This window comes from Maribacter corallii, from assembly GCF_047345415.1.
Lineage (GTDB): Bacteria > Bacteroidota > Bacteroidia > Flavobacteriales > Flavobacteriaceae > Maribacter_C.
Window position 1 is genome coordinate 424,686 of the sequence record NZ_JBLFEP010000001.1, and the last position, 57,671, is coordinate 482,356.

The following is a 57,671-nucleotide window of genomic DNA, read 5'->3' on the forward strand; positions in this document are numbered from 1 at the left end:
TAACGAAATTACGGCTGAACGAATTTAAACGTTTGTCATCCGAACATAGCTCCATCTATGACATTGATGGTCTCCTATCGCTTTCAGGCTTTAAATCACGATCCACGTTTTACCGGGCCTTCAAGAAGCATTTCGGAATGACGCCGAAACAGTATTTATCAAAATAAACGAACTGCAAAATGGAAGGTTTAAAAAGTTTCACAAAACCCATTGCGATAAGGCGGTTGTCCACCGCCAAACTAATAAAGCAATTACTTCTTGTTCTGGGTATCGTCTACTTGATTTTCGCTTTATTGGAACCCTTCGAATTTCATGTGGGGGAATATAACAAGTTTGGTATTCTCTTGCTCTTTTCGGCGGCTTATTTCATCACGTTATTTATCGCTTTGAAATGGCTCTACCCCCTTTTTCTTGCGATTACAAAGCTCAAGAGGTTTTATCTCCATCATTTAATTTTACAATATTTGGGCTTAATCGTGTTGGTCACGACAACACACTATGGGGTACAGCACTACCTCAACGACAATTTTGTTTTAGATCTGCCCCTGTACCTTCAATTTTTAAAACACGGCCTAGCCTTAGGCCTTATTCCTACGGTCATTCTTGTGCTTATAGAATACAACAAAGCACTTCAAGGAAGTAAAGGAATCCAGAAAACCACCTTACCGTCCTTCTTGAATCCAATCGCCCAAAAAGACAGTGTTACCATATCGGCCCTCCATACCAAGGAATGTTTCAGATTTCGACCCAATGCGATTATTTACATCAAATCGGATGACAATTATGTACATGTCCACTACTTCGGGGACGATAACAAGGAACTGCACCGAAAACTCATTCGAACCAATCTCAAGACGCTTGAAGACACGCTTGCTTTACCCTTTGTGCGAACGCACCGCTCCTACATGGTCAACCTGAATCATGTCAAAAAGGTAACGGGCAACGTGAAAGGAATGAAGCTTTTCATTACCGCTTTGGATACCGTGATTCCTGTATCAAGGGGATACGTAGCTACCTTTAAGAATTCATTCCATTCTTAGTTTCCGTTAACAACTCGTTTTTGTTTTCCACTTACGCCAATAGGGCCATTGACCACAAAAGAGGGACGACCACCACAAAAAGTTTGTAATTGGCCCATGCCATGGTAGGTTTGACGTGATGCTCGAGATTTAGCTGTGACCGCTTGTTTGCCGGAACAGGGTTGGTGTCAAACTTCGGCCGATGCCGATTTCATGCCATACACCGCCGTCATGTGGATACGTCCCAAAGAAAGACGGCGCACAGGTCCGTCTAAAAGTAGCCCATGAAACCCCTCTTGAGAGCAACGGGAATTTCAATAGAAATCAATATCGGATCAAAGCGGTCCACTCGTAACATATGAAACCTTCGAAACAACAGCCCTCTAAAATCAATGTCCCATTTAGAAAAGAATAACGAATGAAAAAATGGTTCAGACGCATCCTATTCACGCTCCTAGGCATCGTATTGTTGCTGGGCATATTGTTTTATGCTTTTTACAAACGTTTTGTAATCGAGGCCCCTTCGATAGCATACACGCAGGTCAGTACACTAAAAGAGGAACAATTACAAGATCTAGACTATTTGTCTCGCTACATTACCGTTGACAAAAGTTTCGATACCGATCGCAAGCGGCACGCTTTTTTAGAAGGTATTGATCACCTCAAAAAACAAGTGCCCTTTACAACCGCCGCTTTTGAAATGCAGGTGGCCGCACTCATGTCCATTTCGAACAATACCCATACCAACGTTCACCCCAGTAGACGGGCCAGACGCCTAAATGCGATTCCCTTACGCTTCTATTGGTTTGAAGAAGGACTCTATGTGGTGATGGCCCAAAAAGAACACAAACACTTACTCGGTAAAAGAATCAAGAAAATAAATGGGTTTGAAGTGGTTGAACTCGTGCTGCAACTCGAAAAATGGTTTGGAGGTTCAGCACACCGATTGAAGTTTTTCAGTCCGCTTTTCTTAATGTCACCGGAATTGATGGACGCGGTACATCTTGGCACCGATTCCACTAGGCTGAACCTAGAGTTCTACGACGCTAATACCATACTCATAGCGGCTTCGGAAACCGCCAAAGATAAACCCGGTTATTGGCCCCAACTCTGGTTGAATCCGTCAGCAGCAACTAGCGAAGCAGGGTGGTTTTCTCTAGCGGCCCATAAAGCCACTGCCTTGCCATTTCAGCACTTACACCAAAATGTATGGCACCACTTTACGGATAGGGGTGTTTATGTTCAGGTCAATGAAAATGCGGATACCGAGACCGTAAAAGTCTCCGACTACCTCAATGCGGTTGCGGAAGAAGCAAAGGAAAAGAAGCTAGCCTACGCCGTCTTGGATTTGCGATTCAATTCAGGGGGCGATTATCATATGGTCAGGCCCTTTATAGCCCAAATGGAATCGCATTTAGAAGGCAAGGGCAACTTCTATGTGATTCTGGGTAACGGTACCTTTTCCGCAGGGATCATTACTGCGGCGCTGGCAAAACATACCTTTGGGTCAAAAACCAAGTTCGTCGGTGAAGCCGTTGGGGATGCGTTACAGTTTTGGGCCGATGGGGGCAGCCCTTTCATTTTGCCGAATTCAAAAATACAACTGCGTATCTGGACCGCATACCATGATTGGAAAAATGGATGTACGGACTGGCGCAAGTGCTTTTGGATAACCCTCTTCGATGGAGTTGCCGTAAACCATCTGGATTTAGATCAAAAAATACCGTTGCGCTTTCAAGATTTCATTTCCGGGAAGGATACGGCTTTGGACCATATCATCGCATCGGAATAGCAAGGTTCCGAAATCCGGATTCATGGGTGGTATCCCATCCAAAACAACTAAAAAAGTAGCTCCTTATCCGTGATACAATAGCACAAACAAGGAGCACCTTCAAACAGCTAACGCAACTCTTCAGCAAAACAGTAGGTCATAAAAGCTTATCCGCTTTCTCGTTCTTATCTCTCTTTTTACGCTTTGCACTTTTGTTTTTTCCACTACCAAAACGATAGGCCAAGCCCAAATACACCGCGCGTGAATCCGTTTTAAACTGACCTTCCTGAATGATGGTTCTAAACGTTTCAAAAGCAAAACGCTGTGTTCTGAAGATATCATTGAAGTTTACACTTATTGTTCCTTTGCCTTTTGCAAAATTGTAACGTGTACCTACGTTCATAAAGAAGTTGTCCTTTAGGTCATATTGTAAAACACTTTGCTTACCGCTATAAAATGTAAAAAGTTGAAATGTGAGATCCTTTGTAGCTTTAAAGCTGTTGTTCAATTTGACGTTCATCAAGGTATTGTTTACCTCTACACGTTCTCCTTCGATAAACCCTTTTTGGGTTCTGGAATACACATCGAAGCTTCCATTGAGGCTCCACCAATTGGTGGGCCGATAACTAGTGGACAACTCAAGGCCATAGGCATCATTACTGTCAAAATTATCGTAATCAACGATCAAGACCGTAGGATTATCATCATCAAAAAAGCCCCTCCTATTGATTTCGTCATTGATTCTTCGATAAAAGCCGCCTATCGTAACATTCCCTTTCCCTAAGCTTTTACTATAATTCAACTCCACCGAATTGGTAAATTGAGGCACTAGACTTGGATTACCGCTAAGAATAAGCTGCGGAGTGCTCAATTGGCGTATCGGGTTGATCTGATTCAAGGAAGGTCGATCAATTCTTCGACTAAAACTTAATTGGTAGGAGTTCTTACGCTCTTCACCCGGACTGTATTTTAAAAACCCTGATGGATAGATATTAAAAAGCTTGTCGGTGAAATTAAATGGGGCTTCAGAGACTTCATTAAACTGGGTGTCCACATTGTAATCTTCCAATCGTATACCAAGATTGTATTGCCATTTACCCAAACTCTGGCTGAAAGTCGTATAAAACGAATGGATATCACGGTCGTATCTAAAATCTGAATTCCTGAAATCCGTACGGTCCGTAACATAGGTATTTTGGGTACGTCGCAAACGGGTTTCCAAACCAATCTCTAAAGTTGTGTTTTCAGAAAGTGGATTTACATAATCAAGATTTATGGTCGTATTGGTACGGGTATCATCAATAAACTCATCATAGTTCATCAAAGGGGTGTTTCCTCCAAAATCAAAATCGTTATTGGTGTCACTCTTTAAAGTGTTATAATCGGCCTCGAGTTCAATGAAATGCCCCTCTCCGGAAAAGAGATGTTTAAAATCCACATTATAGGAGGCATTGGTGTTATCTCTATTGGTCAGGTCAAACTGATCGAAATCAGCACTTGGCGTATCCAAAAACGTAATGTTTCGTTCGGCATCCAAAACCGCGTCAAAAAAATTCTGGTTGGTGTAGATAGAAAACGTATTCCGCTCATCAATATAATAGTCTACACCAAATTTGAACAGATGTGATGTGCGGTCACCGATACTTAAAATATCTTGGCCTGTGCGTTCGACGGTCCTGTTTATGAAACCGTTCGTTACGCCCTCACCCAATCGGTTGCCATAACTACCATAAAAATTAGCTTTTCCATTTCGATAGTTCAAACTCAGGGAGCTATTATACCGTGCACGCTCGCCATAGGTAAAACCCGCATTTATCGAACCGTTGAACCCTAAATTCGTATTCTTTTTTAAAGTGATATTAATGATCCCGCTCATCCCTTCCGGATTGTACTTTGCCGAAGGATTGGTGATCAACTCAATCGTCTTTATCGACGTCGACGGAATTTGCTGTAAGAGCTCACGAGAACTAATATTGGTGGGTTTACCGTCTACAAGAACACGTACATTTTCATTGCCGCGCAATGACAGATCACCATCTTGGGTAATACTGACCGAGGGTATATTGCCCATGATATCGCTAGCCGAAGCACCTGCCGTGGTGAGGTCTTTGCCGACATTGATGACCTTTCTATCGATTTTTTGTTCAATAGTGGAACGTTCTGAAACAACTTCCACCGCGTCAAGCGCGACGGCATCTTCCTCGATAAAAATAGTCCCGATATTTAGTTTTCGGTCATCCTCCCCTAAGGTAATCGATTTCATCTCCGTTTTGTAACCGATGTAGAGCGCCTCAAAAGTATAGGTACCGAAAGCTACTTTGGTCACGTTGAACGCACCCGCTTCATTCGTAATTCCCCCCGTGACGATTTCATCACCCGATTTTAAGACCACATTGGCGTAGGGTATCGGTTCGTTCGTATTCTTGTCTTTTATCGCTCCGGTAATGCTTCCTTGTCCGTAAAATGAACTAGAGACAAACAAGCCTAAGAGCAGTGTCAATACCTGTCTCATTCTTATTTATCTTGAATCAAATGAATTTCGGCAATCAGCCCCACTTCACTACCAAGGGCCATCTTCGCCGGTGCATAGTTGGCGCCCACCTTAAAATCATCACGATTGATTTGGCCTGTAACCGTTATAAATTTATTGGTGGTCTTAAATCTTGGATGGATGAAACTACCCTTGTCCACTCCTTTTAAAACAATGGACTTTGTAATCCCAGTCATGGTGAAATCGCCTGTTATCGTATAGGTTCCGTCTCCTGTATTTTCAATTCCGGTACTTTTAAAATGTATCTCCGGATGCACCTCAGCACTAAAGAAATCGTCACTTCTTAAATGCTTGTCCCGGTCTTTTTGATTGGTATTTACCGATGCTGTTTCTATGGTAATATTGAGTGCAGTTATCCGCTCATTTTCTTCCGTAAAAGAACCTGTATAGCGATCAAAAACACCTTTAATGGTGCCCACTTTGAAGTAAGGGATATCAAAATTGATGGCAGAGTGACTGGGGTCGATCGTCCATGTGGATTCTTGTGCGGTAGTCGTGAATGACAACACTACCATTGCTAGAAATGTCCATAGTAGATGGGGTTTTGAAGTAATCATTGTTTTTGACTGTTTCATGGTTTTATTTATTTTGTTCAGGGGCTAAACTAGAAGTAGGAACCACGCCTTTTAGAGAATGTGGTCGTAGAACCCCTTATCGGTGCCAAATGACCTGTAAACAAGGTTGAACCTTTTTGTCTACGGATAGTGGTTTTTTGACATCGTTTACCTGTAGTTGATGGTGTATTTTGAAAAGGGCCCACTAAGAATTGTACCTTTATATCAATTGTAGAAGCTATGTTACAACGCATTCAAAACTTTCTGGAAACTTCGAAACTCAAATACCTTGTATTCGGGCTTTTGATTTTTGCGTTCTCCGCTTCCACTTCAAGTTGGTATTACACCACTACCTATGAATTGGCCGTAACGTTCGTAATCCGGGTAGTACTTCAAATCGCATTGGCCTTTAGTATTGTGGAGTTTTTGATTCCAAAACTTTTGACTAGGGGTAAAATAGGGCTGTTCTCGGTGGGCATTACCTTGGTACTACTTTCCTTTTACGCCATTTGCACCTTGATATTCATTCACTTTTTTGAACCCTCGTTTCCGACTACGTATGCGAACTACGTCCGGCGTTTTGACGACCCTTCGTTTTTCGGTCGGTTTTTAAATTTTGGCGAATTTGTGTCCAAATCCTTATACCTGCTCTATCCCACCTTTTTGATCTTGGTATTCAAATTGTACACGGAAAAACAACAACTACTCAAATTGAATGAACAAAAGAAGACCGCCGAACTGGCGGCCTTGAAAAATCAGTTAAATCCACACTTTTTGTTCAATACCCTGAATAATCTATATGCATTGGCACTGAAAAAATCCAATGATACCCCCAAAGTGATTCGGAAACTGTCGGAAATTTTGGATTATATCCTCTATGGGTGTAATGAGTCTTATGTCTCCTTGGAAAAAGAGATCGAGTTGATCGAGAACTATTTGTCCTTAGAAAAAATACGCTACGCCGACAGGGTTAAAATAGCGTTCAGTAAGAATGTAACAGGTCAAGAAAGAGTAGCTCCCCTACTCTTGTTAACTTTTGTTGAGAATGCCTTTAAACATGGGGTTGCTAATGAAATCAATCAGGCCCATATCAATATTACCATTTCAAAGGAGGGAGAAGAACTTCTTTTTACAGTCGAAAACAGTAAACCGGCCGTCTCCGATACCTTGGAGAAAAAAGAATCCATAGGGCTTCAAAATATTAAAAAGCAATTGGAATTGTTGTATCCCAAGGCATACGACCTCATCATAGAAAATGGGAAAAGTACATTTTCGGCCAATCTTAAATTAGCAATGGCATGAGTTACCAATGTATCATTATAGATGATGAACCCTTGGCACGTGAGCTGCTTGAGGGGTATCTCCAAAAAATACCTGATTTTGAGCTCGTGGCTTCTTGCCCCAGTGCAATTTCCGCAAGCACTATCCTAAGCAAAAACAAAGTTGACCTGATGTTTTTGGATATTGAGATGCCCCTGCTAAAAGGCACGGATTTCTTTAAGAACCTGGTTCATAAACCCGATGTTATTTTTACGACCGCCTATCGTGACTACGCCGTTGACGGATTTGAACTCAACGCTTTGGATTATCTGTTGAAGCCTATTTTTTTCGAGCGTTTTTTTTCGGCAGTGCAGAAGTTTCTCAAACAACAGCATGTCAAGGAAAACAATAGTGGAGCGACTACCCAAACCGATAAAGGCAAGTATCTTTTTGTAAACAAGGCCAAGAAACAGATCAAAGTCGTTTATGAGCACATCGTATATGTAGAAAGCTTTAAGGATTACATTAAAATTCATCTGGAAGATGAAGACCCCTTACTCGTCAAAGAACGTATTTCGGCCTTTGAACAACGACTGGATGATCGGTTTATTCGCTTGCATCGGTCTTATATCGTAAACAGCGAAAGAATTACGGCCTATACCAAAAACGATGTTGAAATTGGACGAATGGAAATTCCTATTGGAAACAACTACAAAGACAATCTCCTCCCCTTTTTAAAATCGATTTAGCCTGAAATTTTATGGGTTATTTTGTTTGACCAATCGATATCGGATAAGGTCCAGCGGTGCCCGTTTCGTTCTTAAAATCGCTGTTAGCCCCCTAAAACAGGAACGTATACCGTATGCGTACGCATCCTATTGTGTTTTCTTTTGTGCGTTTTTGCATCCATTTTACATTAGCGACATGAATGTAAAACTTAAAACAAATCGTATGAAAAAAACAAAACTAGCGCTAGTATGTACCGCCCTATTTTTTGGCGGATTAGTAGTGAACGCACAATCAAAAACCTTATCCTTTAAAAAAGGGGAAGTCTTGGATATTCTTCTGTTTACGGGGAAACCGGATTTCTCTAAATTATTCCCCAGATATAAGGAGACGGCATTCGCATTTGCCCTTAAAACCGGATACCAACCACAACCCGTTCTTTCTATTACCGAGACTACCCAAGGAGGCCTGCAACCCGGTTCTTTTGTTTTTGGCAAATGGACCAACTTGGCCAGTAGGAAGAAGTTCTTGAATGAAATTACGACTGAGGTTCCTGATTTTCATGTACAAAGAAGGGCGATGTGGTCATCATTTTATCTGGCCTACTACGAGATGAAGGAGGATATCTCTTTTGATATAAATCCGGAAAAGGTTATCGTTGCAACAGCCTATTGGAAAGATGAGAGTGGTTCTTTTCCGGAGTTTAAGCAAGAATGGCTTAAAAAAGTCAAAAACAAAGGAGGAAAAGTGATGTTACAGTTACAGGATGCCATGTCATCGGTAGGTTATATGTACAAGCCGGATTATATGGTCTTGACCGAATGGAATGATAGGGCCTCTTATGATGCCTTCATCAAAGCGAATCTGAAAATGGGAGAAAAAGGAATCCAGAACGTGAACCAATTTATAATTCAATAACATACAAGGCTGGTAAACATCTCGTGCTTGCCAGCTTGTTTTTAACTATGCAGACATTCGTAAATCAGTTGGTCTATTTTTGTTTTTTCCAAAGCCTTTTTTTGTTAGGGGTCTATTTATTCTCCGCAAAAAACAGAAAGAACATCAACGGCTATATCGCCTTTTTGATATTCGTCCTATTTATAGGCTTAAGTGGGCGTGTGCTCTATGTATCCCAAATTTTAGGGGACAATTTTAGACTGATCACCATTTCAGAGTTCGCCATTTTACTTTTTGGTGCAACGGTATTTCTGTTCACAAAATCATCCCTTACCGATCAGCACTTCACAAGAAAAGATTTACGCCACTATATTCCCGCTGCGGTCTATATTTTGTTTGTGGTATTCTATTTCATAATCCCATCGGATGAGATGATCATTGCCCGCATAAAAAGAGGGGAGTTGTATACGGTGGTCACTATTTTAGTCGGTATCGGACTATCCGTTAACCTGTCTTATTGGTTACTGAGTTTGATACAGTTCCTGCAATTTAAGAACAACCTTAAAAACGAATTAAGTTATACGCTAAAAACACAGTTCTTCCTAAATTTTTTGATTGCAATAGGCGTTTGTCTCCTTGTTTGGGTCGGCGTGTATTTTACCAGTCTTTTTGGGCCCGAGACCATAGAGCGGGAAGCGCGCCAGTTCATTTGGTTGGGAATTGCGTTCATCATTCTTTTTATTGCCTACTACGGAATGGTGGCCCCTGATCTATTTCGGATACAAGCGTTGAGCCTTACCCAAAAATACAGTCAATCGAAATTAAGTAGCGCAGATATGGATGCCTTAAAGCAGCAGCTGGAAACGATTATGACCGCCAAGAAACCCTATTTGAACAGCACCTTAATGAAGGCCGAATTGGCCATGATGTTGGGCATTAGTAATCCGGAGCTGGCACGCCTTTTAAACGAGCGAATAGGCATGAATTTCTTTGATTTTGTCAATTACTACAGAATAAAGGAATTTATCGCATTGGCAGAAACGGACAAGGCGAAAGAGTTTACTTTTTTCGGTTTGGCGCAAGAAGCGGGGTTCAATTCAAAGACCACGTTCAATAAATCGTTTCGAAGTTTGATCGGCGTATCTCCATCAGAATACTTTTTAAAAGCCCGTAATTAATGACTTCTTTAAGGTTTAACCCGACGCTTTTAAAGTGGTGTTAGGGCTACCACGGAGAGTTCATCGATAGTACTATTACTGGCCGGGGAAACTAAAAGTCCTAACCTATACATACGCTTATATATAAAATTCAGTGGACGCTCAGTGGTCTGGACGGGACTCGAACCCGCGACCCCCTGCGTGACAGGCAGATTTTAATTAAATTCATATGAATTAAAAACTCAATAAATACGGGGGTTTTCAGCGATTAGTTGTATATTTAGGTACATTTAAGACCATAAAAAACCACATTCTGCGTGCAAACTGCGTGCACATGTGCACGCAGTTTTTAACATTTATCATGGCTACCTATATAAAACTCTCATTGGATACACGAAGGAAAGATAACAAAACCTTCCCTTTAATCTTTCGTTTGACCCATAACCGGAAATCTACGAGTATTGGAACAGGGTATAAATTAGCGACTTCCGAATGGGACATAAAAAGACAAAAAATTAGGCCATCTTTCAAAGGCACGGAATCCCCTTCCCGTTTGAACAATTTGCTACAAAAGAAAATGGCGCGTATGGTGGATATCCTAACGAAATTGGAAGATGGGGACAAATTGAAATATATGAGCGTGTCCGAAGTAAGGAGCCATATTACCCGCACTACCAAAAAGGTTACTTTTTATCAGTTCGCCGAAAAGCAGATAGCCGACCTGATCAAAGCGAACCGTATCGGAAACGCAAGGGCTTACAAACATGCTTTGAAAGCAGTTAAGAATTTCAGAAACGACAAGGATTTTACATTCGATGAACTGAACCTAGATTTCCTTAACCGATTTGAAAAGCATCATTTGGCCAAGGGCAACAAATTGGGCGGCTTAAGTGTTTATTTGAGAACTGTAAGGGCAATCAATCGAAAAGCCATCAAAGCAGGGGTTGCCGACAAAGAAGGTTATGCCTTTGATGACTATGTGATTCGAAATGGAAAGCCCGAAAAACGAGCTCTTCCTATTGATGCTATTCGTAAAATAGCTGAACTTGATTTGGAAAAGGATACCGCTATGTTCAGGGACAGAAACATTTTTATGATGAGCTTCCTGCTTAACGGCATATCATATGTGGACATGGCCCATCTCAAGCTGTCCAATATCGTTGATGGTCGCATCCGATATTCTAGAAAGAAGACAGATGAACCCTATAACATTAAAATCCATGACCAACTCAAACCTTTGTTGACCTATTTTACCAAAGGCAAGAAAAGAAGCGACTACTTATTGGGTCTTGTCAAGAGTAAAAATCCTATTGAAAGCTATAATCAAATCGTTTGGGCAAGAAAGCGGTATAACGATAATTTGAAAAAACTGGCCGAGCTAGCGGGAATTCAAGAAAATATTACGAGCTACGCTGCACGCCACTCATTTGCTTCCGGTGCAAATGAAATGGGAATTCCTCTTACAGCTATTTCTCAAATGTTAGGGCATAAGCGAATAAGCACAACGCAAGCGTATCTAGCAAATTTGAGGAAAAGTAAAATGGATGAGTACCAAAATGAAATTTTTGGACGACTTTCAGAAAAATGAATTCAATGATTTCCTTTCAAATAGCATCCAAATCCATCCTCTATTCCCTTGAACATTTTTCTGTTCTTCCCAAATCTAACCATAACTAACCTGCGCGTGAATCCTGCGGAGTTTCTTTAGCGTTCCGGTAGACAAGCGTAAAGAAGAAACTCAGTAGGGCGCGACAGAACCTTTGCTCGGCACACTATCCCTCTTCTCTCCCTATCTACAAAAGTGCCCGTCAGGGCGCAAAATTCTATTAAAAAAATATAGGTGTTTATTTGTTGGAATTTTAGTTTCAAAAAAATGTGGATCAAGAAAACTACTACTAAGAAAATAAGAAGGAAATACATTTTAAAAGACACAATATCTGTAAAATAATGATTCCATGAATTAGCTGATTTGTAAAAATTTCTTTTGCGTACATTCAAATATCATTACCTAAAAAGAACATTATTATTTTTGTTTATTACTGATTAGAAAAAAATATACACTCAAAACCCTATATCCTTCAATGACTAAAAGAGTGAGCAGTACATCAATTTATCATCCGGATGTTATCCTCTTCCTGATTCTTATTCCGTTTATAAGCGCCATTAACTACTATCTTACCTACAGTAACATAAAGTTGAACGGGTTCCTTGTTCTTACTTTCGCTATTGATACACTACAAGGGTATGCAGCGTGGTCCGTCGTAAGAAAGCTTATATTCTGGTTCGACAAAAGACTACCCTATAGCAGCGGGATTTTAAAGAGACTAGCCATTCAATTGATTGCCACAACGATAATTGGTTTAGCAGTAATCAGTTTACTGACCGAGTTCGTAAGCTTTATCGCCAAAGGAAAATCTGCCCCATTACATTTTTATACGACCGACCTTTTTATAATTGGCATATGGTTCTTCTTTATCAATGCAATCTATTTGGGGCTTTACTACTATAACCAATGGAAAAGAACAGAAGAGAAAATTTTAGAGGAGAAAAAAATGAAGGCCGATGGTTTCGTGGTAAGAGTTGGCAATAAGAACGTTAGATTGGATTTTGAGAATATATTGGGCCTTTATGCCGATACCGACTACACCGTGGCTCAGAGTACTAGTGGGGAGAAATTTTATCTGGATGATTCCTTAACCAAGATTGAGAACCGATTACCGAATGACCGCTTCTTCAGGTTGAACAGAAAATATATCGTTCACCGTGATATGATAGTTGCTTTCAAGAGAATGGAAAACGGTAAGATTCTAGTTGAGCTTCAGTTAAACGAATTTTTCCCTTCTGAGATTCCCGTTAGCCGTACAAAGGCACCATCATTTAAAAGCTGGTTTCGACCTAACCTATGACACTTCAAGGGTCTGAATGCTACATTTCAAGGTATTCACCCTGAGTTGATGGGGATTGCGTGACGTGCTGAATCTATTTTTGGGCATTGAAAATTTTTACAATGATTCGAAAAATAGTAATTCTCCTAATCGCGGCCTTTGCGATACAGTCCATAAAAGGTCAGGCCGAAGCAGCCAACGGGTATCGAAACTTTCCGTTGATAGTAACCCTACAATTCCATTCCCTCTCGATGCCCTTTAAAAATTTAAAGGGCAACTTTAAGAACATTGGGATCGGAATCGGAACCGAGGTGAGCCACAACGGAAAACAAAATTGGGTACAGCAAATCAATTTGATGTGGTATCGGAACAACAATGTGGGCAATGGATGGTTCATTTATTCCCAAGCGGTATGGCGACCAACGTTGGTTAATAATCTCTATACCGAACTAAAGTTGGGGGCCGGTTATATGATTACTTCCAGACCGACGGAGTCATTCAAGCAACAGAATGGAGAATGGATTTCGGTCGGAAAAAAAGGCAAGGGTCTTTTCGCGATTCCAGCTGGCGTTTCCTTAGGCTATGCCGAGTACTCAGATAAAATCGATGTTTCACCTTTTGCGAGCTACCAATTCGTTCTCGTGAAAGGATACAATGAAAGCATTCCATTGGTTCCCCAGACATTGATTCAGTTGGGATCTAGAATTCACTTTAACGAATAAAATTTATGAAAACATTTCTATATCTAACAATCACCATTATTTGTTTGCTCTCTCAGAAAATTGTCGCGCAGGAGCATAAAGTAATCTGCAAGCCTTCGGAGCTCAGCAACGGATTTGCCGAAGCGAAGGCGATAGACAAGGCCATGGACAAAATTGTAAAAAGCGGCACTCCAGGAGCTGCAATCGCAATATTTTCCGATGAGGGTTGGTGGTATTCGGCCAAGGGTTTTTCGAGAATCGAGGACAGGACCCCAATGCAAATCTGTCATCTCCAATACTTGCAGAGCATATCCAAAACCCATCACGCCGTTGCGGCTTTGAAACTCTACGAATCAGGCCAATTAGAGCTGGATAGTCCAATCACAGCATATCTGCCAAAAAATATCACCCGATATATCGCAAAAGCTGAGAGCATTACCGTTAAAATGTTACTCAACCATACCTCTGGTATCCGAGAATATAACTTTAACCCTAACTATGTTACCCAACTACTACAAAGTCCTGAGAAGAACTACACGGGTGAGGACTATCTGAAATTTATTGACGGGAAGCCCCTTGATTTCGAACCGGGCAGCCGCTATTCTTATAGAAATAGCAATTATGTACTATTGGCCCTAATACTGGATGAGCTCATTGGAAACCACGCCCAGTTTATTGAAGATGAAATTTTCAGTCCCTTAGAACTTTCAAATACTGTTTATAGGAACAAGACCGATTATTTGAATAAAACTGATCTTGTAGATAGTTATTGGGATAGATACGGTACGGGGATAGTAGAGAATGCTTCTTATTTACAGCGTAGTAACGTGATGAACATGATTGGGGACGATGGAATAGTTACTACGCCAATAGAAGCCATCAAATTTCTAAAAGGCTTGATTGAAGGCAAATTGCTTTCCGAATCCACTTTAAAGTTGATGAAAAATTGGGTACATCGAGATAACGGCGAACCAGCTTACGGTCTTGGTCTTAGTTATACCAAAATCAACGGTTTTGAAGCCTTCGGACATTCGGGTGGCGGTATCGGCGCCGGATGTGAACTATATTATGTTCCTGAGAAAAACTTATACTTTTTTATTGCCATAAACTTGGGTACGATAACCGAGACTCCCTTGCACAAGGGAATAGAGGAAGCGCGTATGGAAATATATTCGATTTTGTCGCGGTAATCAAGATATTTGCGTCCATGGTAAATTTCTCATCACCAACTTTTTATAATAAACACTTTTTGCTCATTTTATACAGGATTCATTGTTAAAAAAAGCGGAATGAACTGTAAACAAAAATGCTTGGACTTTCAATTTTCAATAATGCAGAAGCTCTAGCATTTATATGATCACTAACGATAAGACATTTCTGGCAAAAAATTTACAACTTTGTAATCTATTTTATTTTAAGTTATTTTAAATAAATGGATGTAACAATCGCCATATTACCCTTCAAATCCTTTATTCGTGTTGGCGACCATCAAATGTTTATTGATGGATTTGTAGAGGATCTTACCACAAATCTTTCGAAGTTTATTGGCCTATCCGTCATTTCTTCTGAAACCATTAAAAATCTGAACATCCATAATAATCAAGTTGAAGGACTAAACACAGACTATTTGGTCAAAGGTAGTTTTCGTGAATTCGAGGATAGTTTCCGTATTGGCATTCAATTGATAAGGAAAAAAGACCATGCCATTATTTTCGCCAAGGATTATGACTTTTCCTTTGAAGAGATGTTCAAAACCCAGGATGAAATACTCAAGCAACTTGTAAACATGGTGCAACAACAAGTTGATTACGATATTTTATCGTTTTCCTATAAGGCAAAATCCACCGATCTCAAAGTATATGAAAGTTATCTATTGGGCATGAACATTTTAAAAAAGGGAGGTGCCGAATACGATGTAGAAGCACGGACCTATTTTGAGGATGCCATAAAAAAGGACCCAAATTACGCAAAGGCTTATACGGGTATATCTCTCTCGTACTTTAACGAGTGGAGCTGTCAGCTAATGGATCAATGGGACTTAAAAAAAAATGGTGCGCAAAAATATGCATTGAAAGCCCTTGAACTTGATGAAAACGACTATGTCGCGCTCACGGTCGCAGGTAGGACATTTTTATTTTCCCGTGAATTTGACAAAGCCGAACACTATCTTCGGAAATCGTTGCGCATGAACCCAAATGATGCTTCCAATTTAATTCAAGTGGGCTTTTGTTTTATGTTTTTGGGCTATACCAAGGAGGCCCTGGAACTTTATGAGAAAGCTCTTAAACTAAATCCTATCCATCCGGAAAGTTACTTTGGCTATGGCTCAAATTTCTATTTTGAGGATGGAAATTACACAAAGGCCATTGAACTTGGTAACAGAATAAATATTGGAACTTCCTTCGTTGATTTCGCAGCCTACATGGCAGCTGCCCACTTTCACATTGGGGAATTTGAAAAAATGAAGGAGTACTGGAAAATTTATCTACATAAATTCAGCAAAATTGTTCTTAAAACGGATGATATAAAAGAGGAGGAAGCCCTCAAATGGTCAATAAGGGTCAATCCCTATAAAAAGAATACCAACCTAAAGCCTTTCTGGGAGTTTATCGCCAAGCAGAAAATTGACACTGCTGAGTTGTCAAATTCTATAAACAATGTGCATCCAAAATTAAATCTCTTTCAGAAAACGGGCAGTCTTTGGGAGATCTCATATGCCTTTGAATCTAAAATGATACAGGATTTGAAGGGACTCCATGATATCCTCACGCTATTGCAACGACCCGAAGAAGAAATACACTGTAGCGAATTGATCGGTGCTGCCGTAGTCAATGAAAAGGGAATGGAACTTATCGACCAAAAAGCGAAAAGAGGGTACAAAAGGAAAATTCTACATCTACAGGAAGACATTGCGGAAGCAGATGCCTTAAATAATTACGAAGAGTTGGCAAAACTTCAAGATGAGTACGATTCCATTTTGGAGCACCTATCCAAGTCTACCGGGCTGGCAGGTAAAAGCCGAAAATCTTCCGTTCAAGTCGACAAAGCCAGATCAGCGGTTACATGGAGAATAAGAAGCTCCATTAAAAAACTCGGGGAAGTCCACCCGGCTTTGGCCAAACATCTTACTACTTCCATCAAAACGGGCACGTTCTGTTCCTATAGACCCGAGAACCCCACAGACTGGGTTTTTTAAAAAATATCCAAATATTTTCAGTGATACTTACGGTGTAAGGTTAATACTTACGTCTACTAGGGTGTTGATTATATAATAACATCTTAAAAGAAAAGCTTTACAGTTTTCCCCGTTTGTTCAAAAGGCTTTACCAATGCATAAATAAAGATATCATGGCTCATAATAACACCTCGAACCATTTTTTGATCAATGACGTTTATTTGACTGACGGAGGTCTGGAAACGACCTTGCTATTCCATGAACGACTCCACTTACCCCACTTTGCAGCTTTTCACCTTTTAACCAGACCGGAACATCGAAATATAATAGATGCGTATTATAGACAGTATTTGGAACTGGCAAAGCGATTTGGAACCGGCTTTATTTTGGAAAGTCCAACATGGCGGTCCAATCCTGATTGGGGTTACAAGCTGGGCTATTCGCAAATAGAACTTGTGAAGGCAAATCAAATCGCCATTGAACAGATGAAATCGCTGCGAATCGAGTACAGCGATAAAATTGGTTCCATATTAATTAGTGGGTGCGTTGGTCCCAGACATGATGGATATGTGGCAGCCCTTTCTGGAAATTGGGAAGATGCTAAAATATACCACTCTCGACAGATTAAAACCTTAAGAGATAGCGGTGTTGATCTGGTCAGTGGTCTTACCATGACCAATGTTCAAGAGGCATTGGGGATCGTTATGGCCGCAAAAGACTTAAGAGTACCTGCGGTCGTATCGTTTACTGTTGAAGTCGATGGCCTGCTTCCCGACGGCAAATCATTGTTTGAAGCTGTTAAAGCAATAGACCAAGCGTCAGAGGACTATCCATTGTATTACATGATCAATTGCGCCCATCCGGAACATTTCGCAGATTGCCTATCGGAGCTTGATGAATTGGTATATCGTATTCAAGGAATAAGGGCGAACGCTTCTTGTAAAAGTCATGCAGAACTTGACGAAGCCACCGAATTGGATATGGGAAATAAAAAAGAACTTGCCCAGTGGTATGGATCATTGAGAAGCAGGCATCCCCATATTAAAATCTTCGGAGGATGTTGCGGAACCGATATTTCCCACATGGAAGAAATCTGTACTACTGTTATCTCTGACCATAACAGCCAATAACTTTTACTACAATATGTTGTGGATAATGAAATTACTTATCCCATCTTATTTGACCAATAATTTATATGCTAACACCTTTAAATAATATTTTATACACAAAAAATCATCAAACGTTATGAAAGAAATTTTTAACAATCTGCCCTTACCTCTTGAATTGGTATTTGATCCTATCTCATATATCGTATTTAGCATTTATGGCGGGCTAATCTTATGGGAGGCTTTATGGCCTGCCCGAAAGTTACCAAAGGTGAGATTTTGGAAACTTAAAGGTTTTTTGGCCTTTGTCCTGTTCTTCTACCTCTCTTCGTACCTGCCATTGCTATGGGACGGGGCATTAGCGGAATTCCAGGTATTCGACCTCACGGGTCTAGGTACAGTTTGGGGAGCCGTAGCCGGTATAATGATTTATGAACTGGGCGTCTATTTTTGGCATCGGAGCATGCACAGGAACGATACGCTTTGGAGAATTTTTCACCAAATGCATCATAGTGCCGAGCGTTTAGACAGTTACGGAGCTTTTTATTTCAGTCCGATGGATATGATTGGGTTTACCTTTTTGGGGAGTCTTTGTCTGGTAGTCATAGCCGGATTCACGCCAGAAGCCACTACTCTTATTATTTTGGGTACTACCTTTTTATCGATTTTTCAGCATAGCAATATCAGGACTCCCGTTTGGATGGGATACATCATTCAAAGGCCCGAGGCCCATGCCCTCCATCACGCAAAGGGTATTCACGCTTACAACTATTCGGATATTTCCTTTTTTGACATGCTTTTCGGAACGTTTAAAAATCCCAAAAAATTTGAGCATGAAACCGGGTTTTACCAAGGTGCTTCCAGCAAAATAAGGCAGATGCTTATTTTTAAGGATATTTCCAAAGAAAAATAAAACCTCTACAAAATTTAAGAAAATGAGAGACAAGCAAGTAATTATATCGGGAGGCACATCGGGATTGGGATTGGCGACGGTCAATGCTTTCCTTAAAGAAGGTGCAAATGTAATAGTGGCTTCTAGAAGTCGGGAAAGATTTGAAAAAGAGTTTGGCAAGACGAATTCGAAAGTACACTTCGTGCAAACTGATTTCGGCAATATGGAGTCTGTCAATGCACTTTACCAGAGAGTTGAGAAAGATTTTAAATCGATTGATATCGCCATCAACAATGTCGGTCACGCAGAAATGAAACCTCTGACGGAATATACCGAAGCCGATTTTGACCATTCTATAAACGTAAACCTAAAGAGTCTGTGGCTTAGCCTAAAGCATCAAATCAAATTGATGACGGCCGATACATCGAACCGGAAACATATTATAAATATTTCTTCCATCAATGGGTTAGGCGGTGCAGAATACCTATCGTTATATGCGGCTGCCAAAGCCGGAGTGATTTCCCTGACGAAATCGGCAGCACTTGAACATGCGCAATCCAATATTTCCATAAACGCCATTGTTCCCGGTCCGTTTGAAACGCCCATGTTAGAAAAGGCCTTGCATACCCAAGCAGGTGGGGATAAGGGCAAACAAATGGCCATAGAAGAACAGTACAAACAAATGATACCCAAGGGTAGGTTTGGTCGGCCCAATGAATTCGCCGAGGCCATACTTTGGCTGTGCCAAGGAAAAAGCACCTATTTATCTGGACATTCGCTGATTCTAGACGGCGGAATGACAAGTCGTTTTCGATAATTAATAGTCCCATCATTAAATAGATACAAATGAAAAAAATTATCATTCTTATAGGCTACACCTTATTGTTAGCCACAATATATGCACAGAGGGCCGAATACGCAGACTTGAACGGAATAAAACTCCACTATCAAACGCAAGGCAGTGGAGAACCTTTGTTGCTTTTGCATAATTTTACCTCAAGCCACAAGGTTTGGGAGCCATGGTTGCGTGACTTGGCCAAGCAGTACACACTGATTTTGCCCGATATGCGCGGACACGGTAAATCAACCAATCCCAGTAATCTCTTTACACATGAGCAGTCTGCAAAAGATATGTATGCCTTGATGGATGCGCTGAAAATTGAGAAATTCAAGGCCATCGGTGCCAGTTCCGGAGGCATGACCCTTGTGCATATGGCCACAATGGATTCCACGAGAATCGAGTCGATGATACTGGTCGGAGCAACATCGCATTTCGGGCAACCTTGCAGGCAAATTATGGCAAACTCGCAATTTGAGACGGTTTCCGAAGATTGGATGCTGGATATGAAGAAACATCAACCTGAAGGCGATGCTCAAATCAAAAGGTTACTGGGGCAGTTCAATGCAATGCAGAATTCTTACGACGATATGAATTTCACTGCCCCATATCTTTCACAGATCAAATGTCCGACTTTAATAGTTCATGGTGAGCTTGATGAATTTTTTCCCTTGGAAATACCCTTTGCAATGGCGAGGGCAATTCCAAAAGCATCCTTATGGATAGTTCCAAATGGAGGGCATTTACCGATATGGGATGCGCGGTGGGCCGATATTTTTTTGGATACCTCGAAGTCATTTCTAAAAGGTGAACTGTAAAAGAAATGCCTAATTTACAATTCTCGAACTTAAAGTTATACTAAAGAAAATGAAGAAAATCTACCACTTAAACTGCGTTCAGATCGAGTCGCCTTTGGGTTCGGCAATCGGTCATTGCGTACTAATCGAACAAGACGAGCAATTGACGCTTATTGATACGGGAATCGGAATGGCGGAAACACGTGAACCCGAAAAAAGATTGGGCAAAGAACTGGTAGCATTGACTGGTTTCAAATTTGATGAAAACCGTACCGCGGTTCGACAAATCGAAAGATTGGGGCTGAATCCAAAAAATGTGACCGATATCATCTGCTCGCATCTTGATCCAGACCATATCGGGGGAACGGCAGACTTTCCTCAAGCCAAAGTCCACGTATCCAAGGAGGAATATGAGGCCTTTAATAATGGGGATGAACGATATTTGAGGCACCAGCTTGCTCATAAGCCTGAAATGGTACTTTATGAAAACAATGATAGCAAATGGTTCGATTTACCAGCACGGAAATTGAAAGTGCATAATGAAGTGTACCTCATTCCATTATTTGGCCATACGCTGGGGCACTGTGGTATTGCCTTCGAAAATGGTGGCCGTTGGAAATTTTATATTGGAGATGCCTACTATTTAAGAGCCGAATTGACAGAAGCAAACCATCCCGTTGAACAGTTGGCTACCATTCGGGCGGTTGATAATCAGATGCGAATCCAGTCTTTGGACACAATCAGGAACTTCATTAAGAACTATGGTGATACAATCGACTATTTTGGTTACCATGACCCAGCTGAATTTTCAGAGAGCCCTTGGGTGGAAGGCAATTGATTTCCTCGATTACGACTTACACTTTAAAGAAAAACTTTATGAATATACAGACCTATATTGTCGATGCGTTTACCGACCGGGCCTTTACCGGGAATCCGGCCGGGGTTTGTCTGTTGGAAAAACCAATAAGTGCGGAACTGATGCAATCTATTGCCCTTGAATTGAATCTATCGGAGACAGCATTCCTTTTGAATTTGGAAAAACATTCCTATTCCATTCGATTTTTTACCCCGCACATAGAAATTGACTTTTGTGGCCATGCTACTATGGCCTCTGCCAAAATAGTTTTGGACAAAGTTGCTTTGGAAGAAGTCCGATTTACCACTTCACAAAAGCTGCATCTGATAGGGCGATATGCCGACAATGCCATAAAAATGGTGTTTCCGATGTACGATACGGTTGTATATGAACCGGAGCAAGAGGTATACGATGCCTTGGGAGTAGGAGAACCGATAACAACTAGACTATCGAAAGATTTGGATATGCTACTCATTGAAGTTTTAGATAAAAGAACCCTTCTAGAAATAAGTCCGCTCTACGAAAAGTTAATTAAAAGTTCGGCCAACCTAAAAGAGGTGGTGATCACTTGTAAATCTGAGGATGAGGGTTTTGATTTCTATTCTAGATGCTTTGCCCCTTGGTTAGGAATCAATGAAGACCCAGTTACTGGAGCTGCCCACTCGGTTTTAGCAAAATACTGGAGCGACAAATTGGGCGTTTCGGAAATGTCGGCCTACCAATTGTCAAAACGTGGTGGATTTTTAAAACTTACCATTCTTAGCGATATGGCATTAGAAGTACGAAGTAATGCCAAAATTATTTTTGAGGGTAAATTAATAGTTTAAAAATGATATCTATTATTTTAAAAAAATCGAATTGTAACTTAAATTTAAAAGAATGAGTACAAAAAGATACATTGAAAAAGGAAAGGGACTGCCCAACTGGGCTAATCCCATTAGTCATGCCGTGGTGGCTGGAAATATGTGCTTTGTAAGCGGGCAGTTAGCCATTGATCCCAGCGGCAAGTATGTCCGTGGAACTGTAGAAGACGAGGGCAAATTGGCGTTCGCAAATTTCTTTTCTGCCCTCAAAGCTGCCGGCTTCGAAAGAGAAGATACTGTCTTTATCGATATCGCATTCGATGACTTGAAGCACCAGCCAGAAATCGACCGGCTATACATGGATTATTTTCCGGAACACAGTAGACCGGCAAGAACCATATATCAGGCCCAAGCTCTCCCTTTTGGTGGTAAAGTCAAGATTACCGGTACCGCAATGAAATTAGATTGACTAATCAAAGAAATTTGAAAGTGAAGCTGTTAACCTTTATTATAATAATCTTATATGTGGCAAGTTGTAAGCCAAAAGTTTTAGAATTTTATGTCCTATATGAAAAAGACTTGGTGCCTGAAGGTATAGCTTACTCCAAAAAGAGAAACAAATTTTATCTGACCAGCATAGCAAAATCAAAAATTATTGAAGTTGATGCGGACTCCGGTCATCAAAGAGACTTCATTAACGAGCGGGCGTTTAATTACTCACCGGGCGCAGGCATTCAAATAGATGACGAATTGGACATTCTCTATGCCATTGGAGGATACTACATGAAACCAGATTCAACATCGTCTCTTTTTGCGTTCGATCTAGACTCAAAGTTGCTGATAAAAAGATATGATGTATTGAATGAGGGCGACCATTTTCTGAATGATTTAGTCCAGGATACGAAAGGAAACATTTATATGAGCGATACTAAAAGTGCTTCTATTTACTTATTAAAATCTGGGAGTAATACTTTGGAGCTCTTTTATAAATCTTCCGAAATTAGCTTCCCTAATGGCATTACAATCTCTGATGACAATACCAAACTTTATATAGCCTCATTCACCAAAGGCATAAGGGTATTAGATATTTCAACGAGAAAAATTTTGAATGAACAGGACTCATTAGGGATATCGCAAGGAATAGATGGTCTAAAGTTCTATCAAGGAAATCTATTGGCTATACAAAATGGTGTAAAATCGAAATCATTTAATTTTAGAAAACTGATACTTAACAGTGATGGTGATAGAATTGTAGGATATGAAATCATCTCGGAAAACAACAAAGATTTAGAGTTACCCCTAACCTTTTGTATGGCTGGCAACAGAGCTGTTGTCATCGCCAATTCCAATCTTCAATACTTAAATCAAGAAACATTTGAATTTATGCAATCGGATACCATTTTGAATACAAAGCTAGTGGTTTATGATGTTGAAAATGCGGAGTAATAAGTGAGGTAGCAAGGTGATGTCAATTAGAGATTGAAATTAATCATTATTCCTAAATCAAACAAAATCAAAAAAATGAAATTAAATAAGAAACTTATATTGATTGCCTCTTTATTGACCATTTTGCTTGCCTGTAGGACAGTCGAGGATAAAAGCATCCATCAAAAAATCGTAAAGGACACCGAAAGAATATTTGATAATTTGGTTCAAATTAGAAGAGACCTCCATCAACATCCTGAGCTCGCAGGAGATGAAATTAGAACTTCTAAAATTATCGCTAAGTACTTAGCTGATTTAGGACTGGAAGTTAAAACGGGAATTGCGGGGAATGGTGTTATTGGAATCTTAAAAGGCAATCGAAATGGTAAAAATATAGCTTGGAGAGCTGATATGGATGCCATTCCAAGCGATTTTCCTGATAAAGTTTCATTTAAATCGACAAATAAGGGAGTGCAACACGGATGTGGCCATGACATCCATATAGCAATTGGGCTTGGGATAGCAGAAATATTGTCCAAGAACAAAGAGTCGATTAATGGTACGGTTTATTTCATATTTCAACCTGAAGAAGAAACTTTTGTTGGCGCAAAAAATATGGTCAACAACAATATATATCAAGAGTTACAAATAGACGAAATATATGCATTACACGTAACTGCTTTGCCAGTAGGTCAAATCTTGGCGAGACCAGAAGAGATATTTGCCTATCAAAAAATACTACAGATTAAATTCGACGGTAAGTTTTCAGAAAAAGATTCTAAAGAGTTCCACAGTCAGATAAGACGTGAAGTGCAAAGACTAAAAGATACTACAGATCCTTGGCAAATTTCAAAGGCATTTGATTCGGTAGCAGGAATAGGAAATCCAAATACTCTGTTCCAGGATTATCTATTCGTTGATGAGCACTTTTCGATTAAAAAAGACAAAAATGAACTTGTTTTAACAGCAACCATTTACGAAACGAATAAGTCAAGGCTGGCTGATATTTTACCCAAAATTGAGCAGGTAATCAGTACATCGGAGCATAAGGACAAATTCATTTCGATGTCGTATATCCAAGAAAATCCAACAGTATTAAATCACAAAGCATTAACCAAACAAGCAGTCAATACCATAAATCATATTTACGGCAATAATACTGTTGCACCAAATTATGGACAAATTCCATATTTCAATGACGACTTTACTTACTTTCAACAAAAAACACCTGGAGTATATTTCTTATTAGGCGGTTCCAATCCTGAAAAAGGATTGGTTGCAATGAACCACGCACCAAACTTTGCAGTTGATGAAGAATGCATAAAAGTTGGAGTAAAATCCTTTTCGTCCCTGATTATGGAAAGGGCCAATGTTGAATAAAGCACTACTATAAATGAACAAGAAACTGAGTTTATTTTTTTTAATCGTTATTATCGGACTTTCATCCGGGGGATGTAGTGAAGATAGGGAGCCTATTAGACTGGCAACCTATACCTATGCCACTAATGATCGGATAGAAAACATGAAATTACTATCCCAAGAATTGGAAGACCGCCTACAACGCAAAGTCACGATTACGAGTTATTCCGACGTAAAATCATTCATTTTGGGAATAAAATCGAATGAAGTGGATATCGCATTTATCAATACTTTGGGGTACTTGATTCTTTCGTCAGATAATGAACACATGCTTCCCGTAGCCAATATGCATATTGAAGAGGACGCCGTCGATAACTATAAAACAGTTTTGCTGACCATTAATGATTCAATCGAGAGATACTCAGATATCGGAAATAAAGCTAAAGACTTAACAATGATGTTCGTAAAAGAGGGGTCTACATCAGGTAATCTTGTGCCCAGACTTTTCTTAAGCTCTCTTGGCATTTCATCACCGGAATCCCAGTTCAGGGAAGTGGAATATGGTGGAAACCATACTTTAACCTTTGAAAAATTGGTTAATGGGGAAACAGATTTAGCCGCTATCGGCAGTAATGAATACTACAAGCAAATCCAAACGGATTCAAAACTCCGGGAGAAGGTAAGATTATTATGGGTATCAGATGAAATTCCCCTGGGTCCTGTATTGGTACATAAAGTACTTCCTTTAAAGGAAAGGGAAATCATATCCAACATGCTACTTAACTTGCATATAGAAAATACTGATGCATTTGAATCAATAAAATCAGGTTGGTCAGAAGCAGGGCAGGCTGATAAGTTTCAGCAAATATCAGACAAATATTACAACTCATTTAGAAAGGTTAATGGAAACAGAACTCATTTGAATGACATCTTACAAATGTTTGATAACTAAACGTTGACTAATTGTTTATGCCATAATGCTCCCTTAAAGCTCGCACTTCGCATGTACTCATCGTTTTCCATCTGAAATTTCACCTTAAGTTAAAAATCATATGACACCCATCGAAATCTTCAAAAAATGGTTTGATGATGAACTAAAACAAACGACTTCCGAAGTTCCGTCTGCGGTCTGTCTGTCTACTATCGGTTTGGATGGTTTTCCAAATTCAAGATTTGTGTCTTTCAAGGGATTGGTTGATGATTGTCTTATCATTACGGGACCATTAAACTCTCGTAAAGGGATGGAAATGGAAAAACTGAATAAAGTGGCTATGACCTTCTGGTGGCCGAACACTGAACGGCAAATCAGGATTCAAGGGCCATCGACCAGAATAACGGATGAACTTGCAAATACATATTTTGAAGAACGAAATAGGATATCACAAGCCGTTTCTTCAATCAGTAAACAAGGAGAAGTCATTGAAAACTTGGCTGAGCTTGAACAGAAGGTTTTGGAATTTGCTTCTAAAAGCACAAAAATTGACAGGCCGAACCATTGGGGTGGATTTTCAATCAAACCTATGCGCATAGAGTTTATGGAGTTTAAGAAAAACAGAATACACGATAGAAAACTGTACGAGTTTGAAAATGGCTATTGGACGGTTAGAGAAATACAACCATAAGGATGACTTCGAGCCAGTTGAGAAAATGTGATTTTGTCATAAATGGAGATACTTATTACCAAAGGGAATACTAGAAATACATTCAAGTGTGCAAGAAATGTCGGTAGTTCCATAAGTACCGAAATTTGCTCCAAAATTCCATCAATCTTTCATAGTAGACTCATTATACTACCCGTTTACGGGCCAGTAGTCATTTGAATATTCGGTCCGCAAAATATACCATTTGAGATAGTTCTCTTCAAGTCGTGACCATTAATCTTTACAGTATTTATAGACTACTTTCATTCCAGTCATATTCCATATATTCTGCTGTTACCGATGCAATAGCTTTCCCATGAAGATTTTCAACTATGTGAAAGGACAAATCAATTCCTGCGGAAATTCCTCCAGAAGTGAATAGTTTATCAAATCCTACAAACCGCTTCGATTTTTGCGGAATACCAGAAGGCACAATTTTCGACATATGGTCGTAAACTCCGTGATGGGTACAATAGGGTTTTGAATCGAGTAATCCCAAAACACCTAGTAATCTTGAGCCAGAACATATACTAGCTGTAATTAAACTGCCTCTATGTACTTTTTTTATCCAGTTTAAGGTTTCACGGTCTTCCATTTGATTTCTTGTGCCAGCTCCTCCTGTGATGATTAAAATATCGATATCTGGTGCATTTGCAAAGTCATATTTAGGATTTACCGAAAGTCCATTGACGGCAGTAATCGGCTCAATTGTTTTGGCAACTGTAAATACATCGAAAAGTTCAAAATTATTTAGTTCTGAAGTGACCGAAAATACTTCAAACGGTCCTGCAAAGTCTAATACCTCTGCATCATCAAAAATTAAAATCCCCACAGTTCTCTTCATAATTCGTATTTTTTAAGCTGACTATTATGCGTCTAATTTAATTTCTATTTTTTTATCTAATATTCCTTTTCCGCCAGCCATAAGGCCTGTTATTCGTTCATTTTCAATGCTTAGATCGACAACTATCAAACTCGGAGAAGGTTCGTTCATAAACTTGCCCTGTTCAATTTTGAAACGTTGTTTGTTAATTTTTAAGATGTCATATAAATAACATCCAAGCGGCCCGGCGGCCATCCCAGTTCCTGACTCTTCCAAAATTCCATATCGTGGACCGAACATCCTTGAGGTGGCATCATAGTAATTGTTATCCATATCCGTTGTAAAGACGTAATAGCCAATTAAATCGAATACTTCACTGATTTCAGAAATCAAATCAAAATTTGGTGTTAGGCCCCTTAAAATCGCTACATTTTTGACTGGGATGACAATAAAGGAATTTCCTGTGTTCACCAATTTAATGGGTGCATCTGGAATCAAATCGTTTTTCACTAAACCCAAGGATTTCAATATCAAACCTTCTTTCTCGCTGACGTCTACATATTTTGGTGCTAGCTGTTCCATAAAGGCTAATTCCCCCATCATTTCTATTCCTCGTTTCCCGTCTATGGTCTCTTTTGAAGAATAATCGTCTTTTAGTGTGCCGATTTGCTTTAGGTACGAGAAGGTCGCAACGGTAGCATGGCCGCAGTGCACTATTTGTTTAGTGGGTGTAAAGAATTCTAATTTGAAATCCGCTGTTTCAGATCGTGATACGAAAGCAGTTTCCGACAAGCCTACTTTTTTTGATATTTTTAGCTTTTCCGCATTTGATAAGTTATCTGCATCCAGTACAACACCTGCCGGATTACCACCTTTCCCGTCTACTGCGAAAGCATTTATAATTTGCACAATCACTAATCCTGAATTATCCATCTTTGATATTTTGATTTATTATATGACTGATAGACGGAGGCAACTCAGAAAAGACGTAATTATTTTCAATTATTATCAAAATCTAATAAGCTACCTCTTCCATCAGATTCAACATTTGGACAGTCCAGGATATTCTCTTTAAGAATTTCTCTAGCTTTTTGAATTCGGGATTTGGTTCCAGAATAAGATATGTTCAAGTGTTCGGCCAATTCTTTTTGTGAGTAATCCTTAAAAGTGGTTAAGATAATTGCCTCTTTATGTTTTGAGGAAAGGCTTTCTATTTTTTGATTTATGCAATTCGCTAGTTTATAGTATTCAAAGTTTTCCTCCTGCACGTCTGGAATATGGAAATCACTAATGGCCCCATCATAATTATTCTTATTGCGGAAGTGGTCAGTAATCGTATTCCTAGTAATTTGATAAACCCAAGATGTGAGTTTTGAAGTATGCTTCGGTTGATGGATTTTGGTCTGTATTTTCAGAAATACCTCTTGAAGAATATCTTTAGAGGTTTGTTCATCCTTGATTTTTCCTAAAATGAACTTATAAAGTTCTTCATTTAAATCTGTCCAAATCGCGTATATATCTTTTTGCACAATATTGATTTTTAGAATTCACCAAAAGCAGTATCTGTTAAAACTGCATTAATTTGGGATTAAAAATAAGTAAATCTCTTATGGCTTTTTCTCATTTTAAGGAAACGGTTGTAACATTTCTCAATTATTTAACGAAAACTACAAAACGTAAACAAACTCAAAGAAACAAACCCTGACAAACACAACGAGGCTCTTAAAAATTAAAAAACAAATTTGATATAAGTTCTTAATTTTTTCCATAACCGAGTTACCTACCCCCAGATCTACCATAACTAACTTGCGCATGGATCCTGCGAAATTTCGTTAGCGTTCCGGAAGATAAGCGTAAAGAATAAACTCCGTAGGGCGTGACCGAACCTTGGCTCGGAACACTATCCCTCTTCTCTCCCTATCCACAAAAAAGCGCCCGTCAGGGCGCAAAATTCCTCTTCAAGTTTTACCACGGAAGTCCCATGCCCATACCTTTCCTTTTGGATTTTGTAAAATCAGTAAGTTCATCCTTGAACCCGTTGTAGACTTCTTCGGCTTTTTTGCCGCTACTACCCAATAATGAACTGATGGCGTAAACGCCCTTTCTGAGCATACGTATTTGTTGAATGCTAGATTTTCTTTCCATGGCTCCTTGAACGGTTTTGCGAAGTCCGTTATCCATATGGTACTGCACTATTTCCCGGTGCAGGTTGGGATACGCTTTTTCTGCAGTTAGCATAAAGGCGACCTTGTCGTACATTCCCCTTTCCATCAAATGTCCTGCCCATAGGTTTTCAAGATTGTTCCTACCCTCTTCCAATAGGTCTCGGATGATGGGCTTTTGTTGCTGCAGAACATTGCTTAAATCAGGAATCGAACCCAAATAAAGGCTTGTTCTTCTGGACAAGGTATGGCTTGATTCTATACCTGTATAAATCGACTTTACCCGTAACCCTTCTTCCCTTTTTATAAAATAGAATCCCTTGGCATTGAACAAAGCGATATAGTCCTTTGCCGATTTTTCAAAAGGCGCATGCATACGTTCGGCATCTTTTATATACGCACTTAACGCCAAGCCTTCGTATTTCGTTCTGTACTCGGGACTCATCCTTTTGTAAAGCTTAGGGAATATCATCGGCAGGAACATAGCGGTCGCCGTCAGCTTGGAGCTATTTTCGGAAGACCCATCCGATAACATTTTCAGCATCAAATGGTTTTGACGGACAAAGCCCGAGGACACAAAGTTCTCCATAGCTTCCGGAAAAGGTAGTTTGCCCAATTTTACGGGAATCGTATGCCTGTCCGAATTCGTATAGGACAATTGGTCATTACGATACTTTATGCCCAAAGCCTGGAACAAAAGACGGACGCTTCCCTGCTCCGTGCCGACATCGAAGATTTTATTTTTCAATACCTTGCCTATGAGATTGAATTTGTCTTGCAGAGCGGCCTTTTCCTTCTTGGTCTCGACTTCATACTGCCTTTCCCTGACAATCGGAAAGGTATTTTCTAGGGCTTTCCTGAATTCCGTCCTTTGATTTCTTGGGATGTAGCGCTCCAAGAAAGTATGTCTTTCCGAGGCCAACAGTCCCGGAACGATATCCTTGAACTTCATTTTTTCGATATGTTCGGATAGCAACTCGTTCGGTTTCGAGGATTTCAGGTAAGATGTCGTCAATGCCTCTTGTATGACTTTTTGGACTTCCAATCTGAACTGTCTGCTTCCGATATCGATTTGAGTGGATTCCTCCTTATTGCCGAAAATGTCCAAACGATTCTGCATCCGAACGTTCCTGCCGAGTTCCCTTGCCCTGAAAACGTACATCGATTTGTCAAAGACCGTGTACCCCTCGATAACAAATCCTTTTATGTCCAGTTTTATGTCGATTCTCTGATACTCCTTGAGTACATCTTGAAGGTCGTTCGGACGGATGGTTTTGAAAAGTTTATAGGTAGTTTCAATTTGTTTCAACAGACGTTTGCGTTGCATCGGTAACAGCTTCGATTTGGAATGGATGTCGAAGACCTTTTGAAGTTTCGGGCCGCTCAATCCTCGGTGCACTTCAGAGCCATTGATGAACCTTGTCTGATAGCCTTTTTGGTTGTTAAGCCCGTAAGCGACACCTACCCTTCCCGATTCGTTCTTTGTAGTTCTTATTTCGATGTGGTAAGGTTTTACCAATCTTGCCAGTTCATCGAAACTGCGCACTCTGTATTTTTGGTTGATGCTGTTGAGTACATCCTGTAAATAATATCGCGTTCCTTGGGTTGCGTCCGTACCTGTTTGAAGTTCGGGCAACCTGTGAATCGGCAGTTGATCTTTCCGTTTCATTGTCGGTGCAGGTGTCAGTCCATATTTTTTTTCCAGATATTGTCGTGTCGCCATGCTTTTTCTATGGCTATTGAAAATACCTAGCACTTTGCCATCTTCCTTTACATTGGTGGTTACGATATGGACGTGTTCATGCTCGGTATCGGTATGTCTGACCACGACATAGGGCTGCTCCCCGTAACCCATATTCTCCATGTACTCTTCGGATATTTTTAGGAAGGTCATGTCGTCCAAGTGTTCTCCATGAGGAAGGTTCAGACTGATGTGGGCATAGCGGTTTTTGGTGGCATTGCGCTGTCCCTGAAAATACAGTACGTTTTCAAAGAACTTTGGCGATATGTTCTGTGAAAATGTATTGCCGTAACCGAGTACACGCATACCCTCTTTTCCAAGAACGTACTTCATCGTTCCTTGACAGGTCTCGCCATAAATCAGCTTTGCTATCATCCTTGTTTTTCTTCGCTTATGGTTTTCAAAAGTTGGTAAAGCAATTCATTGGTTTTTTGTATCTCGTTTTGCAAACTACTGCTAGAGCTTCGCAGATTTTTATGGTGCGCAAGTTTTACCAATTGGTTGATATTGTTCCCTATCTTGTTGATATGATAGGCAAGGCTCGAAGTGTCTGGAAGCCTATCCTTTTCCGCTGCCCCTTGTTGCAAAATCAATCTTCTGAGTAGCGGGCTTGTCGTTCCCCTTTTGGAAATATCCAGTTGGTACGATTCGCATAGTTGCTTCAATCTTTCGTATTCCATATTGTTGAACCTGAGCATGATATTATGGTACCGCTTCCTATCTCCCAATCGTTTTCGACCTCTTTTTCGTTGTTCCATTTTTATTGCTTTATGAAGCAAAACACTTCGCCAGAAGTAGACAATTCTAAGTTACTTAGAATACACCTCGCTATCCGTTTCACGGATAAATATACATAATCATTCGTGTATACAACTAACTTATAATCAATTATTTAAGTCGTTAAATCATATCAAACCACATCAATATATATGGGTACAAATAGGAGATTTATCTGGTCCGATATGGTATTGAAAAAATGGAAAGAAATACGGAAGTGTCCAGGTTTTTTGTGGGTAGGGAGAGAAAAGAGCAAGCGGCATTTCCGCCGCTTGTGCTTTTGCGCGGCCGCGAGGGGGTCTTGCAAAACTGGAACGGAAAGACGACCGAAAGCGGGCGGGCGAAGGTCGCCCGCTCGGGAGGATTGGAGTGAAATTTTTGCAAGACTTCCGCAATGGCTTGGGAATACATAGCTGAATAAAATAGTTAAAAAGTGTGCTATGCCATTCGCTAAAATCTTTACTCGGTATCTTTGGGTAATCTCAAAATATCACCCTACGACCAACAAAAAAATTTATAGCCCATTGATAAGTATTAGCGACAAAATATTCATTACAAAAGATATCAATGCAGCTACTTTAGCCTATTTTAAAAAGTCAGTTCTACGTAATTTATTGATGAGTTTTTCTTTTGAACCGCAATCAAATGATAGTGTTATTACCAACTTGTTCAGAAGCGTCAATCACTATGGATTTGACTTGCCCAATGAAGTTAAGCTCGACCTATATGAAATACTATGGAAGTTCAAAAATGACCTTGGGAAAGACGAACTTACCGCGCTTTACTTTTGGGGCCTGAACCAAAAATACATGTACTATTTCGAGAATTTTTTAGGTGATTGTGACACCTATTCGGAAAAGAGATTCGATGAGGAATTTGGTAGGTATCTTGCCTACAAAATCTATGAACCTAAAGCCAGTGGATTGGAGGAGGATACTATGGAAGAACTCGAACTGATTTTATGTAATTTCGCTAGCGAGTTTGACCTGACACTGGTGGATGAATACACCTATGAGAATATTCTAGAGGTTATCGATATGTATTGTTCTGCAATGAATTGACAGCGTAAGACTTTTGAGGAACTATAGGCTCGGTCCTTTACCGCGTGATCTGCCTTTCTTCCTTTTAAAGGTATCGTCCGTACTTTGATTCAAAGATTCGCTCTTTTTGATGTTCACGGAAAGTTTGGCTTCATCAATATACTGTTGCATACCCATATGTATCGGGCTGTTTGGCATCAGTTTTTCTTGATCCTTGATTATTTGGGTTTTCAGATCTAACTCCTTTGCCACACGGTAGCCCATGTTAAAGGCACTTTTAAATTTTTCGTCGACTTTGATTTCTTCTTCCATGATTAAAAAGTTTCTCGGGCGTGTTTCTCGATATATTCTATAACGGAGTCCCTATCGTAAAGGATAATCTTCTTCTGGGGTTGGGAATACCGGATTTTTCCCTCGTCCCTTAATTTCTGGAGCGTAGTTGTAGACTTTATTCTGAGTATGGACATTACCTCCGCCCCATCGATCCATTTGTCCTCGGTATCCTTCCTATTGGCCTCGACATGTTCGACCACCTTTCTGAACAAAGCAAAAAAAGCTTCTTTTTCCAATAGGACGACCTCCATAAATACAGTTTGAAAACCAAAAGATATGTCTTCTATTGAACCAAGGCTTTGGATTTCGACAAATCACTCGTTAATTCGTTGTGGAGCTTAGATAATTGGATATTGGACACGAATCATTTTAAAAAAGGATTTTGTTTGTCTAAAAGGGCGAATTTTGAAAACCGGCTTTTTGGAGTTTTTATCTAGTGAACTTATAATCGTCGCATTTAAAGTGAAAAAATATCCTGCAATTTATCCAATACTACGATTTACTGTCATCTATCAATTGTTTGACAGTGTCTTTTAAAAAATACCCGCCGGTCTGAGGCGCATCTCCTTTAAATTCTATAAGACCAGCAGTACGGAGTTGAGCAATATATCTTTCTAGTGAACTCTCGGCAAGTTTCGTCTTTTCTCTATAATCAGGAACTCTTTTACCTTCATCATTAGCTATCGCAGTTAGAAGAAGAACTAGTCTTTCTTTTACTCCATCAGTTACTCCCTCAATTACTCCCTCAATTGCTCCCTCAATTGCTCCTTCATTAGCTCCACTAGTTCCTCCATCATCTACTCTTCGAACAGGAATAGGGATTATGGTTTTAAAAGTAGCTCCTTCAATAAATAGAGGATTATCCTTTCCCGAATAGGCTTTGATATACTTGTTTACGTTCAAAATACCAGAGCCCAATTCATCAAATCTACCCAATTGCATAAAAAACTTGGCTATCGATGGGTTTTTGGGAGATGGCGAAAAATTTGTCGGAGATAAAAGGCCTTCCCCATGCGGATTGTTCGCATTTTCGGTTACTGAAATCTATTTCTTCTTGTCCAATGTATTCTTACCAACATTATACGCATAGGTAGCACAAGGCACATATTGCAAGGTTACGCCTTGAAACTCCTTTTGGGCTTTGACATCAATAGTGGTAACCAATGCGGAAGTCAACTTATTCGAATTACAGAAATCAATAAGGCTTTTTAACTCGCTGGGTTTTTCTGCGTATCTATTACTCCATTTAATTTCCAATGCCCAAATGGGTTGTAAAGTGCCTTCATCGATTCCCACCATGTCTACCTCTCCTTTTCCCCAATGGGCATAATACGGATTAAACCAATCCCGATGCATCCATTGTGAATAAATAGCCGTTTCTACCAAGTCACCCATACGTTTTTCATTAGTAATCGCCAATGGTGTAAATAAAGCAGCATATAACGATGGATTAGAGAGGTACATTTTAAACTTCACTTCTCTTTTGAAACGTTTTCCGCTCTGATCTACCCTGCCGATTTTTTTGACCAAAAAAGCAGACTCCAAATATTCAATATAGGTTTTTATAAGGTGCTTTTTTACCCCTGATGTTCTGCTCAACTCCGCGTACTCGAACTCATGGGCGGTATTAAAACAAATGGTAGTGAACAGCCTGTTCAATTCCTGTACATCTTTAATACCATATAAACTTGGTAAATCACGTAATAATACCTTATCTACAATATCCTGTTTTATATAGCGCCCGGGATTCTTTTGCATCTGTGGCGAAAAGATGATCTCAGGATATCCTCCAAAATTGATGTACTTCACAAAATGCTCATTCAACAACTGGGAATTTACGGTATCGTAAAAATGTTGCTCCTTCCCTTTCCAGAGCAAATTGCTCTCGACCATCAAGTGCTGTAGATTGTTTATGTGTATGTATTCGTAGAAGGTAAGGGGCGGCAATAAAAAGTCAGTAAAGCGTCCCGCACCGCTCTCATTACTTTTAAATTTTAGTGCAGCAGCGGCACTACCGGACACTACAAACTTTGTGCCGCGATAACTGTCCACCAATGTCTTTAGGTGAATTTCCCAATCTTTCAAGTATTGGATCTCGTCGAAAAATACAAAACAGTCTTTGGGGTTTTGATTGCCGATGGCTTCCAAGGCATATTTGAAAAGCTCCTCTAAGGCAATATTCGTGTAAATCGGATTTTCTACCGTAATGAAAATAATTTTTTGAGCGGGCACCCCGTCGTCTATTAATTCCTGAATAGTATGGTGCAACATCACAGTTTTCCCGACCCTTCTTGGCCCCATTAGCACAACCGCCCTGTTTATGGTTCGGTCAAATACCATAGGTTTGAAAATATCAAAGTACAATCGGCGTTGCATGGCATTGTAATCCTCTTCAATACTGTTATTACGCCACCAGTAATTCTCAAACTGAATACGTTCTAAAACCTGAGATTTAGATATTTTTTCAACCATTATTTCCTTATTTGATTCAAATATATTAAAATAAACAATATTTTTTATCTTATTTTTGATTTTATAATCTATATAAGAAAAATAATGATTATTTTTATGCTTAGTTGATTGGGTGCTTTACACAACACTTTACTGTTGGCTTCATCCTGCGATACAAAACGCTCTATTTCAAATCAAATTTGAATCTAATCATTAATAGATTCATTAAAAGCTTTTATTAATACGTGACTTTATCAATGGGAAAGCAGGCAAGTAAAAACCGAAATAAACTATGATCAGGAAGTTGCTTTTAAATGATTAAAGAGCGAACTGCTTTCTCAATATCCTAGAATTAAATCACAAATATCTTTGCATGATAAGAGACCGACCAAATAGGCTTAAGCCAACAGAGGACGATGTAATTATAAATTCCAAACCTAATTATTTGTACAGCCATGAATTTGAAAAAGGCAGGTTTTTTCAAATTGTACATGACGACGACGAAGGCTTTGTTACCAAATTGTCAAGCAAAACCATGCTGAAAGCCGTCTACATTAAGGAGAAGAATGATATTGAGGGCATTGAAATTATTAAACTGATTGGTAACATAGAAAAGCAGAGAGTAAAATTCAGTAAATTCAATTTAGCACAGTTAAGAGCTTTCCTGAGTTTTTTAGACCAAACCGATTTAGCTGCCATCTCGGAAAAACGTATTAAAATAGCAGATACCGAACTTACAACCGAGAACATAAAATTAATCAAAACGCTTCTTGCCAAAGAAGGTGGCCAAGCTGTTGTCGAGTCCGTTATTGAAGAAGGAATAATTACATCCCGAGACATCGTGAACTTAGCTTTCAGAAAAAGAGGGCTTGGATACTTTAAAAAATTACTTGAAAAGCCTCAATACTGGAAAGAATACCGACAGCTCATTAACATGCCCAACGCTAAAGAGGAATCTACTTGGCAGGCGTTTTTTGAGCGAAATGAATGGATTTTAGGTCTCGGAACGAGTTATAAATATCAAGGGATACTCCAAAAAGAAGGGAACGTTTCCGGACAAGACCTGGATGGAAGTAATGCGGTTATTTCCGATTTTCTACTATCCGATTCTAAATTCGTGACTTTTGTTGAACTCAAAAAACCTTCAACCCACCTCTTTGGTCAAGATAAAAACCGATCTGGAGCATGGTCACTATCCAGAAATTTACAGAATGCTTGTTCGCAAATTTTAGAGCAAAAAGCGGCGGGCTTGATAAAATTTGATAAGCCTCAAGTGGACTCTGATGGTAATTTAGTGAATGAAAAGGCATTTGATTCTGAAACTATTCTAATAATTGGAAGTTGGTCGGAACTAGAAACCGCTGGGAGTTATAGAGAAGCGGAGATAAAAAAAAGAACCTTAGAGCTTTTCCGAAATGATAGCCGAAATATTCAAGTTGTGACTTATGACGAACTGTACGAAAGGGCTGAGTTTATAGTAGAAAACCTAAAAAGAAGTTCAAATAAATAATAAAACTGCGTGCAATCTGCGTGCAACTATATGAATCAAAAAACCCCCACATCCGTGAGGGCTTGATTTTACTAGCGGTCTGGACGGGACTCGAACCCGCGACCCCCTGCGTGACAGGCAGGTATTCTAACCAACTGAACTACCAGACCAATGATTTTATGCGCTTCTAGCGTACTCTGGCAACAGCCAGATTCAAATCTTGTTCAAAATGCTTTGTTAAAGCGAGTGCAAATATAAATCGATATTTCTATTGCACAAACTATTTCTCCCAAAATTAAGGGCTTCCTAAAGAAATTTTTGACGTTCGACCATATAGGTATTGAGCACCTTTGAAAAATCACCACGGACATCTACGCCAACATACTTCATCTTATACTGGGCGCATTTTAGTTTTAATGCATCGAAATATGTTGCCACACTCTTTTCATAGGCTTCTTTCACGTTCTCGGCATACAGATCAATGTGAGCGCCAGTCTCTACATCTATATAGCGCTTTGGGGTATTTTCAAAATCGAACTCCTGTTCGGTAGACTTGTCGATCAAGTGAAACAACACCACTTCATGCTTATTGTATTTTAAATGTCGAAGCGCATCGAATAGTTTCTCATCATCCGTGGCCGTTTGAAACATATCGGTAAACAGAAAAATCAGACTACGCCGTTTGATCTTTTCCGCTATTAAATGCAAATAGGCATAGGTTTCCGTTTCTTTCGCCGGAGTTTTGTCCAAACTGATCTCACTCAATTTGGCCAACAACATTTGATGGTGTCTTTCACTACCCTTCTCAGGCGAGTAAAAATTATACTGGTCAGAGAACACACTTAGCCCCACCGCATCGCGTTGACGTTTCAAAATATTCATTAGCGCCGCTATAGACAGTACACCGAACCCAATTTTGTTCAAATCGTTTACGCTCAGGTTCTTCACCTCAGGATAGTACATTGAGGCCGAACTATCTAAAATCATATGACATCTCAGATTCGTTTCCTCTTCGTAGCGCTTCGTATACAACTTATCCGTTTTGGCGAACAACTTCCAATCGATATGTTTCGTACTTTCCCCGTTATTGTAAATCTTGTGCTCTGCAAATTCTGCGGAAAAACCGTGAAACGGACTCTTATGAATGCCGCTTATGAATCCCTCGACTACCTGATTGGCCAACAGCTCTAAATTCTGGAATAAGGAGGATTTATTTAATTCGGATTGTAGATTCATAACACTAAGATAACCATAATTGAGGAGGCGACTGGCCATTCACTGTTCACTGTTCACTGTTCACTGTTCACTGTTCACTTAGCACGAATTATTTTTCATCGACAATTACAATCACTACACTTCAAACCTATCACTCACTTCTCCCAGCTCCCAGCTCCCAGCTCCCAGCTCCCAGCTCCCAGCTCCCAGCTCCCAGCTCCTAGCTCCTAGCTCCTAGCTCCTAGCTTCAAAATACAAATTCCAGATTCCAACTACAAACCGCCCCTAGCCCCAAAACAAAAGAATCCCATCTCAAGAAAGACAGGATTCTATTTTCTATTCCGATTACGGAATCTAACGCATTATAGCACTGCGTCTATTGCGTCAGTATACACTTGCTTCGGAGATACTCCTACTTGACGGTTTACGATTTCACCATTTTTGAAAACCAATACCGTGGGTATGTTACGTACACCATATTTGGCGGCAAACTCTTGATTCGCATCTACATCTACCTTACCGACTACGGCTTTCCCTTCGTATTCACTACTCACCTCATCGATGATAGGACCTACCATTCTACAAGGTCCGCACCACGCTGCCCAAAAGTCAACTACTACCGGTTTATCACTCTTTAGTACTACTTCATCAAAAGTTGCATCCGTTATTTCTAATGCCATGTTTGTTTTATTTTAGAATTACACAAAGTTAGTCAAATAAATTGCTTGTTCCTTACCCGCCTATTATTCGTTTTGACTATGGCCCAATCAATGTAATTTATTGACTTTATTCAGGTTACGGGTTTTGTTTTTAATTCAGTTTATAATGCACTTCGTTTTCTTGTAACTGGTGCAATAATTCACTCGATATTTGCACTTTCTGTTTTCTTGGGGATAAATTGACCTTGATTTCCTCTTCCATTTCATAGACGATAAAATTTAAGGTATGACTGCCACTATGGGAGACCAAAGTATCTTTCAAATACCGAATGCGTTCCTCCTTTAAATTGGCGATATTCAACTTGATGGTCAATTTTTTGGCGTAGGCTTCCATCACTTCCTGTAACAACATGAAACTATTGAACTGCATGCGAGGGTCCCCTTTTTTACCCGTATCTCGATTGACCCAACCATCACGCACAAAGATTTTCACGTAAGCAAAGGAATTGATCATCAAGAAATGACGGAATTTGAGATACTCCTCCCCAAAAATCCGAAACTCAAATGAATCGGTGTAGTCTTCCATCGTAAAAGCGGCCCATCCTTTTCCATTTTTGGAAACGCGATGTTGCACATCGGTAATCACCCCGGCCATTGACAATTCGCGATTGACATAGTTCTCGAGTTCGTTGGCGCAAGAAACACTGGCATTGCAAAAGGCTTCGATTTCCGTTTTGAAATCATCCAACGGATGGCCTGAAATATAGATTCCGACAACTTCTTTTTCCCTACGAAGTTTCTCCATAGTACCCCATGCCTCACAAGGAGGCACTTCAGGTTCTGGAATCTGTGCTTCACTGATGCCCCCGAACATATCCATTTGGGATGAATTCTTGTTCTCTTGGTACTTCGCAGCCGATTTGATCACCTTTTCCAAAAAGGTGATGCCATCTCCAGTATCGTGAAAATATTGTGCCCGATGTGTAGTTCCGAAAGAATCAAATCCGCCTGCAACGGCTAAATTTTCAAAGGCTTTCTTATTCGCGGCCCGAAGATCGACGCGCTTCGCCAAATCGAAAACGGATTTGAAGTTGCCATCTTCCTTGCGATGGGCCACAATGGTTTCCACCGCCGAACGGCCGACCCCCTTAATGGCACCCATACCAAAACGTACCGCCCCATTTTTGTTGACCGCAAATTTATAATACGATTCATTCACATCAGGGCCTAAAACCTCAAGCCCCATTCGTTTGCATTCTTCCATGAAAAAGGTCACCTGCTTGATATCGTTCATGTTATTGCTCAAAACAGCCGCCATGTATTCTGCAGGATAATGTGCCTTGAGGTAAGCGGTCTGATAGGCGATATAGGCGTAGCAGGTAGAGTGGCTTTTGTTGAAGGCATAGGCCGCAAAAGCTTCCCAATCTTTCCATATCTTTTCCAAGACTTCCCTAGGGTGTCCGTTCTTTTCACCGCCATCCAAAAACTGTGGTTTTAGTTTTTGGAGTAAGGCGAATATCTTCTTCCCCATGGCTTTTCGAAGTACATCGGCATCACCCTTGGAAAAACCTGCTAATTTTTGGGAAAGCAACATCACCTGTTCTTGGTACACCGTGATACCATAGGTCTCCTTCAGGTATTCCTCCATATCCGGAAGGTCATAGGCAATCTCCTCGTCGCCATGTTTTCTTCGGATAAAACTAGGGATATACTCCATTGGACCTGGGCGATACAGGGCATTCATGGCAATAAGGTCATCGAAAACAGAAGGCTTTAGATCCTTCATATGTTTTTGCATCCCCGGCGATTCATATTGAAATATTCCTACCGTATCCCCACGTTGAAAGAGCTCATAGGTCTTTTCATCGTCTAACGGAAAATCGTCCGGCACCAATTCGACCCCATGTTTGGCCTTTACGATCTTTACGGTGTCCTTGATCAAGGTCAAGGTCTTTAATCCCAAGAAATCCATCTTCAATAGCCCGGCACTTTCAACGACGGAGTTATCGAATTGCGTCACATACAAGTCAGAATCCTTGGCCGTTGCCACCGGAACAAAATTGGTAATATCATCAGGGGTAATAATCACGCCACAGGCATGTATGCCCGTATTTCGAACCGAACCTTCAAGGGTTCTGGCCATTTTTAGGGTCTGCCCCTCCAAATCATCACCTTCCGAAATATTCAGCAGCTGATGTACTTTCTCGAGATCGTCCGCGCGAAATTTCTTTTTCAGGTCCGTTTCCGACTGTCCGAAGATCTTTCCTAACTTCGACATGGTCGGAATCAACTTCGCAATCCGGTCCGCATCACCCAGGGGCAGGTCCAGTACCCTGGCCGTATCACGAATGGAAGACTTCGCGGCCATCGTACCATAAGTGATGATCTGTGCGACTTGGTTTGCACCATATTTATTGATCACATAATCCATCACACGACCTCGACCTTCATCATCGAAATCAATATCGATATCGGGCATAGATACCCTATCCGGATTCAAGAACCGCTCAAAAAGCAAATCGTATTTCAAGGGGTCGATATTGGTAATCGTCAAACAGTAGGCGACCACGGAACCTGCTGCAGAACCCCTACCGGGCCCAACGGATACATCCATGTTACGCGCCTCCCGAATAAAATCTTCTGTAATCAAAAAATAGCCCGGATACCCCGAATTTTTGATCGTATCCAATTCGAAATCGATACGCTCTTCGATTGCCGGCGTGATGACTTCATATCTTTTTTTGGCCCCTTCATACGTAATGTGGCGCAGGTAGGCATTCTCACCGCGATTACCTCCATCAATGGCATCTTCGGGCACTTTAAACGCTTCGGGAATATCGAATTTGGGCAGGAGTACATCTCGTGCCAATTCAAAAGGTTCGATTTTGTTCAAAACCTCCGCCACATTTAAAATCGCATCCGGAAGGTCTTTGAACAGCTCTTTCATCTCTTCTTGAGACTTGAAATAGTATTCTTGATTGGGTAAGCCGTATCGATACCCACGCCCCCTGCCGATAGGAGTCGCCTGTTTTTCACCATCCTTCACGCACAGGAGAATATCATGGGCGTCGGCATCCGCTTTCGCGCAGTAATATGTATTGTTCGTCGCGACCATTTGTACCTGGTGCTTTTTGGCGAATTCGATCAATACCTGATTCACACGGTTTTCATCTTCTTGGCCATGTCGCATGATCTCTATGTAGAGATCATCGCCGAATTGTGCTTTCCACCAAAGCAAGGCCTCTTCCGCTTGCTTCTCCCCTACGTTCAAAATTTTACCGGGTACCTCGCCATACAGATTACCGGTCAGCACGATAACGTCTTCCTTGTACCGTTCAATTACCTTTTTATCGATTCGAGGTACATAGTAAAATCCGTCCGTATAGGCGATCGAGGACATTTTGGCCAGATTGTGGTACCCTTTTTTGTTCTTTGCCAAGAGCACGATCTGATAGCCATAATCCTTTACGTTCTTGTTCGTATGGTCATCGCAAACGAAAAATTCACATCCGATAATCGGTTTGATCTCGGTTTCCGATGGCAGCTCTCCTTTTTCGACTGCCTCGGCGTTTCTTGTCTTCACCCCGTTGTTATGTGCTTTGATTTCCTTTACGAAGTGAAAAGCGCCCATCATATTCGCATGGTCGGTAATCGCCACGGCCGGCATTTGGGCATCACCGGCAGCCTTTACCAGGTCACGAACAGCAATAGTGGATTGCAACACCGAAAACTGTGAATGGTTATGCAAATGCGCATACTGCGCCTCCTCGAGGGTTTGTACGTTTTTTTGGATCTCGGACTCCGATACGCCACCAGTGTCTTTTTCCCATAATGCATCCGCTATTTTTTTGGAAGCTTTTTTGAGATTGATATGCTTGAGTCCGATCAACTGGATTTCTTGAGGATTCTCGTCGGAGAAATTCTCATAGTAGTCAGGCTGTACATCCAATTTTTCAATGGGATAGTGTTTCCTTCGGAGGAGTTCCAAGAAGCAGCGGGTAGTGGCCTCCACATCGGCAGTAGCATTATGCGCTTCGCCGAAAGGCTCACCAAATAGGTGTTGATGTAATTCCGTTAAGGTCGGAAGTTTAAATTTACCCCCTCGTCCACCGGGAATTTGACAAAGCACTGCGGTTTCTTCGGTACAGGTATCCAACACCGGAAGATCCTGTAAGGGGTTTTCAATCGCAAATCGATGAAACTCGGCCCCCATGATATTGACATCGAAGCCCACGTTTTGGCCGACAATAAATTTGGTTCGCGCCATCGCCGTGTTGAACTTTTCAAGCACGTCGGCCATGGAAACACCCTTTTGCTCTGCCAGAGCCGTAGATATGCCATGGATCTTTTCGGCATCGTACGGAATGTTGAATCCTTCGGGTTTGACCAGATAATCTTGATGCTCCACCAGATTGCCCATTTCATCATGTAGCTGCCAAGCGATTTGAATACAGCGCGGCCAGTTATCCGTGTCGGTTATAGGGGCATTCCAATTCTTGGGCAACCCAGTGGTTTCGGTATCGAAGATCAAAAACATATATACTCGTGTCGAATTATAAAAAACGAAATTCCAAATTTCAAACCCTTAACATTGAAATTTTCGGCTTGACCATTGGAATTTCCGACTTCAAAAAAGTACCCCTAAAAATACGGAAAAGGTGCAGTTTGAAAAAGGGGAGTTGTTAGGAGTTATTAACGCCACAATTTCGAATTCATGAATATTGGGAACATTACCTATATTTAGGGAAACCCAAGGTTCAATTATGAAAAAAACTACCATTATCCACTTAATGCTATTCGCCCTACTTCTCATAGGTTGTAATGCAGAAGAAAAAAAAACCGATACGACCACCCCGGATAACCGAACACCCAACTTCATTGTCATCTTTGCCGATGATCTCGGCTATGGGGATTTGGGAGCCTATGGCCATCCCACCATCAAAACCCCTCACTTAGACCGTATGGCTCAAGAAGGTCAAAAATGGACCAACTTCTATGTGGGCGCTAGTGTCTGCACCCCAAGTAGGGCTGCTCTTTTGACCGGAAGACTTCCGGTTCGTAGCGGAATGGCGAGCAATACACATCGGGTATTGTTCCCTGATTCGAAAAATGGCCTACCCGCTTCCGAAATCACGCTCGCCGAACAATTGAAAAAAGTCGGATACCGCACCGCAGCTATTGGAAAATGGCATTTGGGCCATAAGGAACAATACCTCCCAACAAATCATGGGTTTGACTATTACTTCGGCATCCCGTATTCCAATGATATGGACATGGTCGATGGGCTATTACCGTACTGGGACTATTGGCAACAACCCAACGATTCCATTAAGACCGAACATTTCAATGTACCCTTGCTCCGCAATACGGAAATCATTGAAAGACCTGCGGATCAAAATAACATCACCACCCGGTATTCCCATGAGGCCGTTTCATATATCAAAGAGAATAAAGAAGCGCCTTTCTTTATTTATCTGGCCCACAACCTGCCCCACATTCCTCTGTTCGCATCGGATAAGTTCAAGGGCACAAGCGAGAGAGGACTCTACGGTGATGTCTTGCAAGAAATCGATGATGGCGTCGGCAAAATCATCAAAACATTAAAAGATGAAGGGTTGGCCGAGAATACCATTGTGGTGTTCACCTCGGACAACGGACCCTGGCTCCCCTTTAAGCTAAATGGTGGTTCTGCGGGATTGCTAAAGGCAGGAAAAGGCACCACTTGGGAAGGCGGTATGCGCGAACCGGGTATCTTCTGGGGGCCCGGTACAATCGCCCCCGGGCTCGTCACTGAGATGGGGTCAACTATGGACCTGTTCGCCACCTTTAGCAGTATGGCAGGCGCACCGCTCCCCGAAGACCGAATTCTTGACAGTCATGATTTAAGCACTGTCTTGCTTCAAGGAAAAGAAAGTCCCAGAAAAAGTCTTATCTATTACCGGGGCACAGAAATATATGCTGTTCGCCATGGGGATTTCAAAGCGCATTTCTTCACGCAAGGGGCCTACGGAGAGTTTGGGGAGCGCCTGGCACATGACCCTCCATTGCTCTATAACCTCAGCCACGATCCGGGAGAGCAGTTCGATATTGCTCAAAAACACCCTGAAATCCTACAAAAAGTAGATTCGATAAAAGCGTTGCACCAATCAAAATTGAAACCAGGCATAGATCAATTGGCCGATAGGGAGTGAAGTAACCCAATAAAGTTCTTGCCTATAATGGAAATTGAAGTATATTTGCAGCCCGTTTGGGACAAAATGAATTAATAATCAGGGTCGGGCACCCTACAAATTAATGTGATATGCCAGTTAAAATTAGATTACAGAGACACGGTAAAAAAGGAAAACCATTTTATTGGATCGTAGCAGCAGATGCTAGAGCAAAAAGAGATGGTAAATTCTTGGAGAAATTAGGAATCTACAATCCGAATACCAACCCAGCAACAATCGAATTAAATCTTGACAACTCAGTTCAGTGGTTACAGAACGGTGCGCAACCAACTGACACTGCTAGAGCGATATTGTCTTATAAAGGAGTTCTTCTGAAGCATCACTTGTTAGGTGGTTTGCGAAAAGGAGCTTTGACCGAAGAGCAAGTGGAAGAAAAGTTCGACGCTTGGTTAAAAGAAAAAGAAGCATCAGTTGCTGCCAAAGTAGGTGGATTGGACAAAGCCAAGGCAGAAGCTAAAGCCGCTGCTTTAAAAGCTGAAAAAGAGGTAAACGAAAAACGTGCCATCGCAGCTGCGGAAGCAGAATTACCAGAAACCCCTGAGGTGGTTGAAGGTGAAATCGAAGTTACCGAGGCCGCAAGCGAAGAAGTTGCGGAAGCTGTGGTTGAAGAAGCTCCTGTTGCTGAAGAAGCGCCAGCTGTTGAAGAGGCTCCGTCGAAGGAAGAACCTAAAAAAGAAGAGGCAGCACCTGCTGCATCCTCTGAGGAAGAATAATATACTTTAGGAACGATGCGAAAGGAAGACTGTTTCTACCTAGGCAAAATCGTTTCGAAATACAGTTTTAAGGGTGAAGTATTGGTGAAAATCGATACGGACGAACCCGAATTATACGATAATATGGAATCAGTTTTTGTTGCCCTGCGCAACAATCTGATTCCATTTTTTATTCGCAAATGCCGCTTGCACAAATCACAGTTGCTGCGCATCGATTTCGAGGAAGTGAACTCAGAGGATGATGCCGACAAGATCATGGGTTCAGAACTCTATTTGCCACTTTCCTTTTTGCCGGAACTTACCGGTAATAAATTCTACTTTCACGAGGTGATCGGTTTCAGGGTGCTCGATAGCATCCACGGCGATATCGGAGTCATTCAAAGTGTGAACGATACCACTTCACAAGCCCTCTTTGAGGTCTTGAAAGACGAAAAAGAGCTATTGATCCCCATCAGTGATGACATTATTGCCAAAGTGGACCGAGAGCAGAAGGTGATTCATGTGACTACGCCCGATGGGCTGGTCGATTTGTATTTGGACTAGTCACGGTTTAGCTCAAAAATTTCCAGTTTCTCAGCATTGCTACCGGCCAAAAGACAAGTAGCTCCATCTATAGTTATGGTTTGTACTATTTTCACATCACCGGACAGATGCAATCCGGTGGTACTGGCATTCAATGGAGTAAAGGCACCCATTCCTTGATTGATCAGCACCAAGCCATAACCCGCATCGTTGCGTGGCGTTTCGATTTCCGAACCAAACATATTACCAGCGACAATCAAATCTTCTTGTCCATCGCCATTCAAATCTTTTATGACCATGTCATTAATGGAAGAGAGTTGAGCCATATCAGGAAAAGGTATGAATTCAAAACGCCCACTTCCGTTGTTCTTCAAAACCCCGCTTTTAAAATTATAGCTAGATAGCCGCAATGCATTTTGAAGTTTATCACCTCCATAAATTTCAGGAAGGGTCGATTTCCCAAATTCATCATAGGTGGGCATTACTTGTTTTATGGTAGGAATTTGCTGAGATGAGCACTCCCTTCCGCGAACTGGGAATAAATCGCCAAAATTGTAGTACCCCAAGACCAGGTCTTTGTTTCCGTTGGCATCGAAATCATGATAATACAACTCAAACGGCTCATCGGTATTGGCTTTATATTTATAGTTCTCCCCTAAATTACCCAAGATATAGTCATCATCGCCATCATTATCGATATCAAAGGCCTTCACGGAGTAATACCAGCCTGAAAGGCTATCCAAGACTTGGTCTTTTACTTTTTTGAAGGTATTGTTCTCATTTCGGAAAAAAGTGGGTGACATCCATTCGCCTACAATACACAGATCGGTATCCCCATCCGAATCAAAATCGGTCCATGACGCATCGGTTACCAGACCAATGCTTTTCAATTCAGGTGCCGCTTCCGTATTGACGTTTCGAAACTTACCGGCTTCGTTTCTCAGAATATAACTGGTTTGTGGCGTTGGATAATCACCAGGAATATGTCTTCCACCCACAAAAAGATCCTCAAAGCCATCTTTATCATAGTCGGCGATACGTATTTTAGAACTACTGATATATAGATTATCCGGCAGCAAATCCAATCTTTTTACAAATTGCCCATTGGTATTCTCATATAAACGATCGCGATAATTTGGGGAATTCGCTTCAAATTCATTCCCCCCACTGGCGACATAAAGATCCAGGTCTCCATCATTGTCAAAATCAAAAAACTGCGAGGCCACATCTTCAAAGATCGAGTCCTTTAAAAAGGTCTGGTGTATCTTGAATTGTCCGTTAGGCAATTGACTATACAGGGTTGACGCCGTACCAGTGCTCTGTCCCAAATAAATATCATCAAGGCCATCCGAATTTATATCGCCCACCGCGACAGATGGTCCAAACCGCGATAATTTATGGGGCAATAACAGTTGCTTGTCATAGTCGTCAAAATCATTTTCCTCATGGTTCATACGAATATCCAAGGCCAAGCTTTCGAACATCTTGGATACCTCCCTTTGCTTCTTGCGCGTTATCTTCTTTGAATCATAGGTAACCGTTAGGTGTTTATTGGGCTCAATTTGTGATACTTTTTGCCTTTCCCCTTGAGGCCAGTATACAATCAAGGAGTCCACCTTACTTTCCTTTCCCAAACCTATATGCAACCTCGGGGATATAGAAGATTGGTAGCCCCGTGTGAGGTAGTTTTCATACAATTGCTTACCGCCCTCGGTATATACCAGAACTTTGGCTCCTATTCCAAGATTGTTCTTCGGCATCCCTTTTAAACTCACTTGCATAAAATTTGTTTGCCGTTGATCGGAATGGTTTTCCAAGACTTGCGCTTTCTTATCTACATTGTTGATGACCAAATCAAGATCTCCGTCGTTGTCAAGATCCGCATATGCCGCTCCATTGGAGTAGTCCTTAGCCGCATTTTGCACCCATTTCTCAGAAACGTTCTCAAACCTTAGCCCCCCTTTGTTCGTATAAAAGTAGTTGCGCTGAGGGCGATGTGGGGTTCTGTTGACCAATGAATTGATTTTTTCAGGATTAGAGAGTGCATCTGGGTTTGCCCTTTTAAACTCTTGCATACCCTTGTAGAAGTCTTTATTTCGAAAATCCCTCTTAATACCATTGGATATAAAAATATCTTTCAGTCCGTCATTGTCAAAATCAGCTAGTAAAGGCGCCCAGCTCCAATCGGTATTCGAAATTCCACTGATTTGCGCCACGTCCGAAAAGAAAGGGATACCGGTAGAATCAATATGGGTACTATGTTTTTGCAAGGCGTTGTACATGTACTGATAATGCTTTCCTTGAGCCACATTATTCTCGAATTTCTCAGGATTCATGCTGGCCATGCTTGTTTTCATCCCGTAATTATCTTCCGATACCATGTCGAGGGTGATAACATCCACAAAGCCATCATTATCAAAATCGGCGATATCATTTCCCATTGAGAAGTTTGATATATGATTGGTGGCTTGCTTGACTACTTCTTTGAACGTACCGTTCTTTTGATTGATATACAAATAGTCTCTTTCATCATAGTCATTGGATACGTACACATCGGGCCATCCATCTAAATTCATATCACTTACCCCTAAACCAAGGCCGTAGGAAATTGCATTGGAATAGATGCCGACTTCTTTCGTTTTATCAACATATACACCATTTTCATTACTATAAAACTTATCCCCTAACTGGGAAAAAGCCTCTCGACTGGCTTCTGCACTGAAGGTCTGAGGGTTATGGTTCATCAAATACATGTCTAGGTCACCGTCGAGATCAAAATCGAAAAAGGCTGCCTGAATCGAATAACTCGTATCGTTTATACCAAAGGCCTTTGCCGCTTCCTCAAAGGTGGGAATACCGTTTTCATTAATGCCTTGATTGATATACAATTCATTTTCCAGTAGCGAAGCTTTACCATAGGGCCCGGATTTGCACAGGTAAATATCCAACAAGCCATCTGCATTAATGTCTACCATGGTCGTTCCTGTAGTCCAGCCCTTTTTACCCCTAACCCCGGAGATTTCGGTTATCTTCTCGAATTCTAGATTTCCTTTGTTGAGATAAAGCTGGTTGTCATTAAGGTTGGACGTCAGGTAAATATCTTCGAGACCATCATTATTGACATCGCCTATGGAAACACCCCCGCCATTATAGACATATTCGTATACAAAAGAATTGGTCAATTCATTTTCGGGAATATGATTAACGAAGTCAATATTGGAGTGTCTACTCGGTACCTCTTGAAATAGATAAGTGGACTCTTTGGTGCTACAAGCGCCCATCAATAACAAAGACAGTACTACACAATATAGATCAAAGCGTCGATACGCGGCCATCACTTTTGATTTACGGGTCTGAATCACATTTTAGGTTTGAACCTCAGAGATGAAGTGTCTCTATTCAAAAATACATTTTCTTATCAGTTTTCAATTAGCTTCCTCCATTGAGGACGTGCGAACTTACACAAAAAATAGAGGAGGGTTTCCCCTCCTCATTCATGAACTAACTCAAAACTAACTCAACAAATTAAGTTACTGTGCGAACCACAGGGTCGTACCTTGCATATCTTCGCCTTGTATCGGTGCCACATCGGCGAAATTAGGATTGTCTTGGGCGCCTGAACCATAGCGTAATCGCTGCGGATATTTTCCGTTCAGCGTTCCTAAACCATAAATAGTTTGATTTGACACGCCAGCGGCAAGCTGACTAGGGTATCCTGTCTCTCTAACTATGGACCAGGCCTCGAAGCCGTCCGTATAACTTGCCAACCATCTTTGGGTGGCTACTTTTTCAAGTTTTTCATCCAGCGTTCCCACTGAGATATCCGCCAAGGGAGCACTTGCGATATAAATATCAGCGTCACCTTCGGAAATTCCCCATAGCTTCATCGCTTCTTTAATACCACTTGCCATCAAGGCTTGGGGATCACCATCAGCGCCGGACATGCCTTTCAACGCCGCCTCCGCCTGAAGGAAATAAGACTCTGCACTACTCAAAATAATCTCAGGATACGCATCTACTTGTGATCCCTTTTGCTGTATCACTTTTTCACTTGGTGTGCTGTACATATCATAACGCATATAGGGGTACGTATCTCCGTTTGTTCGTACAGGTTGTCCTATGAACTGCCCTGAAGCCACTTCTAATATCGTTTCCCCATCCGCAGTAGTCATGGTATACTCGGCACCCGATTCATCTAGTTTGGCAATGACAAAATCCAATCGTTCCTGATAGTTTGGATCCGGGGTTTCCGGATTGTCTATAAAGGAAAAGCTACCCCCTTTTGCCGGCTTTGCATAGACCGCTAATCTGGGGTCATTATTCTCTTGCAGAAGATTGATCAACACATCGCTCACCGTCCAATCGGAGCCTCCCCCGAAGTTGTACCAGATATCGCCATAGGCAGCTGCGGCCCATTGACTGATCACAAAATCCTTTTTCATGACCACACTGCCACTGGCATCATCTAAAAGTGGGGCTGCTAAGGCCTCACTGATCGCGTTCGCCGCGAAACTCTCTCCTGGCGCGCCTATAGTGCGCATTCCTATTCTCAATTTAAGTGTATTGGCCAAACGCTTCCACTGCTGCAGATCACCCCCACAATAGATATCGTTTTCCCCAGCATCATCAACTCCGATACCGGTTCGTTCAGTTGAGCCGATGATGGCCATGGCCTCATCCAAATCATCCAAGATGCCTTGATAGACCACATCTTGCGTATCGTATTTAGGCGTTAAAATATTTTCTTGTCCGGCCTCGGTGAATTGAACCATACCAAACGTTTCCGTATACATTTGATAATACAGCCCCTTGATAATCAAGGCCATCGCATACATGTATTCGTTTTCAAGCTCCGCACCTTCCTTCACTTGATCAGTAAACCCTTTGATGTTGCCTAAATAACCTGCCATCCAGCCGAAAGTAGCATCTGTATATCCGGCGTTATAATCATAACAGAGTTCATCGGCCCACCATGAAGAATTGTGTCCAAAAGTAAAATGACCTGCAAATCGATCCGCATGGATCAAGTGCGCCCTCCAATAGGGAAACCTATCGGGAGAGTACAGTTTAAACTGTGTGTCGGTCAAAAAGAACTTCGCACTCACTTCATCCGCAAGGAAGCCATTTTGATCCGTGTTTATTTCATCAAAATCATCGGTACACGATGCTAAAGCGGCCAAACACAAAAAGCCCATTAGAATTTTTCTTATTTTTTTCATCATAACAATATTAAAAATTAACATTCAATGTAAGTCCAATACTCCTCGTAGTCGGCAATGCATAGAAAAGGACACCCTGCGCAAAATTGGAAGTAGAGTAGCTGGACTCAGGATCGAAATTATCAACGTTTTTATATAAAAATAGCAAATTTCTACCCACAGCACTCATCGAAACTCCTTGTATAAAGGTGTCTTTCAAGAACTTTTTGGGCAGGGCATAGGTCAAACTCAACTCCCGCAATCTCACATTCGTTTGATCATAAACATACTCCGAACCGATATTGCTCACGGCACCCCAATAGTCTTGGGCTGAAATCGCTACCGTATTTGGAGAAAAAGTTTCTCCGTCTTCATTTTGGACTACGCCTTCTACCAGAATACCCCCATCTCGAAACTCAAGGGATCGTTCAGAAACACCTGTGCCATCCAGGGCGGCATCGGTACCTGAATACACCTCTCCACCAATTCTAAAATCGATCAGGGCATTCAGGGTAAAGCCTTTATAGGTAAACGTATTGGTCAAACCGCCGGTAGCATCGGGCTGGTAATTTCCAACCTTCTCCCGTTCCGTAGTCGCTTGCGGCCTACCTTCGGCCGTTAAAATCAATTGACCGGCATCATTACGTAAAAAAGTGGTTGCTTCAATATCTCCAAACCCTTCCCCAACTCGAGCTACTGTGGTGACCGTTCCTGAATTCGTATTACTGAACTGGAAGAAATCTTGCCCATCAATAAGGCTCACCAATCTGTTTTCATTTTTAGCGATGTTCGCTGAAATGTCCCAAGAGAAGTTCTGGGTCTGTATCGGGGTACCCCCAATTAAGATTTCGAATCCTTTATTGGTAATCTCCCCCACATTGGTCCTAAAATCGTCAAATCCGGTACCAGCATCTAGAGGCACATCGAAAATCAGATTTTTGGAACTGATGTCATAATATGAAAAATCACCATAGAACCGGTTTTTAAAAGCACTGAATTCAAGTCCGATTTCAGTGGACTCTACATCTTCCGGCAATAGACTCTCACTAAATAAGGTTTTTTGCCTGCTTACCGTAACATTATCCAAAAAGCCATTTGCCGCAATTTTGAATACATTGACCAATTGCTGTGAATCGGTATCGTTACCCACACTGGCAATACTTCCCCGAATCTTTAACAAATCAATGGCACCACCTTCTAGCTTGAAAAGGCGATTCAAAAGAATACTCATACTAATGGAATTGTAGAAGTACGAACGGTTTTCCGCTGCCAATGCCGACGACCAATCATTTCTTCCTGTCACATCTAGATAAAAGGTAGAATCATATGCCAATGACGCTGATCCATAAACGGAGTTCACACTCTTTCGTATACGCGCAGTCTGTTCTGCGAATATCTCTTCGGTATTGTCCAAAAAGGGTCTTCCTGGAATTTTAAAACGTTCCCCGGAAGAAGTTGAGCGAATTCGACCGAATCGAAGCGCATTTGCCCCAATATTCGCGTTAATGTTGAATTTGCTGGAAATATCCTTGTTGACCATAAACAAGACATCATAGTTGGTTTCGCTTCTATCATTGGAAGTGTAGCGAATTCGACCGTTGGACACAAAATGGTGCCCTGTTTTCGTAATACTCTCCGTATCCTGCGAAATTGCATCAGTACCGACCCTCGCGAAAGCCGACAACCAATCCGTAAATTGATATTGCAGTTTGGCCAGACCCGTGATTCTAGATCTTCTATCCCCGTTGAAGTCATTGAATGAAATCCAGTATGGGTTTCCACCTGATGCCGTTGGCGCAATGACCCTGAAGGGGTTTGCGGGATCTATCGCATTTTCGATATTCTGAAAGGTCTTTAAATCTTCGACATTAACATTTCTCGCCAATGGATATAAATAGGCGGCAAGCCCTTCGGTACCTTGATTCGGCCTGTTTTTCGCTTTTTGGAGGAAATAGGTAATCTTGGTATCTAGACTGAGTTTATCCGACAAGTTGGTCGAAGCCCTCAAATTAAAGTTATCTCTTTGAATTCCTGAATTGGGCAGTATTCCATCAATATCGGAATTGGTATAGGAAAATCGAACCGACGATTTTGCACTGCTACCGCTTAAAGCCACGGTGTTGACAAAACTTGTTCCTGTCTCAAAGAAATCCCTCACATTGTCGGGTTGAGCAATATAAGGTCTTTGTTGCCCATTATAGGCCAGCTGCGATGAACCATCGAATCGTGGGCCCCAAGAACCAGAACCGGCTACAACATTTACCTGTGTAGCCAATGGGTCATCAGGGTTGATTTGTGGAAAAATACCATCGCTTCCTCGACCGTATTGATTCTGGTATTTCGGAAGCACCATGGGGTCTTCAAAGGTAGCACTTGAGGTAATGGACACCCCTAGACCAGTACCTGACTTTCCTTTCTTTGTCGTTATAATGATCACACCGTTACTAGCGCGCGAACCATAGAGTGCTGCAGCGTTCGGCCCTTTTAGCACGGACATCGACTCAATATCATCAGGATTGATATCGGAAATACCGGTACCCAAATCCGGAATATTGAACTCTCCGGCCCCGTCGGGAGCGCTTAGTGCGGAATTATCGATAGGAACTCCATCAACCACATATAGCGGTTGATTATTTCCTGTAATAGAATTGTTTCCACGAATCACGACCCGGGTACCTCCACCGGGTCCTGATGTCGTTCTTGAAACAACGACCCCAGCTACTTTACCCGCCAAAGAACTTATGACGTTCGCTTCTTTCACCAAGGCCACATCGGCTCCCTGTACTTCGGTCACGGCATACCCTAGGGATTTCTTTTCCCTACTAATACCAAGTGCGGTAACTACTACCTCATCAAGCTGCGATGCGTCTTCATCTAATGACACATTTACCGTTGATTGCCCCGAGATAGGTACTTCGGCAGTACCGTAGCCCAATGAGGAAAATACCAAAGTGGCTGAAGGACTTGAAACGGCAATACTGTAATTTCCGTCAAAATCGGTGGATGTACCGTTGTTCGTGCCTTTCTCCACAACATTAACGCCCGGCAATGGCACGCCTGACGTATCGGATATCGTACCCGTAACCGTGGTACTTTGCGCTAGCACTCCCTGAAGGAAGAGCAATGCTGCAACTGTTACTAATTGAGTGATTTTTTTGTTCATACAAGTTTGATTTAGTTCGTTATTAGTTTTTTGATTGTAATTTTCAATTTTGCAAAATCTTGTCAGACCGTAGAGAAAATTCGACCAACGACAATTTTGAAAAGCCAGATAACTGACATTCCATCCTATTTCGGAAATAGCCGAGCAGAAATTTCCTTTTTAACGGATTTATTTTTCTTTAGCTAATTTGCTTAGGAATGAATGGATAAAGGAAGTAAACTATTGCGAAATACCATGGGAGCTAGGTAGCTACTGATCAATCACTATCCTTCTCAAAACCCTTGATGACCTCCCATTGTTCGTCATCTATTGCTGGGCCATCGAAGAAAGAAACGCCGGAAGCCCCATTTGCCTTGGCCAAGGCGATTGCCTCGCCCACTTCCTCGGAAGTCATTTCAGGCACGTAGATGCCTGTATGCAATTCGGTGTCTTTTGCCGCCAAATCTTGTACACCTTGTTTGGTAGCATACCCGATCCATTCCACATCCTCGTGATAAAAGCTATTGTAGATCATGGGTAAAACGGCATCCACATTCCACTTATCCCATCGTTGACGCACCATATGGCCCGCCATTTCAGGATAGGGAAATACGGCCGAAGTCAATATTTTGTTATTCTCATGTACAATTTCATAAGCATCATCTACAATGGCCTTCACCTTGTTCAACCGAAAATTTTTCCACTCTATATCAATACCGGGATTCTCGAAATCCCTTGGATTCTTACCGTGTAATTTTTCGAATTCACTCACGCAAACATCACAATAGCAAAAATCGAATTGCGGGAGTTCCTCATTCTGCTCCAAGTCATATTTAGGCAAAAGACTGATAGGAAGAAAGATGTCGGAATATCGGATATAGTCCAAATGCACGCTAGCAATACCATCCACTTTTGCGAGATTTTCGACTAGGCCTAAAATATGATTTCTTGACGCTTCCCGTGTAGGACACAGCCATTTATAATAGCCCACATAGGGCGGATTATCATAGCACGACTTACCATCGCGACTCATGGCATACCATTCCGGATGCTGTGCGGCAATGGAATCACCTGGCCGGTTTATAGTGAACATCCATGCGTGCACCTCCAAATTAAAACGCTTGGCTATTGGCACCAAACGCGATAGTAATTTCGTATCGGCATGCGTATTGATCAAAATGGCATCGATACCGTTATAGCTATACTTAGCGAACTCTTCCGCATAGGAATCATCCGTTCGTTCCGCCTTGGCGGTAATCCAAGTCCAAAACTTGAAGGGCGATTTTTCTTGGACAAGTTCGGCCGTTATTTCCATTTTGTCTTTCTGGTCTGTCTGGCAAGAGGCCAGCGCCAAAAAGAGTGTTAGCACCAGAACCATTTTCAACAATTCACCTTTGTTCATTATCACTAACTTCAAATTTGCCATCTTCTTTAATACTCAATTTTTGGTTTGTAAAAGGACTCTTTACCCAAATAGTCCAGCCATAGGCATATTTGGATAGTTTTGGGGATATGACCCGATTTAAAATTATTTTTTCTTGTTCCACCATTTTCGCTTCTCCAGATTTCGAATAGGCACGAAACAGTTCGTACAGGTACCATTTCAGGTGCTCGTCTTTTGGAATTTCAAACGAGGTTTCGTTACCCGGCTCATCAGTAGAAAAATAGACATACCCCCAGTGCTCTGGCTCGTGCATATTGATAACCCCTTGAGGCGACCAGACCCAGTTGTATTCAGGCAAAAATGTCCCCTGTTGGTCCTTTTTCCTTGCATATTTTCCGTCGACAAGATCAAAATCCCAATTGACCCTAGAAAAATTCATTCTCCAGAATTCGTTTTCAGGAACTTGGGTCGTACCGCCTGGCGCGGTATCAAATGACCAAGGGATCGCCACTTCAACAGACCAGCCTTCATCCACATCGGAAGGATCGTTCAAAGAACCGTCATGATGCACCGCTGACTTTAATCCTTTAAAATCCCATCCTCCTAAAATTTTACCGTGATTGCGATAGGGTTTTGACAAAAACAAGTCCCAAATCGTATTCAGGGCATTCATTTCAAATTCGTAGTAGTTATGGGTATCTCCATCAGGGTCAATGAAAATCTCGAAATCATTATTATAAAAAATGATTGTATCCTTTTGTTTTAAATCCCCCCAGATGTGAGGCTCCTTCAATTCTGCAAATAAATACAAATACCGATCGTCCCAGGTCATTTTCATACGAGTGGCGTACTTGGGCGCTTTCGTTCCCTCGATGTCAATATACTTATCTGACCACTGCGCTGCTTGCCATGGCACTTCTTCAGCCCGACCATCTATCACAAAATCACCAATCGCCTTATAGGCCACATACGTCCTAGGGACGCTTTGACCAAAAGTATGCGTAGTGACTATAAGTAACATCGCACATGCACTCCAAAACATCCTTCGCAATACTGCTTTGTTTGCTTTCATTTTTGATACTTGGTAATTGTTCCGTACTTTTTGCGTCCGTCCCATTAAGACTTAATTAAAGTATTTTATTCTACCTTGGAACGCAAATAATATTAGACCAATAACCACTGGTCGTCGATAGAAACCATAATTTATAGCGCTTAGGAATGTTGACCAATAGCAAATTGAACGAGTATTTAAGACATAAGGGATATGACCTCAGTTACAAGCACCACGTTGTATTTTGGGTCGCTTACTTTATTTTCAACGTCCTGCGGTGGACCGGCCTAAATGACGATCTTGATGGCGCATTAAAGACCAATTTAATT

The 57,671-nt window shown here is 41.2% G+C and carries 48 protein-coding genes and 2 tRNA genes (2 of these 50 cut by a window edge); 29 read left to right on the top strand and 21 right to left on the bottom strand.

Annotated elements, in window-relative coordinates:
- From ACKWCA_RS01960 to ACKWCA_RS01970, 3 genes are all read left to right on the top strand, one after another.
- Positions 1 to 167: the 3' portion of a helix-turn-helix transcriptional regulator gene (locus tag ACKWCA_RS01960; protein ID WP_413976453.1), read on the top strand. Its footprint begins 895 nt before the window's first position; 167 of the gene's 1,062 nt are visible here — the last part of the coding sequence; the start codon falls outside the window, past its left edge; it ends in the stop codon at positions 165 to 167.
- Between the two features lie 12 nt (positions 168 to 179).
- Positions 180 to 1,040 (top strand): LytR/AlgR family response regulator transcription factor, encoded by an 861-nt coding sequence (locus tag ACKWCA_RS01965; protein ID WP_413976454.1) that lies wholly within the window; start codon positions 180 to 182, stop codon positions 1,038 to 1,040.
- A gap of 397 nt (positions 1,041 to 1,437) precedes the next feature.
- Complete coding sequence (locus tag ACKWCA_RS01970; RefSeq protein ID WP_413976455.1) at positions 1,438 to 2,811, top strand: hypothetical protein; 1,374 nt, start codon at positions 1,438 to 1,440, stop codon at positions 2,809 to 2,811.
- 136 nt (positions 2,812 to 2,947) lie between these two features.
- On the opposite strand, the gene ACKWCA_RS01975 is transcribed toward ACKWCA_RS01970, so the two are convergent.
- Positions 2,948 to 5,302 carry a TonB-dependent receptor gene (locus tag ACKWCA_RS01975; protein WP_413976456.1) on the bottom strand — a complete coding sequence of 785 codons (2,355 nt, stop codon included), beginning with the start codon at positions 5,300 to 5,302 and terminating at the stop codon, positions 2,948 to 2,950.
- Between the two features lie 2 nt (positions 5,303 to 5,304).
- On the bottom strand, positions 5,305 to 5,916 hold the full coding sequence (locus tag ACKWCA_RS01980) for a YceI family protein (protein ID WP_413976457.1): 612 nt from the start codon (positions 5,914 to 5,916) through the stop codon (positions 5,305 to 5,307).
- 219 nt (positions 5,917 to 6,135) lie between these two features.
- On the opposite strand from ACKWCA_RS01980, the gene ACKWCA_RS01985 reads away from it, so the two are divergent.
- The 4 genes from ACKWCA_RS01985 to ACKWCA_RS02000 all read left to right on the top strand — a co-directional run bounded on the left by ACKWCA_RS01985 (position 6,136) and on the right by ACKWCA_RS02000 (position 9,956).
- Entirely contained in the window at positions 6,136 to 7,197 is a 1,062-nt protein-coding gene (locus ACKWCA_RS01985; protein WP_413976458.1) for a sensor histidine kinase, read from the top strand.
- On the top strand, positions 7,194 to 7,904 hold the full coding sequence (locus tag ACKWCA_RS01990; protein WP_413976459.1) for a LytR/AlgR family response regulator transcription factor: 711 nt from the start codon (positions 7,194 to 7,196) through the stop codon (positions 7,902 to 7,904). Before ACKWCA_RS01985 ends, ACKWCA_RS01990 begins: the two co-directional genes overlap by 4 nt.
- 202 nt (positions 7,905 to 8,106) lie before the next feature.
- Positions 8,107 to 8,799: a hypothetical protein gene (locus ACKWCA_RS01995; RefSeq protein ID WP_413976460.1), complete on the top strand. Its 693-nt coding sequence runs from the start codon at positions 8,107 to 8,109 to the stop codon at positions 8,797 to 8,799.
- 47 nt (positions 8,800 to 8,846) lie between these two features.
- Complete coding sequence (locus ACKWCA_RS02000) at positions 8,847 to 9,956, top strand: helix-turn-helix domain-containing protein (RefSeq protein WP_413976461.1); 1,110 nt, start codon at positions 8,847 to 8,849, stop codon at positions 9,954 to 9,956.
- 145 nt (positions 9,957 to 10,101) lie between these two features.
- Here ACKWCA_RS02000 and ACKWCA_RS02005 read toward each other — a convergent pair.
- Positions 10,102 to 10,161, bottom strand: a tRNA-Asp gene (locus ACKWCA_RS02005).
- Positions 10,162 to 10,296: 135 nt separating this feature from the next.
- Between ACKWCA_RS02005 and ACKWCA_RS02010 the strand changes: the two genes are divergently transcribed.
- From ACKWCA_RS02010 to ACKWCA_RS02085, 16 genes are all read left to right on the top strand, one after another.
- Complete coding sequence (locus ACKWCA_RS02010) at positions 10,297 to 11,523, top strand: phage integrase SAM-like domain-containing protein (protein WP_413976462.1); 1,227 nt, start codon at positions 10,297 to 10,299, stop codon at positions 11,521 to 11,523.
- A 493-nt stretch (positions 11,524 to 12,016) separates the two neighbouring features.
- On the top strand, positions 12,017 to 12,841 hold the full coding sequence (locus ACKWCA_RS02015) for a LytR/AlgR family response regulator transcription factor (RefSeq protein ID WP_413976463.1): 825 nt from the start codon (positions 12,017 to 12,019) through the stop codon (positions 12,839 to 12,841).
- 101 nt (positions 12,842 to 12,942) lie between these two features.
- A complete protein-coding gene (locus ACKWCA_RS02020; protein WP_413976464.1) occupies positions 12,943 to 13,542 on the top strand; it encodes a hypothetical protein in 600 nt (199 codons plus the stop codon).
- 5 nt (positions 13,543 to 13,547) lie between these two features.
- A complete protein-coding gene (locus tag ACKWCA_RS02025) occupies positions 13,548 to 14,711 on the top strand; it encodes a serine hydrolase domain-containing protein (protein WP_413976465.1) in 1,164 nt (387 codons plus the stop codon).
- A 242-nt stretch (positions 14,712 to 14,953) separates the two neighbouring features.
- Complete coding sequence (locus tag ACKWCA_RS02030; RefSeq protein WP_413976466.1) at positions 14,954 to 16,717, top strand: tetratricopeptide repeat protein; 1,764 nt, start codon at positions 14,954 to 14,956, stop codon at positions 16,715 to 16,717.
- 152 nt (positions 16,718 to 16,869) lie between these two features.
- Positions 16,870 to 17,826 carry a homocysteine S-methyltransferase family protein gene (locus ACKWCA_RS02035; protein WP_413976467.1) on the top strand — a complete coding sequence of 319 codons (957 nt, stop codon included), beginning with the start codon at positions 16,870 to 16,872 and terminating at the stop codon, positions 17,824 to 17,826.
- 115 nt (positions 17,827 to 17,941) lie between these two features.
- The gene (locus ACKWCA_RS02040; protein WP_413976468.1) at positions 17,942 to 18,715 is read left to right on the top strand and encodes a sterol desaturase family protein; all 774 of its coding nucleotides are present in this window, start codon (positions 17,942 to 17,944) and stop codon (positions 18,713 to 18,715) included.
- Positions 18,716 to 18,737: 22 nt separating this feature from the next.
- Positions 18,738 to 19,511, top strand: coding sequence for an SDR family NAD(P)-dependent oxidoreductase (locus ACKWCA_RS02045; protein WP_413976469.1), 774 nt, complete (start codon positions 18,738 to 18,740; stop codon positions 19,509 to 19,511).
- Between the two features lie 29 nt (positions 19,512 to 19,540).
- The gene (locus ACKWCA_RS02050; protein ID WP_413976470.1) at positions 19,541 to 20,350 is read left to right on the top strand and encodes an alpha/beta fold hydrolase; all 810 of its coding nucleotides are present in this window, start codon (positions 19,541 to 19,543) and stop codon (positions 20,348 to 20,350) included.
- Positions 20,351 to 20,399: 49 nt separating this feature from the next.
- A complete protein-coding gene (locus ACKWCA_RS02055) occupies positions 20,400 to 21,167 on the top strand; it encodes an MBL fold metallo-hydrolase (RefSeq protein ID WP_413976471.1) in 768 nt (255 codons plus the stop codon).
- 38 nt (positions 21,168 to 21,205) lie between these two features.
- Positions 21,206 to 22,012 (top strand): PhzF family phenazine biosynthesis protein, encoded by an 807-nt coding sequence (locus ACKWCA_RS02060; RefSeq protein WP_413976472.1) that lies wholly within the window; start codon positions 21,206 to 21,208, stop codon positions 22,010 to 22,012.
- Between the two features lie 52 nt (positions 22,013 to 22,064).
- Positions 22,065 to 22,457, top strand: coding sequence for a RidA family protein (locus ACKWCA_RS02065; protein ID WP_413976473.1), 393 nt, complete (start codon positions 22,065 to 22,067; stop codon positions 22,455 to 22,457).
- Positions 22,458 to 22,477: 20 nt separating this feature from the next.
- Positions 22,478 to 23,434 carry an SMP-30/gluconolactonase/LRE family protein gene (locus ACKWCA_RS02070; RefSeq protein WP_413977110.1) on the top strand — a complete coding sequence of 319 codons (957 nt, stop codon included), beginning with the start codon at positions 22,478 to 22,480 and terminating at the stop codon, positions 23,432 to 23,434.
- A 75-nt stretch (positions 23,435 to 23,509) separates the two neighbouring features.
- Positions 23,510 to 24,793, top strand: coding sequence for a M20 metallopeptidase family protein (locus ACKWCA_RS02075; RefSeq protein ID WP_413976474.1), 1,284 nt, complete (start codon positions 23,510 to 23,512; stop codon positions 24,791 to 24,793).
- A 13-nt stretch (positions 24,794 to 24,806) separates the two neighbouring features.
- A complete protein-coding gene (locus tag ACKWCA_RS02080; protein ID WP_413976475.1) occupies positions 24,807 to 25,724 on the top strand; it encodes a phosphate/phosphite/phosphonate ABC transporter substrate-binding protein in 918 nt (305 codons plus the stop codon).
- Positions 25,725 to 25,824: 100 nt separating this feature from the next.
- The gene (locus ACKWCA_RS02085) at positions 25,825 to 26,394 is read left to right on the top strand and encodes a pyridoxine/pyridoxamine 5'-phosphate oxidase (RefSeq protein ID WP_413976476.1); all 570 of its coding nucleotides are present in this window, start codon (positions 25,825 to 25,827) and stop codon (positions 26,392 to 26,394) included.
- A 268-nt stretch (positions 26,395 to 26,662) separates the two neighbouring features.
- Here ACKWCA_RS02085 and ACKWCA_RS02090 read toward each other — a convergent pair whose 3' ends face one another.
- The 5 genes from ACKWCA_RS02090 to mobC all read right to left on the bottom strand — a co-directional run bounded on the left by ACKWCA_RS02090 (position 26,663) and on the right by mobC (position 31,896).
- Positions 26,663 to 27,256, bottom strand: a complete 594-nt coding sequence (locus ACKWCA_RS02090) for a DJ-1/PfpI family protein (RefSeq protein WP_413976477.1) — start codon at positions 27,254 to 27,256, stop codon at positions 26,663 to 26,665.
- Positions 27,257 to 27,280: 24 nt separating this feature from the next.
- On the bottom strand, positions 27,281 to 28,168 hold the full coding sequence (locus ACKWCA_RS02095) for a PhzF family phenazine biosynthesis protein (protein WP_413976478.1): 888 nt from the start codon (positions 28,166 to 28,168) through the stop codon (positions 27,281 to 27,283).
- Positions 28,169 to 28,233: 65 nt separating this feature from the next.
- Positions 28,234 to 28,764, bottom strand: coding sequence for a sigma-70 family RNA polymerase sigma factor (locus ACKWCA_RS02100; protein ID WP_413976479.1), 531 nt, complete (start codon positions 28,762 to 28,764; stop codon positions 28,234 to 28,236).
- 436 nt (positions 28,765 to 29,200) lie between these two features.
- Entirely contained in the window at positions 29,201 to 31,513 is a 2,313-nt protein-coding gene (locus ACKWCA_RS02105; protein WP_413976480.1) for a relaxase/mobilization nuclease domain-containing protein, read from the bottom strand.
- Positions 31,510 to 31,896, bottom strand: a complete 387-nt coding sequence (mobC, locus tag ACKWCA_RS02110; protein WP_413976481.1) for a plasmid mobilization relaxosome protein MobC — start codon at positions 31,894 to 31,896, stop codon at positions 31,510 to 31,512. The genes ACKWCA_RS02105 and mobC overlap by 4 nt, the downstream gene beginning before the upstream one ends.
- A 459-nt stretch (positions 31,897 to 32,355) precedes the next feature.
- On the opposite strand from mobC, the gene ACKWCA_RS02115 reads away from it, so the two are divergent.
- Positions 32,356 to 32,976, top strand: coding sequence for a hypothetical protein (locus ACKWCA_RS02115; RefSeq protein ID WP_413976482.1), 621 nt, complete (start codon positions 32,356 to 32,358; stop codon positions 32,974 to 32,976).
- Positions 32,977 to 32,997: 21 nt separating this feature from the next.
- On the opposite strand, the gene ACKWCA_RS02120 is transcribed toward ACKWCA_RS02115, so the two are convergent.
- The 4 genes from ACKWCA_RS02120 to ACKWCA_RS02135 all read right to left on the bottom strand — a co-directional run bounded on the left by ACKWCA_RS02120 (position 32,998) and on the right by ACKWCA_RS02135 (position 35,760).
- Entirely contained in the window at positions 32,998 to 33,267 is a 270-nt protein-coding gene (locus tag ACKWCA_RS02120) for a hypothetical protein (protein ID WP_413976483.1), read from the bottom strand.
- Between the two features lie 2 nt (positions 33,268 to 33,269).
- Positions 33,270 to 33,539 (bottom strand): helix-turn-helix domain-containing protein, encoded by a 270-nt coding sequence (locus ACKWCA_RS02125; RefSeq protein WP_413976484.1) that lies wholly within the window; start codon positions 33,537 to 33,539, stop codon positions 33,270 to 33,272.
- Between the two features lie 241 nt (positions 33,540 to 33,780).
- Complete coding sequence (locus tag ACKWCA_RS02130; protein WP_413976485.1) at positions 33,781 to 34,230, bottom strand: hypothetical protein; 450 nt, start codon at positions 34,228 to 34,230, stop codon at positions 33,781 to 33,783.
- A gap of 102 nt (positions 34,231 to 34,332) precedes the next feature.
- Positions 34,333 to 35,760, bottom strand: coding sequence for an ATP-binding protein (locus tag ACKWCA_RS02135; RefSeq protein WP_413976486.1), 1,428 nt, complete (start codon positions 35,758 to 35,760; stop codon positions 34,333 to 34,335).
- A 499-nt stretch (positions 35,761 to 36,259) separates the two neighbouring features.
- Between ACKWCA_RS02135 and ACKWCA_RS02140 the strand changes: the two genes are divergently transcribed.
- Positions 36,260 to 37,249, top strand: coding sequence for a Shedu anti-phage system protein SduA domain-containing protein (locus tag ACKWCA_RS02140; RefSeq protein WP_413976487.1), 990 nt, complete (start codon positions 36,260 to 36,262; stop codon positions 37,247 to 37,249).
- Positions 37,250 to 37,324: 75 nt separating this feature from the next.
- On the opposite strand, the gene ACKWCA_RS02145 is transcribed toward ACKWCA_RS02140, so the two are convergent.
- From ACKWCA_RS02145 to dnaE, 4 genes are all read right to left on the bottom strand, one after another.
- Positions 37,325 to 37,398 (bottom strand) — tRNA-Asp (locus ACKWCA_RS02145).
- Positions 37,399 to 37,534: 136 nt separating this feature from the next.
- A complete protein-coding gene (locus ACKWCA_RS02150) occupies positions 37,535 to 38,464 on the bottom strand; it encodes a DUF58 domain-containing protein (RefSeq protein WP_413976488.1) in 930 nt (309 codons plus the stop codon).
- Between the two features lie 341 nt (positions 38,465 to 38,805).
- The gene (trxA, locus tag ACKWCA_RS02155) at positions 38,806 to 39,123 is read right to left on the bottom strand and encodes a thioredoxin (protein ID WP_413976489.1); all 318 of its coding nucleotides are present in this window, start codon (positions 39,121 to 39,123) and stop codon (positions 38,806 to 38,808) included.
- Between the two features lie 130 nt (positions 39,124 to 39,253).
- Positions 39,254 to 43,639, bottom strand: a complete 4,386-nt coding sequence (gene dnaE / locus ACKWCA_RS02160; protein WP_413976490.1) for a DNA polymerase III subunit alpha — start codon at positions 43,637 to 43,639, stop codon at positions 39,254 to 39,256.
- A gap of 226 nt (positions 43,640 to 43,865) precedes the next feature.
- On the opposite strand from dnaE, the gene ACKWCA_RS02165 reads away from it, so the two are divergent.
- The 3 genes from ACKWCA_RS02165 to rimM all read left to right on the top strand — a co-directional run bounded on the left by ACKWCA_RS02165 (position 43,866) and on the right by rimM (position 46,588).
- On the top strand, positions 43,866 to 45,293 hold the full coding sequence (locus ACKWCA_RS02165) for a sulfatase family protein (protein WP_413976491.1): 1,428 nt from the start codon (positions 43,866 to 43,868) through the stop codon (positions 45,291 to 45,293).
- Positions 45,294 to 45,403: 110 nt separating this feature from the next.
- Positions 45,404 to 46,045: a 30S ribosomal protein S16 gene (locus ACKWCA_RS02170; RefSeq protein WP_413976492.1), complete on the top strand. Its 642-nt coding sequence runs from the start codon at positions 45,404 to 45,406 to the stop codon at positions 46,043 to 46,045.
- Between the two features lie 15 nt (positions 46,046 to 46,060).
- A complete protein-coding gene (gene rimM / locus ACKWCA_RS02175) occupies positions 46,061 to 46,588 on the top strand; it encodes a ribosome maturation factor RimM (protein ID WP_413976493.1) in 528 nt (175 codons plus the stop codon).
- On the opposite strand, the gene ACKWCA_RS02180 is transcribed toward rimM, so the two are convergent.
- The 5 genes from ACKWCA_RS02180 to ACKWCA_RS02200 all read right to left on the bottom strand — a co-directional run bounded on the left by ACKWCA_RS02180 (position 46,585) and on the right by ACKWCA_RS02200 (position 57,363).
- The gene (locus ACKWCA_RS02180) at positions 46,585 to 49,929 is read right to left on the bottom strand and encodes a VCBS repeat-containing protein (protein WP_413976494.1); all 3,345 of its coding nucleotides are present in this window, start codon (positions 49,927 to 49,929) and stop codon (positions 46,585 to 46,587) included. The two genes, rimM and ACKWCA_RS02180, sit on opposite strands and share 4 nt — an antisense overlap.
- Positions 49,930 to 50,097: 168 nt before the next feature.
- The gene (locus ACKWCA_RS02185) at positions 50,098 to 51,789 is read right to left on the bottom strand and encodes a SusD/RagB family nutrient-binding outer membrane lipoprotein (protein WP_413976495.1); all 1,692 of its coding nucleotides are present in this window, start codon (positions 51,787 to 51,789) and stop codon (positions 50,098 to 50,100) included.
- A gap of 7 nt (positions 51,790 to 51,796) precedes the next feature.
- Positions 51,797 to 54,928 (bottom strand): SusC/RagA family TonB-linked outer membrane protein, encoded by a 3,132-nt coding sequence (locus tag ACKWCA_RS02190; RefSeq protein ID WP_413976496.1) that lies wholly within the window; start codon positions 54,926 to 54,928, stop codon positions 51,797 to 51,799.
- Positions 54,929 to 55,184: 256 nt separating this feature from the next.
- A complete protein-coding gene (locus ACKWCA_RS02195; RefSeq protein ID WP_413976497.1) occupies positions 55,185 to 56,309 on the bottom strand; it encodes a glycoside hydrolase family 10 protein in 1,125 nt (374 codons plus the stop codon).
- Positions 56,296 to 57,363, bottom strand: coding sequence for a carbohydrate-binding family 9-like protein (locus tag ACKWCA_RS02200; protein WP_413976498.1), 1,068 nt, complete (start codon positions 57,361 to 57,363; stop codon positions 56,296 to 56,298). The genes ACKWCA_RS02195 and ACKWCA_RS02200 overlap by 14 nt, the downstream gene beginning before the upstream one ends.
- Positions 57,364 to 57,509: 146 nt before the next feature.
- Here ACKWCA_RS02200 and ACKWCA_RS02205 point away from each other — a divergent pair, with 146 nt between their 5' ends.
- Positions 57,510 to 57,671 carry the 5' end (the start) of a sensor histidine kinase gene (locus tag ACKWCA_RS02205; protein WP_413976499.1) on the top strand. 918 nt of this gene lie beyond the right edge of the window, so the window shows 162 of its 1,080 coding nt (coding positions 1-162); it begins with the start codon at positions 57,510 to 57,512; the stop codon falls past the right edge of the window.

What these genes read in the sequence shown, in the direction of transcription:
- ACKWCA_RS01965 (WP_413976454.1), top strand. Translation starts at nt 180, where the DNA reads ATGGAAGGTTTAAAAAGTTTCACAAAACCCATTGCGATAAGGCGGTTG.
- ACKWCA_RS01970 (WP_413976455.1), top strand. Translation starts at nt 1,438, where the DNA reads ATGAAAAAATGGTTCAGACGCATCCTATTCACGCTCCTAGGCATCGTA.
- ACKWCA_RS01975 (WP_413976456.1), bottom strand. Translation starts at nt 5,302, where the DNA reads ATGAGACAGGTATTGACACTGCTCTTAGGCTTGTTTGTCTCTAGTTCA.
- ACKWCA_RS01980 (WP_413976457.1), bottom strand. Translation starts at nt 5,916, where the DNA reads ATGAAACAGTCAAAAACAATGATTACTTCAAAACCCCATCTACTATGG.
- ACKWCA_RS01985 (WP_413976458.1), top strand. Translation starts at nt 6,136, where the DNA reads ATGTTACAACGCATTCAAAACTTTCTGGAAACTTCGAAACTCAAATAC.
- ACKWCA_RS01990 (WP_413976459.1), top strand. Translation starts at nt 7,194, where the DNA reads ATGAGTTACCAATGTATCATTATAGATGATGAACCCTTGGCACGTGAG.
- ACKWCA_RS01995 (WP_413976460.1), top strand. Translation starts at nt 8,107, where the DNA reads ATGAAAAAAACAAAACTAGCGCTAGTATGTACCGCCCTATTTTTTGGC.
- ACKWCA_RS02000 (WP_413976461.1), top strand. Translation starts at nt 8,847, where the DNA reads ATGCAGACATTCGTAAATCAGTTGGTCTATTTTTGTTTTTTCCAAAGC.
- ACKWCA_RS02010 (WP_413976462.1), top strand. Translation starts at nt 10,297, where the DNA reads ATGGCTACCTATATAAAACTCTCATTGGATACACGAAGGAAAGATAAC.
- ACKWCA_RS02015 (WP_413976463.1), top strand. Translation starts at nt 12,017, where the DNA reads ATGACTAAAAGAGTGAGCAGTACATCAATTTATCATCCGGATGTTATC.
- ACKWCA_RS02020 (WP_413976464.1), top strand. Translation starts at nt 12,943, where the DNA reads ATGATTCGAAAAATAGTAATTCTCCTAATCGCGGCCTTTGCGATACAG.
- ACKWCA_RS02025 (WP_413976465.1), top strand. Translation starts at nt 13,548, where the DNA reads ATGAAAACATTTCTATATCTAACAATCACCATTATTTGTTTGCTCTCT.
- ACKWCA_RS02030 (WP_413976466.1), top strand. Translation starts at nt 14,954, where the DNA reads ATGGATGTAACAATCGCCATATTACCCTTCAAATCCTTTATTCGTGTT.
- ACKWCA_RS02035 (WP_413976467.1), top strand. Translation starts at nt 16,870, where the DNA reads ATGGCTCATAATAACACCTCGAACCATTTTTTGATCAATGACGTTTAT.
- ACKWCA_RS02040 (WP_413976468.1), top strand. Translation starts at nt 17,942, where the DNA reads ATGAAAGAAATTTTTAACAATCTGCCCTTACCTCTTGAATTGGTATTT.
- ACKWCA_RS02045 (WP_413976469.1), top strand. Translation starts at nt 18,738, where the DNA reads ATGAGAGACAAGCAAGTAATTATATCGGGAGGCACATCGGGATTGGGA.
- ACKWCA_RS02050 (WP_413976470.1), top strand. Translation starts at nt 19,541, where the DNA reads ATGAAAAAAATTATCATTCTTATAGGCTACACCTTATTGTTAGCCACA.
- ACKWCA_RS02055 (WP_413976471.1), top strand. Translation starts at nt 20,400, where the DNA reads ATGAAGAAAATCTACCACTTAAACTGCGTTCAGATCGAGTCGCCTTTG.
- ACKWCA_RS02060 (WP_413976472.1), top strand. Translation starts at nt 21,206, where the DNA reads ATGAATATACAGACCTATATTGTCGATGCGTTTACCGACCGGGCCTTT.
- ACKWCA_RS02065 (WP_413976473.1), top strand. Translation starts at nt 22,065, where the DNA reads ATGAGTACAAAAAGATACATTGAAAAAGGAAAGGGACTGCCCAACTGG.
- ACKWCA_RS02075 (WP_413976474.1), top strand. Translation starts at nt 23,510, where the DNA reads ATGAAATTAAATAAGAAACTTATATTGATTGCCTCTTTATTGACCATT.
- ACKWCA_RS02080 (WP_413976475.1), top strand. Translation starts at nt 24,807, where the DNA reads ATGAACAAGAAACTGAGTTTATTTTTTTTAATCGTTATTATCGGACTT.
- ACKWCA_RS02085 (WP_413976476.1), top strand. Translation starts at nt 25,825, where the DNA reads ATGACACCCATCGAAATCTTCAAAAAATGGTTTGATGATGAACTAAAA.
- ACKWCA_RS02090 (WP_413976477.1), bottom strand. Translation starts at nt 27,256, where the DNA reads ATGAAGAGAACTGTGGGGATTTTAATTTTTGATGATGCAGAGGTATTA.
- ACKWCA_RS02095 (WP_413976478.1), bottom strand. Translation starts at nt 28,168, where the DNA reads ATGGATAATTCAGGATTAGTGATTGTGCAAATTATAAATGCTTTCGCA.
- ACKWCA_RS02105 (WP_413976480.1), bottom strand. Translation starts at nt 31,513, where the DNA reads ATGATAGCAAAGCTGATTTATGGCGAGACCTGTCAAGGAACGATGAAG.
- mobC (WP_413976481.1), bottom strand. Translation starts at nt 31,896, where the DNA reads ATGGAACAACGAAAAAGAGGTCGAAAACGATTGGGAGATAGGAAGCGG.
- ACKWCA_RS02115 (WP_413976482.1), top strand. Translation starts at nt 32,356, where the DNA reads ATGCCATTCGCTAAAATCTTTACTCGGTATCTTTGGGTAATCTCAAAA.
- ACKWCA_RS02120 (WP_413976483.1), bottom strand. Translation starts at nt 33,267, where the DNA reads ATGGAAGAAGAAATCAAAGTCGACGAAAAATTTAAAAGTGCCTTTAAC.
- ACKWCA_RS02125 (WP_413976484.1), bottom strand. Translation starts at nt 33,539, where the DNA reads ATGGAGGTCGTCCTATTGGAAAAAGAAGCTTTTTTTGCTTTGTTCAGA.
- ACKWCA_RS02130 (WP_413976485.1), bottom strand. Translation starts at nt 34,230, where the DNA reads ATGCAATTGGGTAGATTTGATGAATTGGGCTCTGGTATTTTGAACGTA.
- ACKWCA_RS02135 (WP_413976486.1), bottom strand. Translation starts at nt 35,760, where the DNA reads ATGGTTGAAAAAATATCTAAATCTCAGGTTTTAGAACGTATTCAGTTT.
- ACKWCA_RS02150 (WP_413976488.1), bottom strand. Translation starts at nt 38,464, where the DNA reads ATGAATCTACAATCCGAATTAAATAAATCCTCCTTATTCCAGAATTTA.
- trxA (WP_413976489.1), bottom strand. Translation starts at nt 39,123, where the DNA reads ATGGCATTAGAAATAACGGATGCAACTTTTGATGAAGTAGTACTAAAG.
- dnaE (WP_413976490.1), bottom strand. Translation starts at nt 43,639, where the DNA reads ATGTTTTTGATCTTCGATACCGAAACCACTGGGTTGCCCAAGAATTGG.
- ACKWCA_RS02165 (WP_413976491.1), top strand. Translation starts at nt 43,866, where the DNA reads ATGAAAAAAACTACCATTATCCACTTAATGCTATTCGCCCTACTTCTC.
- ACKWCA_RS02170 (WP_413976492.1), top strand. Translation starts at nt 45,404, where the DNA reads ATGCCAGTTAAAATTAGATTACAGAGACACGGTAAAAAAGGAAAACCA.
- rimM (WP_413976493.1), top strand. Translation starts at nt 46,061, where the DNA reads ATGCGAAAGGAAGACTGTTTCTACCTAGGCAAAATCGTTTCGAAATAC.
- ACKWCA_RS02185 (WP_413976495.1), bottom strand. Translation starts at nt 51,789, where the DNA reads ATGATGAAAAAAATAAGAAAAATTCTAATGGGCTTTTTGTGTTTGGCC.
- ACKWCA_RS02190 (WP_413976496.1), bottom strand. Translation starts at nt 54,928, where the DNA reads ATGAACAAAAAAATCACTCAATTAGTAACAGTTGCAGCATTGCTCTTC.
- ACKWCA_RS02195 (WP_413976497.1), bottom strand. Translation starts at nt 56,309, where the DNA reads ATGAACAAAGGTGAATTGTTGAAAATGGTTCTGGTGCTAACACTCTTT.
- ACKWCA_RS02200 (WP_413976498.1), bottom strand. Translation starts at nt 57,363, where the DNA reads ATGAAAGCAAACAAAGCAGTATTGCGAAGGATGTTTTGGAGTGCATGT.